Source organism: Mycobacterium sp. E2989 (assembly GCF_001667595.1).
GTDB lineage: Bacteria > Actinomycetota > Actinomycetes > Mycobacteriales > Mycobacteriaceae > Mycobacterium.
In genome coordinates, this window is sequence record NZ_LZJX01000030.1 from 57,672 (window position 1) to 115,342 (window position 57,671).

Annotated in this window: 47 protein-coding genes and 2 pseudogenes (2 of these 49 cut by a window edge); 30 read left to right on the forward strand and 19 right to left on the reverse strand. The window is 67.3% G+C overall.

All coding sequences use genetic code 11. The features are described 5' to 3' along the window. The 11 genes from A5680_RS07345 to A5680_RS07395 all read left to right on the forward strand — a co-directional run. On the forward strand, positions 1–577 hold the 3' portion of the coding sequence (locus A5680_RS07345; protein ID WP_082970292.1) for an MCE family protein. Its footprint begins 692 nt before the window's first position; 577 of the gene's 1,269 nt are visible here — the last part of the coding sequence; its start codon lies beyond the left edge, outside the window; the stop codon is at positions 575–577. Further along, positions 574–1,602 (forward strand): MCE family protein, encoded by a 1,029-nt coding sequence (locus A5680_RS07350; RefSeq protein ID WP_067817730.1) that lies wholly within the window; start codon positions 574–576, stop codon positions 1,600–1,602. Before A5680_RS07345 ends, A5680_RS07350 begins: the two co-directional genes overlap by 4 nt. Then, entirely contained in the window at positions 1,599–2,765 is a 1,167-nt protein-coding gene (locus A5680_RS07355; protein WP_067817734.1) for an MCE family protein, read from the forward strand. The genes A5680_RS07350 and A5680_RS07355 overlap by 4 nt, the downstream gene beginning before the upstream one ends. Further along, positions 2,762–4,108, forward strand: coding sequence for an MCE family protein (locus tag A5680_RS07360; protein WP_067817737.1), 1,347 nt, complete (start codon positions 2,762–2,764; stop codon positions 4,106–4,108). The genes A5680_RS07355 and A5680_RS07360 overlap by 4 nt, the downstream gene beginning before the upstream one ends. Then, positions 4,105–5,229, forward strand: coding sequence for a virulence factor Mce family protein (locus tag A5680_RS07365; protein ID WP_067817740.1), 1,125 nt, complete (start codon positions 4,105–4,107; stop codon positions 5,227–5,229). The genes A5680_RS07360 and A5680_RS07365 overlap by 4 nt, the downstream gene beginning before the upstream one ends. Next, positions 5,230–6,708: an MCE family protein gene (locus tag A5680_RS07370; protein ID WP_067817743.1), complete on the forward strand. Its 1,479-nt coding sequence runs from the start codon at positions 5,230–5,232 to the stop codon at positions 6,706–6,708. A 14-nt stretch (positions 6,709–6,722) separates the two neighbouring features. Next, on the forward strand, positions 6,723–7,379 hold the full coding sequence (locus A5680_RS07375; protein WP_067817746.1) for an Mce protein: 657 nt from the start codon (positions 6,723–6,725) through the stop codon (positions 7,377–7,379). After that, complete coding sequence (locus A5680_RS07380) at positions 7,376–8,005, forward strand: hypothetical protein (protein ID WP_231977579.1); 630 nt, start codon at positions 7,376–7,378, stop codon at positions 8,003–8,005. Before A5680_RS07375 ends, A5680_RS07380 begins: the two co-directional genes overlap by 4 nt. Positions 8,006–8,016: 11 nt before the next feature. After that, positions 8,017–8,511 (forward strand): CAP domain-containing protein, encoded by a 495-nt coding sequence (locus tag A5680_RS07385; protein ID WP_067817848.1) that lies wholly within the window; start codon positions 8,017–8,019, stop codon positions 8,509–8,511. Positions 8,512–8,533: 22 nt separating this feature from the next. Continuing rightward, entirely contained in the window at positions 8,534–10,255 is a 1,722-nt protein-coding gene (locus A5680_RS25080; RefSeq protein ID WP_082970293.1) for a molybdopterin-dependent oxidoreductase, read from the forward strand. A 194-nt stretch (positions 10,256–10,449) separates the two neighbouring features. Then, positions 10,450–12,714, forward strand: coding sequence for a bifunctional diguanylate cyclase/phosphodiesterase (locus A5680_RS07395; RefSeq protein ID WP_082970294.1), 2,265 nt, complete (start codon positions 10,450–10,452; stop codon positions 12,712–12,714). A gap of 7 nt (positions 12,715–12,721) precedes the next feature. Here A5680_RS07395 and A5680_RS07400 read toward each other — a convergent pair whose 3' ends face one another. The 6 genes and pseudogenes from A5680_RS07400 to A5680_RS26445 all read right to left on the reverse strand — a co-directional run. Further along, a complete protein-coding gene (locus A5680_RS07400) occupies positions 12,722–13,297 on the reverse strand; it encodes a rhodanese-like domain-containing protein (RefSeq protein WP_067817752.1) in 576 nt (191 codons plus the stop codon). Positions 13,298–13,301: 4 nt separating this feature from the next. After that, positions 13,302–14,669 (reverse strand): MBL fold metallo-hydrolase, encoded by a 1,368-nt coding sequence (locus A5680_RS07405; RefSeq protein WP_067817755.1) that lies wholly within the window; start codon positions 14,667–14,669, stop codon positions 13,302–13,304. 279 nt (positions 14,670–14,948) lie between these two features. Further along, positions 14,949–15,257 (reverse strand): hypothetical protein, encoded by a 309-nt coding sequence (locus A5680_RS07410; RefSeq protein ID WP_156675025.1) that lies wholly within the window; start codon positions 15,255–15,257, stop codon positions 14,949–14,951. Positions 15,258–15,367: 110 nt separating this feature from the next. Then, entirely contained in the window at positions 15,368–18,112 is a 2,745-nt protein-coding gene (locus A5680_RS26200; RefSeq protein WP_369827625.1) for a molybdopterin dinucleotide binding domain-containing protein, read from the reverse strand. Further along, a pseudogene (locus tag A5680_RS26205) lies at positions 18,092–19,360 on the reverse strand (molybdopterin-dependent oxidoreductase); the annotation flags it as partial. The gene A5680_RS26200 and the pseudogene A5680_RS26205, both read right to left, overlap by 21 nt. 33 nt (positions 19,361–19,393) lie before the next feature. Next, a pseudogene (locus A5680_RS26445) lies at positions 19,394–19,564 on the reverse strand (hypothetical protein); the annotation flags it as partial. A gap of 310 nt (positions 19,565–19,874) precedes the next feature. On the opposite strand from A5680_RS26445, the gene A5680_RS07420 reads away from it, so the two are divergent. Continuing rightward, complete coding sequence (locus A5680_RS07420; RefSeq protein ID WP_067817858.1) at positions 19,875–20,342, forward strand: LppP/LprE family lipoprotein; 468 nt, start codon at positions 19,875–19,877, stop codon at positions 20,340–20,342. A gap of 8 nt (positions 20,343–20,350) precedes the next feature. On the opposite strand, the gene A5680_RS07425 is transcribed toward A5680_RS07420, so the two are convergent. Continuing rightward, positions 20,351–22,303: an acyl-CoA dehydrogenase gene (locus A5680_RS07425; protein ID WP_055404689.1), complete on the reverse strand. Its 1,953-nt coding sequence runs from the start codon at positions 22,301–22,303 to the stop codon at positions 20,351–20,353. A gap of 135 nt (positions 22,304–22,438) precedes the next feature. Here A5680_RS07425 and A5680_RS07430 point away from each other — a divergent pair, with 135 nt between their 5' ends. Then, positions 22,439–23,557, forward strand: a complete 1,119-nt coding sequence (locus A5680_RS07430) for an esterase-like activity of phytase family protein (RefSeq protein WP_067817760.1) — start codon at positions 22,439–22,441, stop codon at positions 23,555–23,557. On the opposite strand, the gene A5680_RS07435 is transcribed toward A5680_RS07430, so the two are convergent. Next, entirely contained in the window at positions 23,533–25,890 is a 2,358-nt protein-coding gene (locus A5680_RS07435; RefSeq protein ID WP_067817763.1) for an ATP-binding cassette domain-containing protein, read from the reverse strand. The genes A5680_RS07430 and A5680_RS07435 overlap by 25 nt on opposite strands. A gap of 82 nt (positions 25,891–25,972) precedes the next feature. Beyond that, positions 25,973–26,446, reverse strand: a complete 474-nt coding sequence (locus A5680_RS07440) for a MarR family winged helix-turn-helix transcriptional regulator (protein WP_067817766.1) — start codon at positions 26,444–26,446, stop codon at positions 25,973–25,975. A 116-nt stretch (positions 26,447–26,562) separates the two neighbouring features. Here A5680_RS07440 and A5680_RS07445 point away from each other — a divergent pair, with 116 nt between their 5' ends. The 4 genes from A5680_RS07445 to A5680_RS07460 are packed head-to-tail and all read left to right on the forward strand — an operon-like array spanning position 26,563 to position 31,734. Next, complete coding sequence (locus A5680_RS07445; protein WP_369827622.1) at positions 26,563–28,611, forward strand: ATP-binding cassette domain-containing protein; 2,049 nt, start codon at positions 26,563–26,565, stop codon at positions 28,609–28,611. After that, entirely contained in the window at positions 28,608–29,459 is an 852-nt protein-coding gene (locus tag A5680_RS07450; RefSeq protein ID WP_055404694.1) for a CbiQ family ECF transporter T component, read from the forward strand. The genes A5680_RS07445 and A5680_RS07450 overlap by 4 nt, the downstream gene beginning before the upstream one ends. A 21-nt stretch (positions 29,460–29,480) precedes the next feature. Beyond that, the gene (locus tag A5680_RS07455) at positions 29,481–29,930 is read left to right on the forward strand and encodes an SRPBCC family protein (protein WP_055404695.1); all 450 of its coding nucleotides are present in this window, start codon (positions 29,481–29,483) and stop codon (positions 29,928–29,930) included. After that, a complete protein-coding gene (locus tag A5680_RS07460; protein WP_082970301.1) occupies positions 29,923–31,734 on the forward strand; it encodes a sulfatase-like hydrolase/transferase in 1,812 nt (603 codons plus the stop codon). Before A5680_RS07455 ends, A5680_RS07460 begins: the two co-directional genes overlap by 8 nt. Positions 31,735–32,164: 430 nt before the next feature. Here the strand turns inward: A5680_RS07460 and A5680_RS07465 are convergent, their stop codons facing one another. Beyond that, a complete protein-coding gene (locus tag A5680_RS07465; RefSeq protein ID WP_055404697.1) occupies positions 32,165–33,865 on the reverse strand; it encodes an alpha-keto acid decarboxylase family protein in 1,701 nt (566 codons plus the stop codon). Positions 33,866–33,904: 39 nt separating this feature from the next. Further along, the gene (locus A5680_RS07470) at positions 33,905–35,317 is read right to left on the reverse strand and encodes an NAD-dependent succinate-semialdehyde dehydrogenase (protein WP_231977580.1); all 1,413 of its coding nucleotides are present in this window, start codon (positions 35,315–35,317) and stop codon (positions 33,905–33,907) included. Positions 35,318–35,870: 553 nt separating this feature from the next. Here A5680_RS07470 and A5680_RS07475 point away from each other — a divergent pair. From A5680_RS07475 to A5680_RS07500, 6 genes are all read left to right on the forward strand, one after another. Then, positions 35,871–38,045, forward strand: a complete 2,175-nt coding sequence (locus tag A5680_RS07475; protein WP_197499740.1) for a GAF domain-containing protein — start codon at positions 35,871–35,873, stop codon at positions 38,043–38,045. Positions 38,046–38,283: 238 nt separating this feature from the next. After that, complete coding sequence (locus tag A5680_RS07480) at positions 38,284–39,429, forward strand: VOC family protein (protein ID WP_067817775.1); 1,146 nt, start codon at positions 38,284–38,286, stop codon at positions 39,427–39,429. Between the two features lie 36 nt (positions 39,430–39,465). Next, entirely contained in the window at positions 39,466–40,383 is a 918-nt protein-coding gene (locus tag A5680_RS07485) for a fumarylacetoacetate hydrolase family protein (protein ID WP_067817778.1), read from the forward strand. Beyond that, on the forward strand, positions 40,380–41,963 hold the full coding sequence (locus tag A5680_RS07490; protein ID WP_067817781.1) for a bifunctional 3-(3-hydroxy-phenyl)propionate/3-hydroxycinnamic acid hydroxylase: 1,584 nt from the start codon (positions 40,380–40,382) through the stop codon (positions 41,961–41,963). Before A5680_RS07485 ends, A5680_RS07490 begins: the two co-directional genes overlap by 4 nt. Continuing rightward, entirely contained in the window at positions 41,960–42,856 is an 897-nt protein-coding gene (locus A5680_RS07495) for a hypothetical protein (RefSeq protein WP_067817784.1), read from the forward strand. Before A5680_RS07490 ends, A5680_RS07495 begins: the two co-directional genes overlap by 4 nt. A 40-nt stretch (positions 42,857–42,896) precedes the next feature. Further along, positions 42,897–43,478 carry a hypothetical protein gene (locus tag A5680_RS07500; RefSeq protein ID WP_156675026.1) on the forward strand — a complete coding sequence of 194 codons (582 nt, stop codon included), beginning with the start codon at positions 42,897–42,899 and terminating at the stop codon, positions 43,476–43,478. A 118-nt stretch (positions 43,479–43,596) separates the two neighbouring features. On the opposite strand, the gene A5680_RS07505 is transcribed toward A5680_RS07500, so the two are convergent. The 3 genes from A5680_RS07505 to A5680_RS26215 all read right to left on the reverse strand — a co-directional run bounded on the left by A5680_RS07505 (position 43,597) and on the right by A5680_RS26215 (position 45,560). After that, on the reverse strand, positions 43,597–44,706 hold the full coding sequence (locus A5680_RS07505) for a PPE family protein (RefSeq protein ID WP_067817789.1): 1,110 nt from the start codon (positions 44,704–44,706) through the stop codon (positions 43,597–43,599). A gap of 14 nt (positions 44,707–44,720) precedes the next feature. Continuing rightward, positions 44,721–45,020: a PE family protein gene (locus tag A5680_RS07510; protein ID WP_067817792.1), complete on the reverse strand. Its 300-nt coding sequence runs from the start codon at positions 45,018–45,020 to the stop codon at positions 44,721–44,723. Between the two features lie 186 nt (positions 45,021–45,206). Next, positions 45,207–45,560, reverse strand: coding sequence for a response regulator (locus tag A5680_RS26215; RefSeq protein WP_231977581.1), 354 nt, complete (start codon positions 45,558–45,560; stop codon positions 45,207–45,209). A gap of 243 nt (positions 45,561–45,803) precedes the next feature. On the opposite strand from A5680_RS26215, the gene A5680_RS07520 reads away from it, so the two are divergent. After that, positions 45,804–46,406, forward strand: coding sequence for a sigma-70 family RNA polymerase sigma factor (locus A5680_RS07520; RefSeq protein WP_231977582.1), 603 nt, complete (start codon positions 45,804–45,806; stop codon positions 46,404–46,406). Between the two features lie 35 nt (positions 46,407–46,441). Here the strand turns inward: A5680_RS07520 and A5680_RS07525 are convergent, their stop codons facing one another. Next, positions 46,442–47,134: a response regulator transcription factor gene (locus A5680_RS07525; RefSeq protein WP_055404972.1), complete on the reverse strand. Its 693-nt coding sequence runs from the start codon at positions 47,132–47,134 to the stop codon at positions 46,442–46,444. Between the two features lie 128 nt (positions 47,135–47,262). Continuing rightward, positions 47,263–47,709, reverse strand: coding sequence for an Lrp/AsnC family transcriptional regulator (locus A5680_RS07530; RefSeq protein ID WP_055404973.1), 447 nt, complete (start codon positions 47,707–47,709; stop codon positions 47,263–47,265). Between the two features lie 121 nt (positions 47,710–47,830). On the opposite strand from A5680_RS07530, the gene ddaH reads away from it, so the two are divergent. From ddaH to A5680_RS07550, 4 genes are read left to right on the forward strand one after another with little or no spacing between them, the layout of a single operon-like run. After that, complete coding sequence (gene ddaH, locus A5680_RS07535) at positions 47,831–48,670, forward strand: dimethylargininase (RefSeq protein ID WP_067817801.1); 840 nt, start codon at positions 47,831–47,833, stop codon at positions 48,668–48,670. Further along, positions 48,671–49,906, forward strand: coding sequence for an ornithine--oxo-acid transaminase (rocD, locus tag A5680_RS07540; protein ID WP_067817804.1), 1,236 nt, complete (start codon positions 48,671–48,673; stop codon positions 49,904–49,906). A 29-nt stretch (positions 49,907–49,935) separates the two neighbouring features. Continuing rightward, positions 49,936–51,381 (forward strand): amino acid permease, encoded by a 1,446-nt coding sequence (locus A5680_RS07545; protein ID WP_067817808.1) that lies wholly within the window; start codon positions 49,936–49,938, stop codon positions 51,379–51,381. Beyond that, positions 51,378–52,256: a universal stress protein gene (locus A5680_RS07550; protein ID WP_067817810.1), complete on the forward strand. Its 879-nt coding sequence runs from the start codon at positions 51,378–51,380 to the stop codon at positions 52,254–52,256. Before A5680_RS07545 ends, A5680_RS07550 begins: the two co-directional genes overlap by 4 nt. Here the strand turns inward: A5680_RS07550 and A5680_RS07555 are convergent. The 3 genes from A5680_RS07555 to A5680_RS07565 all read right to left on the reverse strand — a co-directional run bounded on the left by A5680_RS07555 (position 52,253) and on the right by A5680_RS07565 (position 55,341). Further along, positions 52,253–53,590, reverse strand: a complete 1,338-nt coding sequence (locus A5680_RS07555; protein WP_067817813.1) for a sugar ABC transporter substrate-binding protein — start codon at positions 53,588–53,590, stop codon at positions 52,253–52,255. The genes A5680_RS07550 and A5680_RS07555 overlap by 4 nt on opposite strands. Positions 53,591–53,669: 79 nt before the next feature. Continuing rightward, positions 53,670–54,485: a carbohydrate ABC transporter permease gene (locus A5680_RS07560; RefSeq protein ID WP_055404979.1), complete on the reverse strand. Its 816-nt coding sequence runs from the start codon at positions 54,483–54,485 to the stop codon at positions 53,670–53,672. Further along, complete coding sequence (locus A5680_RS07565; protein WP_156349690.1) at positions 54,472–55,341, reverse strand: carbohydrate ABC transporter permease; 870 nt, start codon at positions 55,339–55,341, stop codon at positions 54,472–54,474. Before A5680_RS07565 ends, A5680_RS07560 begins: the two co-directional genes overlap by 14 nt. 74 nt (positions 55,342–55,415) lie before the next feature. Between A5680_RS07565 and A5680_RS07570 the strand changes: the two genes are divergently transcribed. Beyond that, positions 55,416–56,933 carry a TldD/PmbA family protein gene (locus A5680_RS07570; RefSeq protein ID WP_067817867.1) on the forward strand — a complete coding sequence of 506 codons (1,518 nt, stop codon included), beginning with the start codon at positions 55,416–55,418 and terminating at the stop codon, positions 56,931–56,933. Further along, positions 56,930–57,671, forward strand: the 5' portion of a protein-coding gene (locus A5680_RS07575) for a metallopeptidase TldD-related protein (RefSeq protein WP_055400068.1). 632 nt of this gene lie beyond the right edge of the window; the window shows 742 of its 1,374 coding nt (coding positions 1–742); it begins with the start codon at positions 56,930–56,932; the stop codon falls past the right edge of the window. The genes A5680_RS07570 and A5680_RS07575 overlap by 4 nt, the downstream gene beginning before the upstream one ends.

A 57,671-nucleotide genomic window follows, 5' to 3' on the forward strand; every position in this document is an offset into this window, starting at 1 on the left:
TTTGTCGATCCTGGACTCGGCGGCGACGACGAGCAACACCCTGACCGAAAACCAACGGTCGCTTGACACGCTGTTGTTGTCGGCGGTCGGTTTGAGCCAGACCGGCATCAACGTCATCGGCAGGAACGAATCCAACATCGTCCGGTCGATCAACCTGCTCGACCCGACCACGGCGCTGCTGAACAAATACTCGCCGACGTTCACCTGCTTGTTCCAGGGCGCGCAGTGGTACGTGGACCACGGGGGTCGAGACGCGTTGGGGGGCAATGGCTATTCGGTGATCTTGGACGCCGGGTTGCTGTTCGGTGACGATCCGTACCGGTACCCCAAACACCTGCCGAAAACCAATGCCACGGGCGGCCCGGGGGGTAAGCCCAGCTGTGGGTCGCTGCCGGACCCGAGTGCGAACTTCCCGGTGCGTGCGCTGGTGACCGACACCGGCTGGGGCGCCGCCCCGAACGAGATCCGTACCAACATGGCCACCGGTAATCCGTGGTGGGCGAACTGGTTCCCGACCACGAAGAACCCGCCGGAAGCGCCGCGCTACTTCTACCGTGGGGGACAACCGCCGCCGTGAAAAGACGAAAGTTGTCCGCCATCATCGTGCGCATCGCGGCGTTCACCGCGGTGTGTGCGGTGTTCACGTTCACGCTGGTCGCCGTCTTCGGCCAGTTTCGATTCGAGGACCGCACCGGCTACCAGGCGGTCTTCACGAACATCTCCGGCCTGAAGTCCGGCAACTTCGTGCGCATCGCGGGCGTCGAGGTCGGCAAGGTCGGTGACCTGCACCTGCAGCGCGACGGCACCGTCACCATCGGTTTCTCGGTGGACAAAGGCGTGCGCCTTACCGAGGGGACCAAAGTCGCTGTGCGCTACGAGAACCTGATCGGCGATCGTTACCTGGCCCTGGAAGAGGGGCCTGGCGCGCGCCGGCTGCCGCCGGGTGCGACGATCCCGTTGGCACGGACGTCCCCGGCGCTGGACATCGATGCGCTGATCGGGGGCTTTCGGCCGTTGTTTCGGGCGTTGGACCCCGATCAGGTCAACGCTCTGTCCGGTCAATTGCTTCGCATATTTCAGGGTCAAGGCGGAACCGTCGCTTCGGTACTGGCCCAGACCTCGATGCTGACTTCGACTTTGGCCGGGCGCAGCGAGCTCATCACCCAGCTGATCACGAACCTGAACACCGTGTTGCACACGTTTGCCGTCCGTGACCGAGAGTTCTCCGACGGTCTGGACAAGCTGTCCCAGTTCGTGAACGGCTTGGCGCAGCGCAAAGATGACATCTCCACCGGGCTGGCCTACGTCAATGCGGCGGCGGCATCGGTCACTGACCTGCTTGTCCAGGCCCGCCAGCCGATCAAGGACGTCGTGCACGAGACGGATCGCATGTCCGCGCAGGTGCTGGCGGACCGTGATTACGTCGACAACCTTCTCAAGCAGCTTCCCGATATCTATCAAGTTTTGGCCCGGCAAGGCCTCAACGGTGACTACTTCGGCTTCTACTTCTGCGAAGTTTTGATGAAAGTCAACGGAAAGGGCGGCAACCCGATCTTCATCAAGCTATTCGGCCAGCCCAGCGGGCGGTGCACGCCCCAATGACCAAGTCCAAAACCAAAGCCGGCGGGCCAAGCCCTTGGAAGCTCGGCGCGATGGGTGTCTTCATCCTGGTGTGCGTGACCGTCGCGGCCTTCAAATACGACAAGCTGCCGTTCATCAAGAACACCAACGATTACGCGGCATACTTCTCGGAGGCCGGCGGCATCCGGACGGGTAACTCGGTGCGGGTTTCCGGCATGGGTGTCGGGAGGGTCACCGGCATCAAGTTGGAAGGCACAAAGGTTCGGGTCAGCTTCACCGTCCGCAACTTCATCACGTTGGGGGATCGCACAGAGGCCGCGATCAAGACCGAAACAATACTGGGCGCCAAGATGCTCGAGCTCACGTCACGTGGGGAAGGGAAGCTCTCGGGCACCATCCCGCTGGAACGGACCCACTCGCCCTACGACCTTCCCGATGCGCTCGGGGATTTGACCACCGAAATCAGCGGGCTGGACACCGCGCAGTTATCCTCTGCCTTAACCACTTTGGCGGATACCTTCAGGCAGACGCCGTCGGAGGTCAGGCCCGCGCTGGAAGGCGTGGCCCGGTTCTCCGAGACACTGAACAACCGCGACGCCCAGTTGCGCAGCTTACTGGGGAACGCGAACAAGGTCTCGACGGTGCTGGGCCGACGCAGCCAGCAGATCGCCGCTCTGGTGGCGGACTCGAATGCGCTGCTGGCCGCGCTGCTGGACGAACGCGATTCCATCGACGCGCTGATGAACAATCTCACCGCGGTGTCACATCAGGTTTCGGGGCTCGTCGACGACAACAGAACTCAGCTGAAGCCCGCCCTCGACAAGCTGAACGGCGTGCTCGAGGTCCTCGACAATCGCAAACAGGACATTCAGGCGAGCCTGCCCAAGTTCAAACGCTACGCGATGTCGTTCGGCGAATGCCTCGGCTCTGGACCGTTTTTCAAGGCCTACGTGGCGAACCTGATCCCGGGTCAGATCAGCGGGCCGACGATCGACGCCCGGATGTACAACCGGTTCCTGGACCCCGAGCAGAAGCTGCCTTCGGAGTCGGTGGACCCGCCGACCGGAACGCCCCCCGTGCCGCCGGAGCAAGCGCCGCACCCGATCTGGTCTCAGCCCCCCTCGCCGGGTCCGGCGCCGGGCCCGCCGCCTGAGCCCGCGAATGGCCAACTGGGGGGACAGTGAAGATAAGCCGCCGCACTCTGCAACGACTCACCGCCGTCACCCTCATCGGCACGCTCGCCACGGCTTCGTTCCTGATCGGTTGGAAGCTTTGGAACAGGGTCGAAAGGAACACCTACACCGCGTATTTCACCGAAGCCAACGGCCTGTTCGTCGGCGACGACGTGCGAATCCTCGGGGTCACGGTCGGGGTGATCGACAAGATCGAACCGCAGCCCGCCAGCTCCAAGGTGACCTTTTCGGTCGACAAGCAATACGCCATCCCCGCCAACGCCCGCGCGGCGATCCTGTCCCCTTCGCTGGTGACTTCGCGGGCCGTCCAGCTCGTTCCCGCCTATTCGGGCGGTCCCAAGTTGAGCCCCGGCGCGTCGATCCCGCTCGGCCGCACCGCCGTCCCGGTCGAATGGGATGACTTTCGCAAGCAGTTGGAGAAACTGACCGACGCGTTGCAGCCCACCTCCCCGGACGGGGTGAATTCCCTTGGTGAATTCATCAACTCCAGCGCCGACAACGTGCGCGGCCAGGGCGACGCCGCCCGCGACACCGTGATCAAGCTGTCCGCCGCGATCTCCGCACTCGGCGATCACGCCGACGACATCTTCAGCACCGTGCGCAATTTGCAGCTGCTGGTCTCGGCGCTGTCATCCAGCAGTGACCTGCTGGCCTCGTTCAACCAGAATCTGGCCACCGTCACGACGCTGCTGACGAACACACCCAATGAAATCGCCAATGCGGTAAAGGGTCTCGACGGTGCCCTGACCGATTTGCGCGACTTTCTGGCCGACAACCGGGAAGCCATGGGCGTTACGTTCGATCGGCTGGCATCCGTCACGACCGCGTTGAACGACAGCCGCATGGACATCAAGCAAATCCTGCACATCGCCCCGACGGTGTTCCAAAACTTCCTGAACATCTACCAGCCCGCTCAAAGCGCGATGACCGGCATCATCGCGCTGAACAACTTCGCCGACATCCCGCAGTGGATCTGCAGCTCGATCGAGGCGGCGTCCCGCGCCCGGCTCGACCGGGTGTCTAAGCTGTGCCTGCAGTACATCAACCCGATCATCAAAAACCGGCTGTACAACTACATTCCGGCGGGACTCAACCCGTTTGTCGGCACCCAGGCTCGCCCCAGCGAGATCACCTACAGCGAGGACTGGCTCCGGCCCGGGTATACGCCTCCGGCACCACCGCCCGAGGCGCCCCCGCCACCGCCCGACGCGCCGACGCCGCCGGCCGCCGAACCATCACCCGCGCAAGCGCCACCGCCACCGCCCGCGCCGAGCGGCACGGTCAACTCGACGCAGGTGTTGCGGGACCTGATGCTCCCGGCGGGGGTCTCATGAAGCGGGCACTGATGGCGGTGCTGTGCCTCGTCTGCGCCACAACGCTTTCCGGCTGTGGTGGCTGGAAGGGGCTGAACTCGTTCACCCTGCCCGGCACCTCCGGCAACGGCCCCGGTTCCTACACGATCCAGGCCCAAATGCCCGATGTCGTCACGATTCAGGAGAACACCCGTGTTCGGGTCGATGACGTCAACGTCGGCAACGTGACCAAGATCCAACTGCAGGATTGGCACGCGCTTGTCACCATGCGCATCAACGGCGACGTTCACCTGCCTGCCAACGCGACCGCCAAACTGGGGCAGACCAGTCTGCTCGGCTCGATGCATATCGAGCTCGCGGCGCCCAAGGACGAACCGCCCGTCGGCCAGCTGAAAGACGGTTCGCTCATCCCGCTGTCGCACGCGAGCATGTACCCAACCACCGAACAGACCCTGGCTTCCGTCTCGATCCTGCTCAACGGCGGCGGAATTGGGCAGCTGCAGGAGATCACGCAGGCGATCGCGAAGGCATTCGCCGGACGCGAGAACGACATGCGCAGCCTGCTGCACCAACTGGACGAGTTCATCGCCCGGACCAATGACCAGACCGACGACATCATCGCCGCGGCCGAAAATCTGAATTCGCTGGTCGGCCAGTTCGCGGAGAAGGACCCAGTAGTCGACAAGGCGTTGACGACCGTGCCGAGAGCGCTGAAGGTGTTGGCGGATGAGCGCACCAAGATCGCCGACGCGATCGACCAGCTCGGCAAGTTCAGTGCAATCGCGGCCGACACCGTGCGCCAGAGCAAGGAGTCTCTGGTCAACAACTTGCGCAATATCGCGCCGGTGCTGCGGTCGCTCGCCGACGCGGGTCCGTCCCTGACCAAAGGGCTGGATGGCTTGGTCGCTTACCCGTGGCCGGCGTCGACGGCGAGGAATTGGTTCCGCGGTGATTACGCCAACCTCACGTTGATCGTCGACCTGACGTTGAGCCGCCTCGATACCGGTTTCTTCACCGGCTCACGGTGGGAGGGCAACCTTACCCAGCTCGAGCTGCAGTGGGGACGGACGATCGGGATGCAGCCCAGCCCGGCCACCGCGGGCAACCCCCTGACCTATCCATATCACTTCGGGGGGTACTGAATGCTGCGTCTGAATCGTCGAACCTGGATACAGCTGGCGATCCTGTCGCTCGTGACGATCCTGTCCTGTGGCGCAATGGCTTTCAATTACATGAAGCTGCCCGAAACGCTTTTCGGGATCGGGGAGTACATTGTGACCGTCGACCTGCCCGAGTCGGGCGGGCTCTACCAGACCTCCGTGGTCACCTACCGCGGCACCGATGTCGGTCAGGTCAAGTCGGTCGATGTGACCGCGACCGGGGTTCGCGCGGTGCTCGCGATCAGGTCCGGCGTCAAGGTGCCTGCCGACGTCCAGGCGTCGGTGCACAGCCGCTCGGCCGTCGGCGAGCAATACATCGAGCTCACCCCCCAGCCCGGTAAGGACGGTGATCACGGCAGGGAGCTGCGTGCGGGCGATGTCATTCCCGCCGGCCGAGTCGACGTGCCCGTCGACATCGGACACCTGCTCGATGTGACCAACCGTGCGCTGCAGGCGATTCCGCGCGACAATCTCCGCACGGTGGTTGACGAGACGGATCGCGCGGTCGGTGGCCTCGGGCCTGAGCTGTCCCGGATCGTCGACGGCTCCGCCGCTTTGGCGATTGCCGGCGGGCAGACCGTCGGGCCGCTTGCCGCGTTGATCGACCAGACGCCTCCGGTTCTCGACTCTCAGATCCAAACGTCGGATTCAATCGCCCGGTGGGCAAGTCGAACCGCGGCGATCACCGCCCAGTTCAAGGCGCAGGACGCCGCCTTCCGGGACCTGTTGACGCAGGGGACCAACGGGGTGGAGGAAAGTCGCGCGCTGCTCGATCGGCTGTCGCCCGCGCTGCCAGTACTGTTCGCGAACCTGGTCAGCCTGGGCGACATCGCCGTCGTGTACCGGCATGACATCGAACAACTTCTGGTGCTGTTCCCGCAGGGCATCGCGGCGATGGCGGCAATCGTCGTGCCCAGCTCGAACACCAAACAGGAGTACCGGGGCGCACAGCTGGACTTCAACCTCAACATCAACCTGCCACCGCCGTGCACGACGGGCTATCTGCCGCCGACCCAGCGCCGGTCGCCGGCCAACGTGGACGCGCCCGACCGGCCCGCCGCGGATCTCTTCTGCCGCGTGCCGCAGGATTCGGAGTTCAACGTCCGTGGGGTCCGCAACATCCCTTGTGAGAGCAAGCCGTGGAAACGCGCGCCCACGGTCGAATTGTGCGATAGCGACGAAGAATACGTGCCTCTCAACGACGGCTACAACTGGAAGGGCGACCCGAACGCCACCTACAGCGGGCAGGGCGTACCGATGTATCCACCGGGACAAGACCCGCGGCTTCCACCGCCGCGGGGCACCGCGCCGCCGGCGCCCGCGCCGCCGCCGCTCGCGGTCGCCACGTATGACCCGGCCAACGGCGACTACATAGGCCCGGACGGGCACCGCTACACAGAATTCGACCTGGCGCACCCGCGTGCCAAGAACTGGCAGTCACTTCTAGTGCCGCCGGCCTAAGCAAAAGGAGCAAGATGGCTGAAGATGCCGAGAGCCACGAAAACGCCGATCTCGCTGAGGAATTCGGCGAATCGACGGTAGCCGACGACGGCGATGTCGCCGACCAGGCCAGCGAGGCTGACGACACCGCTGAGGACCTAGCGGAGGCGAAGAACCGGCTCGCGCGCATACGGCGGCGGATAATCCCGCGGCTATCGCACTCCGGGCGGGCGTTGGTGGCCGGCGCGCTCGTCGTGACGGTGCTGGCGGGATTGACCGGTTGGCTTGGCTTCCGGGCCTACCAGAAGCACGAGGCACAAGCACAGCGCGATCTGTTCGTGCAGGTGGCGCGTCAGGGTGCGGTGAACCTCACTACCATCAACTACACGGAGGTCGATGCCGACGTGCAGCGCATCATCGATCTGGCCACCGGCGCCTTCCGTGAGGACTTCGAGCAGCGGTCCAAGCCGTTCGTCGAGGTCGTCAAGGCGGCGCAATCGAAATCAGAAGGCACCGTGACCGATGCCGGCCTGGAGTCGCAGCATGGCGACGCGGCCCAGATCCTGGTCGCGGTCGCGGTGAGGTCGCGGACCGCCGCTGGCGAGGAGGCGCCCCGGGAGTGGCGAATGCGGATCGAGGTCCGGTCGGTCGGTGACGACGCCAAGGTTTCGAACGTGGTGTTCGTGCCATGACGACGTTGAGTGAAACCCAAATGCACGACGAGGAACTGGTCGACGCCGACGTCGACGACTCGGCGATGCCCGAGGACTCGGATGCCGTCGACATCGAGGGGGGCTCTGACGACGAGCCCGGCACCACGCGGGCAAGGCCACCGATCGCGTGGTCCCGCGTTGTCGCGTACGCGGTGCTGCCCGCCTTGGCGTTGCTGCTGGCGCTCGGCGCGGGCTACTTCAAGTGGGTGGTGGCCTCGTCCGACGACCTCGCGCGAGTGCGAGCGGAATCGGTGCGGGCCGCGAGCGAAGATGCCGTCGCCCTGCTTTCGTACAAGGCGGATTCGGTGGAGAAGGATCTGGCCGCCGCACGCGAGCGACTGACCGGAGACTTCAAGGACGCCTACACGGAGCTCACCCGCCAGGTGGTCATACCGGGGGCCAAGGAAAAGCACATCAGCGCGGTCGCCAAGGTCAGTGCCGCCGCGCCCGTTTCCGTCACGGCTAACCACGCCGTGGTCTTGCTGTATGTCAATCAGACCGTCACGATCGGGGAGGGCGCTCCCACCGACACCCAGCCGGTTATCCGGGTGGTGTTGGAGAAGGTCGATGGCCGATGGCTGGTTTCGCATTTCGACCCGGTGTGAGCGGAGTGGTCATGATCGGATGGGTACGCGCGCTACCCGCGGCGGTGCTTCTCGCTGCGCCGGCGCTGCTGGCGCCGGCAAGCGCGCATGCCGACAACAAGCGGCTCAACAGCGCCGTCGTCTCCGCCGTCTACACGTTGCAGCACCAGGCCGGCTGCACCAACGATGTGATCCGCGACAACGCGCTCACGCTGGCCGCCCAATGGCACGCCGACGACATGATGAACAACCGAAACATCAACGACGACATCGGTTCCGACGGATCGACGCCCCAGGATCGGGCCAACGCCGCCGGGTTCCGCGGCAAGGCATCCGAGACGATCGCGATCAACCCGGCCATCGCCATCAGCAGCCTGGAGTTGGTCAACCAGTGGTACTACAACCCCGACGACATGGCGATCATCCGCGACTGCGCCAACAGCTCGATGGGGGTGTGGTCGGAGAACAGCATGGACCGGACGGTCGTCGTGGCCATGTACGGGCAGCCGGCTCCGCGCATTCGGTGACAGCTCTGGAAGAAGGTTCCCGATGATGATCAAGCCACAGGGCACGGAGCTCGTCGAGGCGGCCTCGCCACGCCTGACCATCGGCCAGCTCGCCGAATTGCGCGGCCTGGACCCGCAATTGCAACTGTTGGATGTCCGCGGCGCCGACGAGACGATGCGGGGCATCATCCCCGGCGCGCGAGAGATTCCGTTGCCGAACCTGACGGGTTCGCTTCCCGCCATGGATCCGACGGCCCCGGTGGTGGTCTACTGCGCCAGCGGCCCGCGCTCGATGGTGGCCGCGGGCGTGCTCCGGGCTTCGGGATTCGACGACGTCGCGACCCTGGTCGGTGGCTTCGAAGCCTGGCAAGCCGCCGGGTTCCCGATCGCGATTGGCGATGAGATCGTCTCGGACACACCGCAGGTCGGCCCCCGGGCGGCCAAAGCGTTGGTCGACGCGGGCGCGCTGCTGCTCGACGTGCGGGAGCCGGAGGAATGGTGTACCGAGCACGCGCCGGCCGCGATGCTCCTGCCGGTCGCGCGCGTGCGCACTCGAGAAGATGAACTGCCTCGCGACCGCCGCATCGTCGTGGTATGCCGCTCGGGGGGACGGTCCGCAGCCGTGACGGCGTTGTTGCGTCGCTCTGGCTTCGATGCGGTGAACCTGGCGGGCGGCATGTGCGCGTGGGCCGCCGCCGGGTTACCGATCGTAAGCCATGGCGCCGAGCCCGGATTGGTCGTGCACCGCGAGGATCCGCTCAATTGCGAGACGTCGCTCCCCGCGCTGGTCGGGGGTGTTGTGATGCCCACCGCCCACTTCTACGTTCGCAACCACTTCCCGACGCCGGTGCTGGATCCGCAGCTGTATCAGTTGACGGTCACCGGGTTGGTTGAGCGGCCCCTGTGCCTTTCCCTGCACGATCTCCACAACTTGCCGAGACAATCACTGCTCGCGACGCTGGAATGCGCCGGCAACGGTCGCGCCGACTTCGATCCGCCGGTCGACGGTGAGCAATGGCAATCCGGGGCGGTGAGCACCGCCGAATGGACCGGCGTCCCGCTGGTTGATGTCCTGAACAGGGCGGGACTGTCCGCGGGCGCCCACGATGTCGTGTTCCGCGGTGCCGACTCGGGTCCGGTGGACGGCGCGACGGCGCCGGTGCGGTTCGAGCGCGCCTTGTCGGTGCGGGACGCCCGCGACTCCGGCGCGCTCGTCGCCTATGCGATGAACGGTGAACCGCTGCCGTTGCAGCATGGTCGTCCCGTCCGGTTGATCGTGCCCGGCTGGTATTCGGTCGCTTCAGTCAAGTGGCTGACCGAGATCGATGTCATCGACCACGCTTTCGAGGCCTTCTTCCAAACGCAGCGATATCACTACGAGTGGGAACGCGACGGCGGCATCATCCGGGAACCCATCCGCCTGCAACGCGTCCGCGCGTTGATCGTCCAGCCTGCCGACGGTGCCCCGGTAACCGCAGGGGATATCGTCGTTCGCGGCGTGGCCTGGTCGGGCGCGGCACCCATCGACCGGGTGGACGTGCGCATCGGCGACGGTCCGTGGCAGGCCGCCCGACTCGTCGGGGAGCGCCGCCGACACAGCTGGCAGTGGTGGGAGTTGTTCACGCACTGCGAACTTCGCGGGTCGACGACACTGCGGGCCCGGGCGACCGACGAGGCGGGCAACACGCAACCCGAGCGACCCGAATGGAATCGGTTCGGCTATGGCGGCAACGCGATCCAGGCCGTCGCCGTCGAGGTGCAGTGAGACGCGCAGGTCGGCGCCGGTGGCGTTCACGGCCACGCGCTCAACCCAACCTGATCGTCCCGCACCGTCGGTGATCGGCCACCCCGGGCGTTTGCCGGCGTAAGCGATAACGGCCCGCGGCCTTGCCCTGTTCTGTCAAGATCGACAGGTCATATCGGGGGATTGGGGGCGCGTTGCGTTTTTTGAGCCCCCGCATGTGTTTCGGGCTGTCTGCCCTCGTCCTTGCCGCGGCGGCATTCAACGCGCTCGGGCTGTGGGGACTGCAACCGGCGCTGCGGGTGCAGTTCGTTCTCGAAGCGACGTTGTGCGTGGTGGCGCTGCTCGCGGGGTTGCTCGTCGTTCGGCGGGTGACCGGGCCGGCGCGGTGGTGGCGGGTGATCCTGCTGGTGGCCATCGCCGTTTTCCTCACCGCTGAGGCCCTGTCGCAGCGGGTCCGTACAGCTGGTAGCGGCGCGACCGCGCCGCCGTCGGCGATCGCCGGCTATTTCGTTGCCGGGCTGCTGTTCGCCGTCGCGATGCTGGTGCTGGTGGGGTCCGCCGTTCGCGGGCAGGCGCGAACGTGGCTGCTTGGCCGGCAGAGCCTCATCACCGCGGGCCTCGATGGAATGTTGGCGGCGCTGGCGTTCTTCCACCTGGTCTACGTCGCCCGGTTGGGGGCCATGCACGGCGCCGCGCTGCCGCGGTCGACCAACACCGCGGTCGTTGCCGGCATCGCGGCAGTCGAACTCGTCGTGGTCGTGAGCGCCGTTTTGGTGGCGATGTGGTATCCGCCGTATCTGCCTTACCGCGTGAATTACATGCTGCTCGCCGCCGCGGTGATCACCCTGACGTCATCGGATCGGCTGCTGGCCTACCTGCGTAGCGTCGCCGTGGCCCAGCTCGACTTGTGGGTCGGCACCGGCTTCGTCATCGCTCCGCTGTTCATCGCGTTGAGCGTGCTGGATTTCCCGCCGCGGGCGCGTCCCGCGCACGACGAAGAACAGCCGACGAACTGGGCGCAGCTCACCCTGCCCTACGTGGGTTTCATGGGCAGCACGGCGCTCATCAGCTTCCACCAGCTCATCGGACAACGGGTCGACCCCGTCTTCATCGGCACTTACGTCGCGATGGCCCTGCTCGTCGCGACCCGGTACCTGGTGGCGATGCGCGTGCAGCGGATGCTCACCGAACAGCTCATCGACACCAAACGCCGCCTCGCCTATCAGGCTTACCACGACCCGTTGACCGACTTGCCCAATCGATTGTTGTTGGCGCAACGGCTCGACGACGCGATCCGCGACGGGCCGTTCGTGCTGATCTTCGTCGACATCGACGATTTCAAAGAGGTCAACGACCGATTCGGACACGCCGCCGGCGACGAACTCCTTTGCGCGATCAGCGCGCGGCTGCGGAGTTGCCTCCGTGCCGACGACACGCTGGCTCGTATCGGCGGTGACGAGTTCGCCATCCTCATCACGGGTGTCATGCAGGCGCCCGAACTCGTCGCCGACCAGCTGCGGGTAGCGCTTCGCAGCCCGTTCTCGGTGCACGGCACGTCGGTGCGGGTGCGCGCCAGCATGGGCCTGGTCAGTCCCGGCGGTGACGGCCTGCCTCCGACCTCCGACGATCTGCTCAGGCAGGCCGACACCTCGATGTACACCGGCAAGCGGTTGGGCAAGGACACCGCGGTGGTGTACCGGCCGGCGTTCAGCGTGTCCGAAGATTTTCCGACGGCGCTCCGGCAGGCCAAAGGCGGTGTCCCCGAAGGGTTTCGGCTGAAATTTCAGCCCATCGTCAAGCTCCCGGAGGGAACGCCGGTGGCGGTCGAGGCGCTTGCCCGCTGGACCACACCCAGCGGCATACAGATTGCTCCCCAGACCTTCGTCTCTTTGGCCGAGGCCCATGGCATGGGGGCAGAATTCGATGCCGTGGTACTCGACCGGGCCTGCAAGCAAATCCAATCGTCCGGCCTCGACTTGGACATTCACATCAACATCGGCGCGGCACGGTTGGGCAGCGTGGACTTTGAACGGGTCATCAGCCGCACGCTTTCCCGGTATGGGCTGGAGCCGCGACGAGTCGTCCTGGAGATCACGGAGACGGTCCCCATCGTGGACCTCGCCGATGCGGCGGTGGCCATCAGACGCTTGAACGACCTGGGGATCAGAGTGGCCTTGGACGATTTCGGCGGGGGCTACAACTCGTTGACGTACTTGCACTCGTTGCCGGTGCAGATGGTGAAACTCGACCGCGGGCTGGCTACGGGTGTCGAGCCCGGACGGAACCTGACGCTGTATCGCTCAGTGATCGGCCTCTGTGAAGCCCTCGGCCTGACCGTCATTGCCGAAGGAATCGAAACCTCCGAGCAGGCCGAGACGGTGTGCGCGGCCGGGTGCGGCCTGGCGCAGGGCCATCTGTTCGGTCGGGCCGGCGACCTGACCGACATCGGTGCGCTTCGACCGGACAGTCATCGTCTTTAGACCCGGGTCACCGGTCGAGCTGCGACAGCACCGTGGTCACGTCGGAGGCCGCCCCGCGGTTGTAAGGCAGTTTGGACAGCGCCGTGGCCATGGCGCAGGTGTTGCTCAGAGCGGCGTATGTCAAGCCACCCCCGATGGCGGCCGCCACCCATTTGAGCCGTGGGACCGCGACGCTGCCGATAATGGACGACAGCACCACTGACCCGGCGACGAGCCGGACCTGACGCTCCAGCTCCCATCGTTGCGCGCCCTGGTCTACCTCGAAACCCTTGCCCTCCCAGTCGGTGATGCCGTTTTCGAGCACCCGCCCGCTGTCGAGCCCCGCGTTGCGCAACAGCGCTTGAGCCTTCGTCGAGCGTTGCCCCGAACGGCACACCAACACGACGTCGTCGTCGCGCAGGCGCTGGGCGACCTCGGCGCCGTGCCGCTCGAGCACGTCGAGCGGCACATTGAGGGACCCCGCGATGTGTGCGGTCTCGAATTCCGCCGGGGTCCGAACATCAACGACGCGTGGTGATTTGGGCGACTCGATCAGCTTCCGCAGCTCGATCGAGCTGATCGCGTCGGTAGTCGGTGCGTTCATGGTTTTACTCCCGGTGCTGATCGGTGTCAGGGGTGGTTATCCCGAGCTTTTCGGCGTTGCCGTAGTCGTCGTCGACGAGCACGACGTCACGGTGCTCGCGGTCGAGGAGCGCGGCGGCGATCGATGCCCGGTAGCCGCTCGCGCAGTGGATCCATGCTTGGCACTCGTGCGGAAGCTCGTCGAGGCGTTCTGGCAGTTCGTGCAAGGCGATATTGATCGCGTCGCGCACGTGGCCGCCGGCGAACTCGCCGGCTTGGCGAACATCAAGGACCAGGACGCGCGCATCGTCGAGCGCATCGACCAGCTCCTCGAAGTCCGCGACACGGTAGCTCCGCGGCTCAATTCCGTCGGCGAGAGCGCGAATGTCACCGGTGGCGCTGCCGGTCAGCCGGTCGATTCCGATGCGGGACAGTTCGCGCTGGGCGTCGGCAACCTGTTGCGCGTCCTCACCGATCAAGGTCAACGGCGCGCCCCAGGTGTAAAGCCAGCCGAAGTAGTTGACGAAGGAGCCGGACAGCTCGAACCCGTAGCTGCCCGCCAGATGTCCGGCCGCGAACGCGGTTCGATTGCGCAAATCGACGACCCATTGCCCGTCGTCGATGCGGGCGCGTAGTTCGCCGGGGTCCACCGGTTGGGGAGGGGACAGGTCCGGTGCCCGGGGACCTTCCCTGTTGATCACGCCCATGTGCGCGTAGTACGCGGGGTAGGCCGCCAGTTCGGCCAGCAGCTCGTCGACGTAGTCCTGCTCGTCCCGGGTCAACGCCGGGTTCGTTTGGCGCTCGTCGCCGATCGTGGACTCGTCGCCGTCGGTGGGAGCGGCCGAACAAAAGCTGCCGAAGCCGTGCGTGGGGTAGACGGCCGTCGTCGCGGGCAGTGCGTCGGCGATTCGCCGGACCGAATGGTATTGCAGCCGAGCCAGTTCCGCGGCGTGCTCCGCACCGGCCAGATCGGTCCGTCCGGTGCTGCCGAACAGCATGGAGCCTCCCGTGAACACCCCGACGGGCTGGCCGGAATGGTCGCGGAGCGCGTAGCTGACGTGGTGATGTGTGTGTCCGGGGGTGAACAGAACCTCGAGATGGAGCGCTCCGCTGTCGATCCGATCGCCGTCGCGGACGGGGTGGTGTTCAAAGTTGAGATCCTCGCCGGCGGGGAGGACGTAATGGGCGCCGGTCGCTTCCGCGAGTGCCAGGCCGCCGGTCACGTAGTCGTTGTGGATGTGGGTCTCCAACACGTGCGTGATGCGCAGGTCGCCGGCAAGCTCCAGCACCCGGTCGATGTCCCGTTGAGGGTCGATGACTACCGCAACCTCACCGTCGCTCACCAGATAGCTGCGGTCGCCCAACCCCGAGGTTTCGATAACCGACACGTCCACCATCGATTTCCCACACCGCTCTTGTCGCGCACGCCGACCCCGACTTCTTCAACGTAACGGCCAGCAAACCGCCGCGGCCTAGCTGCGACGGCTTGGTCCCGGGCTACCGGTTGACAGTCAGGAACTCGGGATGTCCACTGCGGTGGGAAGTAACCGCCGTTCAGCAGCCCACGAAACGCAAACCGTGCCGATCGGTTCCGGCAAACTACCCGGCCAACAGATGCGGGGCGGATTGCAACCCCGATGATTTCTATTGCCGGTCCGCGAGCCCCGAGGTGACTACCGACCGGGCGTCGAGTCGGCGTCCTGCACCCCGCGTCGACCGTCGGCCGCGGATTCGCAGGCGCACCATTGGCCCCTGTCCTGCATGCGCCGCCGAAGCTGGGTGCCGCGTTTGCGCATCAGGTGCTGCTTGTACACCTTGTCGCGCTGTTGGGGTGAGAACGCGAAGTCCAGGTTGATCGGCAACCCGGCCCAATCAACCCGGTCGCCGAGCTGGTCGTCTTCTGCGGCGCGCCGCAGCCGGCACTGCAGCGGGCAGATGGCCCGCGCGGTGTCCTCGATGGGCCCCTCGAAATCCAGAGCCACGCCTACGTCCCTCCTCGGAGCAACCAATTGAGTGAATGGTGCAGCGAGGTTGTTTCAGCAGCAGACGCGTGATGTTTCCGGATTATTACGAGTCGGGCGACACCGACGGTCTAGTAGACGTCACGGTGATAGCGCTTGTCGGCGCTCAACGACCGGACGTAATCCTTGGCGGCGTCGGGATCGAGGTTGCCGTGTTCGGCCGCGATATCGCAGAGCGCGCGGTCGACGTCCTTGGCCATGGGGTCGGCCGTGCCGCAGACGTAGAGCTGCGCGCCGTCCTGCAGCCAGCGCCACAGCTGGGCGCCGCGCTGACGCATCAGGTGCTGGACGTAGACCTTCTGCCGCTGGTCGCGGGAGAAGGCGAGGTCCAACTCGGTGAGGAACCCGTCGGTGCGCATCTGCTCGAGCTCGTCGCGGTAGTAGAAGTCGGTCGCGGCGTGTTGCTCACCGAAGAACAGCCAGTTTCCTCCGGTGTGGCCCAGCGCCCGCCGCTCCTGCAGAAAAGCGCGGAAGGGCGCGATCCCGGTGCCCGGGCCGATCATCACCATCGGCGTCTCCGAATCCCGGGGAGGCCGAAAGTTGCTCGACGACTGCAGGTAGACGGCCACCCGATCGCCGGGGGAGCGGTCGGCGAGGTAGGTCGAACACACCCCGCGGCGCGGGACGCCCTGGAAGTTGTAGCGCACCGGTGAGACCGTCAGGTGAACCTCTCCCGGGCACGCTTTGGGGCTCGACGAGATCGAGTACAGCCGCGGCTGAAGGCGTTTGAGGACCCGCAACCACTCGTGGGCCGACGCCCAGACCGGCAGCTCGGCCAGCAGGTCGATGGACTGCCGCCCCCACGACCAATCCGCCAGCGCGCGTTTGTTTTCCGGCTTCAGCAGCTCCGCCAGTTTCGCATCGCCGGTGCGCTCCTGCACGAACCGCACCAGGTCTCGGCTGATGTGGGCGATCTCGATGCGCTCGGTGAGCGCCGAGCGCAACGACATCAGACCGTGCTCACCGACCTCGACCGGGGTCTGCCCGTCCAGGCCGGTGACCGACAACCATTCGTCCACCAACTGGTCGCTGTTGCGCGGCCACACCCCGAGCGCGTCGCCGGCCTCATAGGTCACCGCTTCTTCCGGCAGGCTGAAAACCAAGTGCCGCACGTCTTTCGCCGACTTCGGCCGGCTCAGCACGGTGTTACGGACCATCCCGGTGATCAGCGGATGCTTCTTGCTGTAGGTGTTCGGCTGACCGGGCCGCGACGGCGCGGTGACCGCGGAAGCCCGCGCCGGCGCCGGAGCTCTGCCGTCGCGGCCGACCGACGTGGGTGTGCGGGTCAGTGCCGCAATGACGTCGCCCGTCCACTTGGCCGCGGGGCCGTCGTAGTCGGGTTCACAGTCGGCGCGGGCGGTGATGCGGGTCGCGCCCAGCTCGGCGAGGCGGGCGTCCAGGACGCGTCCGTGACCGCAGAAGTTGTCGTAGTTCGAATCGCCCAGGGCCAGCACGGCATACCGGGTGTCGGTGAACCTGGGTGCCCCGTCGGACGTCAACGCGCGCCACAAGCCGGTGCCGTTGTCCGGGGGCTCACCGTCGCCGGTCGTACTGGTGATTAGCAGCAGTTCCCGCGTCGTGCTCAATTCGGCGGCGGGGAAGTCGTCCATGGCGTGCAGCGCCACCGGCAAGCCGGCCTCGCGCAGTCGCGCCGCGACATCCGCGGCGAGCTCTTCGGCGTTCCCGGTCTGTGATGCCCATAGCAGCACGATGGGTGCCCGGTCGGCGGGCTTGCGCGTCGCTTGTTTGACCGCCGGGGCCGGCTTTGGCCCGGGCGCATCGTTGCGTGAGAAAAGGCCGGCGAGCAGGCCGTCCACCCACAGCCGGGTGTCGGAATCGAAGGGTGCGCTGCGCGGCAGGGTCGGCACCCCGGCCGTCCGTCTACCAGCGTCCGACCGAAGTGCGGTCAACATCCCGGCAAGGTAGGAGCGGCCGGGCTCGTCGAATTCCGGCACGGGTTTCGTTGCCACGCCGAGCAAGTCGGCGAGGGCATCGACCTGTGACACGCTGATTTCCGTTACCTCCGTGACCGCTGGATCCGGTGTGCCGGCGCCGGGTGGCTCTGGTTTGACGCCCGGGTCCGGCGCGGGGACAACGACTTTCGCCAGCGCGACGGCGCAGGCTTTGAATTCCGGTTGGTTCGAGATCGGGTCCACCGCATCGTTGGTGACGGCGTTGATGGCGAGGTATTCGCCGAAGACGTCGTTCCAGTGGAACGGGGCGAAGCAGTTGCCGGGGCGCACCCGGTCGCTGATCGCGGCGGGCAGGACGGCGCGGCCACGCCGGGAGGCGATTTCGATCGCGTCGCCGTCGGTGATCTCCAAGCGCGCGGCGTCATCGGGGTGGATCTCCACGAACGGGCCGGGGTTGAGCTTGTTCAGCTTGGCCACCTTGCCGGTCTTGGTCATCGTGTGCCACTGGTGCGGCAGGCGGCCGGTGTTCAACACGAACGGGAAGTCGGCGTCGGGCATTTCGTCGGGCGGCAGGTGCGGACGGGCGAAGAACTGCGCGCGACCGTTCGCGGTGGGGAACGCCAACCGGGGTGCGCTGCCGTCCTCGCGGACCAGCCGGGCCTGGCTGACGCCGTCGTTGAGGTAGCGAATGGGATTGCGGTCACCGGTGTCCCCGGGCGGGCACGGCCACTGCAGCGGGCCCCGGCGCAGCCGCTGGTAGCTGACCCCCCGCAGGTCGTACCCGGTGTTCGGGTTCGAGAACCGCTTGATCTCGTCGAAGACTTCCTCGGCGCAGCTGTAGCTGAAGGCGTCCGAAAAGCCCATCTCGCACGCGATCCGGGCGATGATCTGCCAGTCGGGCATTGCGTCGCCCGGTGCCGCGATCGCCGGCTGTAGCAGCGTCATGTTGCGCTCGGAATTGACCATCACCCCCTCGGCCTCCGACCACAGGGCCGCCGGCAGCAGGATGTCAGCGTATTCGTTGGTCTCCGTGTCGAGGAACGCGTCCTGGGTGACGACCAACTCGGCGCGTTCGAGACCGGCCAGCACCGTCCTCCGGTTCGCAACGGAGGCAACTGGATTGGTGCAGACGATCCAGCACGCCTTGATCTCCCCGTCGGCCAGCCGGGAGAACATGTCGACGGTGCCGCTGCCGACTTCGGCACGCAGTGTGCCACGGGGGATGCCCCACTGGTCTTCGGTGAAGGCGCGGTCGTCCGCGGACAGGACCGAACGCTGCCCGGGCAATCCCGGCCCCAGGTAACCCATTTCGCGGCCGCCCATCGCGTTGGGCTGGCCGGTGAGCGAGAAGGGGCCGCTGCCGGGTTTGCAGATCGCGCCGGTGGCCAGGTGCAGGTTGCACAGGGCGTTGGTGTTCCAGGTGCCGTGGGTGCTCTGGTTGAGACCCATGGTCCAACAGCTCACGAAATTGTCGGCCGTGCCGATCATTTCGGCCGCCGCGCGGATGTCTTCCGCGGGGACCCCGGTGATTTCGCTGACCGCGTCGGGGGTGTACTGCGCCAGGAAGCCCGGCATCGCCTCCCAGCCTTCGGTGCACTCGGCGATGAATTCGGGATCGGTGTGCCCGTTCTCGACGATCAGGTGCAACAGCCCGTTGAGCAACGCCAGATCGGACCCGGGGGCGATCTGCAGGAACAGGTCGGCCTTTTCCGCGGTGGCGGTGCGGCGCGGGTCCACCACGATCAGTTTCGCCCCGGCCTTGACGCGCTCCATCATCCGCAAGAACAGAATGGGATGGCAGTCGGCCATGTTCGCGCCGATGACGAAAAAGACGTCGGCGTGCTCGAAGTCTTCGTAGGAGCCGGGCGGACCGTCCGCACCCAGCGAGAGCTTGTAGCCCGAACTGGCGCTGGCCATGCACAACCGCGAGTTCGACTCGATCTGGTTGGTGCCGATGAAGCCCTTGGTCAGCTTGTTCGCCAGGTACTGCGCCTCGATGGACATCTGCCCGGACACGTACATCGCAAAGGAATCCGGGCCGTGCTCATCGATGATCGCGCGTAACCGGTTCGCACAAGCCGTGATCGCGCGGTCCATCTCGACGGCCTCGATGGGCTCGCCACGATCGGCGCGAACGTATGCCGATTCCATCCGCCCCGGCGCGCTGAGCAGGTCCGAAGTGGTGGCACCCTTGGTGCACAGCCGGCCGAAGTTGGCCGGATGTTCTTTGTTCCCAACCGACTTGGTGATGTGACGCCGGCCGCTCTCGGGATCGGTTGTGACCTGCAACACCATCCCACAACCGACGCCGCAGTACGCGCACACGGTGTTCACGGCATCGTCGATGGACGCCATGGACTCCCTGGTCACGCACTTCCCTTCCTTTGAGCGCAACGGGCCTACGTGAAATGGTGCGACGTTGATGTTTCGGCACTTGGTATCCGGAGTTTCCCCCGCTTAACGGCTTCCTCTCACCGGACGAAGCGCGTGCGTGAACTCTGAAGAAAGCCACAAATGCCCTGCTCAGCGCGGGTCGTCGTCGACCCGTCGGCCCGCTTTAGGCTACCCGGGCGCCCCCGCGCGACGCCCGCCAGAACGGCGTCTGGAACCAAACAAACGGCACATTCACAGCCTTCGCTAAGCTCACCGAGTGCGTCAGCTGATTGTGATTGCGCTGATTCTGCTGGCCGCCGGTTGCGGCGGGAAGCAACCCGCCACGCCGGCGGCTCCACCGGACAAGTGCAAGGACTCCGACGGGCCGACGCCCGACACCGTGCAGCGGGCGATCGCGTCGGTGCCCATCACAATCCCCGGCACCATGTGGGTGGAAATCGCTCGGGGACATGCGAAGAAGTGCCGCCTGTACTGGGTGCAGATCATCCCGACCATCGCGAGCGAAACCACCGGCCAGCAGTTGCTGTTCTTCGATCACAACACGGCACTGGGCACACCCACTCCAAATCCCAAGCCGTACATCACCGTGTTGCCGCCCTCCGATGACGCCATCACCGTTCAGTACCAATGGTTGAAGGGCAACGATCAGCCGTGCTGCCCCACCGGGATCGGTACGGTGAAATTCGAGATCGGCCCCGACGGCAAGCTAAAGCCGCTCGGCAAGATCCCGAATCAATGACCGTTACGTCAGCTGGTGACCGACTCGGTCAAGTTCTCCGGGTGCAGCATCTCGGCGTAACGCAGCTGCTCCGGAATTCCGAAGCCGTCGACCAGCGTTTGCGCGTGCGGCCGCAGCGCGCGGCACCGATCGTTGATGCCGCGGGTGACGGCTTTGGCCCGCTCGGTGGACAGGTACCGATGTTCGATGTACCACGCCTTGTCGTCCTCGATGACCGACAGCGCATACAGATCGCACAAAACCCCTAGCAATTCCCGGGTTTCCTCGTGGGGACACGCGTCGATGCCGGCGACGAACGCTTCGAGCACCACGCGGTCGATGTGCGCGCCCGCGGCGTGCAGCACGTGATCCTGCACCGAGTTGAACGCGTCGAATTCCGACATCTCCTTGGACTTGGCCTGCAGCCGCCGCGCGACCGACGCCAGCAGATATTCCTCGCGATCCTCGAACATCTTGATCTGGGTGCCGCGGTTGAACAGGCTGCCCTCTTCCTCGCTGTCCTGTCGGGCGTCCACAATCGTTTGGATAATCGCTTCCGCCGCAGTGCGTTTGACGACGCGCTCACCAACGGTGTTGGCGGCGAAGCGCACCCACTCGACCGGGCTCATGCTGCGGATGTCATCGGCGTAGGCCGTCAGCAGTTCCTTGGCCACCAACTGCGTCAGCACGTGGTTGTCGCCTTCGAACGTGGTGAACACGTCGGTGTCCCCGCGCAGGGCGATCAGCCGGTTCTCGGCCATGTAGCCCGCGCCGCCGCACGCCTCGCGCGCCTCTTGGATCGCCCGGGACGCGTGCCAGGTGTTGGCCGCCTTCAGTCCGGCGGCGCGCGATTCCAGCTCGCGCTGCTCGTCGGCGTCGACCGCGTCCGCGGTCTGAATGTCGTGGCACTTGCTGACCAGTTCGTTCTGGGCGAACTGCAACGCGTATGACTTCGCGATCAAGGGAAACAGCCGGCGCTGATGCACCAGGTAGTCCATGATCAGCACCTCGGACTCGTCGTCGGGCGCGCTGAATTGCTTGCGCTGCAAGGCGTATCGTGTGGCGATGTCGAGCGCGACGCGGGCGGCGGCGCCCGCGCTGCCACCGACCGTGATCCGCCCACGGACCAGCGTGCCCAGCATGGTGAAGAACCGGCGGTTCGGGTTCTCGATCGGCGAGCTGTAGGTGCCGTCCGGCGCCACATCGCCGTACTTGTTGAGCAGGTTCACGCGGGGCACGCGCACGTGGTCGAACACGATGCGCCCGTTGTCCACGCCGGGCAGGCCGCCCTTGTATTCACAGTCCGACGTCGTCACCCCGGGCAGGTCGTTGCCGTCGGCGTCGCGGATCGGCACCATCAGGCAGTGAACGCCGTGCTGGACGGGCTTGCCGTCCTCGGTCGTGATCAGTTGCGCGAATACCGCTGCCATGGTGGCCGTTTCGGCCGCCCCGCCGATGTAGTCCTTTCGGGCGGTCGGCGTGGGGGAGTGGATGATGAACTCCTCCGTCGCGGGGTCGTAGGTCGCGGTGGTCTCCAGCGACTGAACGTCGCTGCCGTGCCCCGTCTCCGTCATCGCGAAGCAGCCCCGCAGCTCCAGGCTGATGATCTTCTTCACGTACGCCTCGTGGTGGCGCTCGGTGCCCAGGTTTTCGACGGCGCCGCCGAACAGGCCCCACTGAACCCCGGCCTTGACCATCAGCGACAGATCCGACATCGCGAGCATCTCGATCATCGTGATCGCGGCGCCGATGTCGCCGGTGCCGCCGTGCTCCTTGCGGAAGTTGTCGGCGGCCGCACCGAACGCGGCCATGATCCTCATCTGCTCGGCCACCTTGGTGCGCGCGATCACCGTGTTCGGTGTGTAGTGCGGCCGGAAGAGGTCCTCGCTCATGGTGGAGCGCAGCTGGTTCCTGGTGTCACGCCAACGCCCGTCGAGGGCGTTGCGGAGCTGGTCGGCAATGGTGGTGGTGTCTGACGCCATAACCCGACCGTATCCTGCGCTTCGCACGGCGGGAATAACGACCTGATGCCAATTGGCCTTCACGCCCAGCGCATCCGGTGCGTGGTCGCGCGCCGTTTTCGCCGCGAGCGCGGGCGCGGCGATACCTTCTCCGGTATGGGTCTTCGCCTTCGCGCGGCGTGCGCGTTACTCGCCCTGACGCTCGCCGGCTGCGCGCCGGCGCACCCGCCCGCCCCGGCGGCATCACCGCGGCCGATGCTGACCTATATCGGTCAGGCGCAGGTTCCGTTCGATGAGGCCTTCGACGGAACGATCATCGGCGGGCTGTCGGCGCTGAGCTATGACCCCGGCCGCCAGCTCTACTACGTCATCAGCGACGACCGCTCGAAGAAGAACCCCGCCCGGTTCTACACCGTGCAGTTGTCCCTGTCGGACAGGGGAATTGACAGGGTCACCTTCACCGGCACCCACCCCCTGCTGGACCGTTCCGGTCAGCCGTTCCGGCCGCTCACGTTGGATGCCGCGCCACCGGTCGTCCCGCCCGATCCCGAGGGCATCGCGTTCGACCCGGCGCGACAGCGGCTGTACTGGTCCTCCGAGGGCGAGCGGCTCACGGACGGGCCGGTGTTGCTCGACCCCTGGATCCGGACCGCCGCGCTCGACGGTGCCTATCTCGGCGAGTTCACCTTGCCGGCCAACCTGGCGATGTCCGCGCAGAACAAGGGCCCGCGCCGGGACAAGGCGCTGGAGGGCCTGGCGCTGACGCCCGACGGCCGCACGTTGTTCGCGGCGATGGAGGACCCGGGTTACAACGACGGCCCGACCGGGGGCGACGGTCACCGCGTGCTCACCCGGATCACCAAGTTCGACGTCGCCACCGGCACGCCCACCGCCCAGTACGCCTACCCGATGGAGCCGCCCGTCCCGCCCGCCGAACTCAACGGCGTCTCCGATCTGGTCGCGCTGTCGGACACCACGTTTCTGGTGATCGAACGCGCCGCGGCCACCCCGCCGACCGTGCGGATCTACCGGGCCGAGATCGGCGCCGCGACCGACGTTTCGGCCATCCCGTCGATGCAGGACGCCGCCGTCACCCCGATGAGTAAGACGCTCGCGCTGGACCTGTCGGCCACACCGGGGCTTTCGCCGCTGGACAATGTCGAGGGCATCACGCTGGGACCGAAGCTGCCCGACGGTCGCCAGTCGGTGGTGCTGGTCAGCGACAACAATTTTTCACCGAGCCAGATCACTCAGTTTCTGTTGCTCGCGATGTGATGATCCCGGGGCCGCAGCCGGTAGAGCGCAAAGCCGGCCGCCGCGACGCCGAACAGCACGAGCATCGTCATGTCGAACACCCACCACCCGCTGTAGTGGGTCCACACCTCGGAGTTGGCGGCCAGCGGGTCAACCCTGCGCAGGTTGACCGTGGAAGCCGACGCGGCGAAGCCCCATTGGGCGGGAACGAACCAGGAAATCTGTTGCAGGCCCCACTTACTCGCCAGCTGAACCAGGCTGCCGTTGAGCAGCGCGGAGGCCAGGATCACCGGCAGCACCAGCGGCAGGACTTCGCGGAGCGACTTGCCCAGTGTCGACAGCGCGAGCCCGATCACCGCGTACACGATGGCCGTCACCGCGACGCTGACGTAGAGCTCGACCGTGGCGTTGCGCAGCAACGCGGCCCCGCCGCCGGGGGCGCCCTTCTCGGCGACGACGAGGGCGAACAGGATGGCCGTCAGGATGGCCGCGGCCAGGCCGCGGACCAGGATCTTGGCGGCCAGGTAGGCCACGGTCGACGTGCCGAGAGCCTGCTCGCGCCGGAAGATGCGATGCTCGCGCACGACGGCGCGGATGGTCAGCGCGGTGCCGATGATCACCGCGGCGACGTTGAGGGCGGCCAGAATCTCGAGGGCTTCGTGCGGGTGGCCGCCGCCGGCTTTGGGCCGGGCCAGGCCGGCATCGCCGGGGATCAGCAGGGTCAGGCCCGCCAGCGCGAACGGCAGAATCGCCAAGAAGACGAAATACAGGCGGTCGGCGAACAGCAGCCGGGCGTCGCGGCGGGCCAGCAGCCGGATTTGCCGTTTCGTGGGGGCCTTGGCCGGGGCGGGCGACGGCGCGGCGACCTCGGGCGGGCCCGCCAGCGCCGGCTCCGGTGGCCGGGCGCGAAAGGCGCGGTGCGCCCCCTCGGGGTCGGCGCTCACCCGCGCGAGCACCGCCGACCAGTCGGCGGTGCCGAACGCGGATTCGACTTGGGCGGGTGGCCCGAGGAATGCCGTCGCACCGGCCGAGGTGAGCACCAGCACCTGATCGCACAGGTCGAGATCCGCCAAGGACGTCGGCGGCGAGACGGCGGCCACGACCACGCAGCCGATGTCGGCCTGGCGTCGCAGCATCGCCATCACGTGACGCTGTTGCTCCGCATCGAGACCGGCGCCCGGCTGGTCGACCACGAGCAGCGTCGGCCGGGTGACGAGCTCGACCGCCAGCGCGGCGCACCGGCGCAACTCGGGCGAGAGTTTGGCGATCCGGGTGGTCCGGTGCGGCGTCAGCTCGAGTTCCTCGAGCACTTGGCCGACCACGCGGTCGCGTTGCTCGGACGAGACATCCTGGGGCAGGCGCATTTCGGCGGCGTACCTCAGGGCCCGTTCGACCGTGAGCTGCCGGTGCACCCGGTCGTCGGGCGACACGATGCCGATGCGGGCGCGCATGGACTCCGGCTCGGCGTGGACGTCGTGGCCGTCGACGGCGACGAGCCCCGAGCTGGGCTGCCTGGTGCCGGTGAGCAGCCCGAGCAGCGCGGAATTGCGCGCGGCCGACGGCCCGACCACGGCAGTGAAGATGCCCGGGCGAGCCGCGAACGAGATGCCCGACAGCGTCTCGCGCCCGTCCACGGCGAGCCCGAGCTGGTATGCGGTCACCCCGACGGTGCGGGCCTCGGCGTCCAGCGGCAGGCGATAGGTGGCGTTCGGTTCCGCGGTGCGCGGAGACGGTCCCGGGACGCGCAGCTTGGAGGTGACCATCCGCTCGATCAAGCTCGGACCCTTCGCCGGCGCCTCCGCCGCGGCGGGTGGCGGAATGGGCGGCGCCGGGTCCGGCTGGGCCGGGCGCTCGGGCGCCGGCGGTTGCTGCGCGAGCGCGGGCATGCGCTGGGTGTCGCGCTGGGTCGGAGCCGGCGGACCCGGATCGTGCGGCGCGACCGGACGGGGCGGCGGGGGATAAGCGGCGGCGGGCCGGGGCGCCGGGCGCGGCGCTTGGCCGGGCGGGCCGGCGGGCTGACCGAGTTGGAACGTCAGCCGGGGACCGCGCTGCGGATCACCGATGCCGATCGCCTGGCCGTCGCGAATGGTCACCGTGGACGCCCGCGCTCCGTCGACGAAGATGCCGTTGTGGCTCAGGTCGATGGCCACCCAGTGGGCGCCGGCGAATCGCAGCACCACCTCCGGGCGGGGCGCGGGCGGCGGCGAGGCGACCGGGCCGAGGCGCTCGAGCGCGATGTCGCAGCCCGGTCCGTAGCCGACGATCACGTCGCGGCCGGGCGCGAAATCGAACCTCATCGACCCGACCCATACGGTCAACGGGGAGGCTCTGAAAGCGGAACCCTCGGTCCGCATTGGCCGCCACCTTTCGTCACGCCGGTCAGCTCGGCTTAGTGTCTACCCGCCGGCCGCCGTCCATGCACCGGGGGCGTGCTTGTCAGGGCGCGTTGCGCCGGCCCGCCGGCGACGCGTTCTCGAGCAGCCGCCGCAGCACCTCCACCGCGTCGGTGAGCACCTGGCGGTCCCTTGGCTCGAGCAACGCCAGCTGCGGTTCGATCGCGGCCGCGCGGTCGGCGCGCACCGCGTTGAGCATGCGCTTGCCCTGGGGGGTGATCCGGATCCGGACCGCGCGGGCGTCCCCGGGGTCGACGGTCCGGGTGACCAGGCCGGCGTCCTCGAGCCGGCGCACCTGCGTGGTCATGGTCGGCTGCGAGCAGTGATCAACGGATGCGAGGTCCCCGATTCGGGCCTCTCCGTGGGCTTCGATCGTGGCGAGCAGCCTGGCCTGCGCGGCGGGCAACGGCATCTGGATTCGCTGGGTGGCCAGCCGGTTGAGCCGCGCCACCACGCCCAGCAGATCCGCCCCCAGCTGTTGAGCCTCGACGTTTGCGGTCTCGACAACTCTGTCCATGCCACCCATCGTTCCATAGCTTTGCTATGTGAGACGAGCGGCGGCCGGGCCGGGCGGGTCGGAAGTCGCGGAGCGGACGACCCGACTTTGCGCTGCCGCCTGGCACAATCGGTGAAGTGAATGCCCGCCGCCCCGTTCGGTCGCGCCATCGGGGTGGACCTCTACAGCCGGCCGAATTGGCGCAGGCCTCGGTGATGGGGGCGCTCTGCGCGGCCATCGCCATCATCGCGGGGGTGGTCCCGTTCGCACAGGGATTGGCGCTGCTGGGCACGGTTCCGATGGGGCTGCTGACGTACCGCTACCGGCTTCGGGTGTTGCTCGCCGCGACGTTTGCTGCCGGCATGATCGCGTTCCTCATCTCCGGGCTGGGCAGTTTCATCGCCGTCGCCAACTGCGCATACATCGGCGGGTTGACCGGATGGGTCAAGCGCAGGGGCCGGGGCACCCCGACGGTGATCGCCTTGTCCTTGATCGCCGGCCTCGCCGTCGCCGCCGCGACCGTCGGCGCGTTGATGGTGCTGAACCGGCTGCGCCACCTGATTTTTGAGGTGATGGCGGCCAACGTCGACGGTGTCGTCGCCTTCCTGAACCGGGTGGACCTGCAGTGGCTCGGTGCCGACGTGAAGCGGTGCTTCGAATTCGGGCTGCATCACTGGCACTGGCTGATGCTCGCGTATGTCACCTACGGGGTGGTGTTCTCGTCGTTGATCGGTTGGTGGGCACTTTCCCGCTTGCTGAATCGGATGGGCAACGTTCCGGACGTGCACAAGCTCGATGCCCCGGATGAGGCCCCCGACGCCGCGATCGGTCCCGTGCCGGTGCGATTGGACCACGTGCGCTTCCGGTACCCCCACGCCAAGCAAGACGCGCTGCGTGAGGTCAGCCTGGAACTTCAGGTCGGCGAACACGTTGCCGTCATCGGCGCCAACGGGTCCGGGAAGACGACGCTGACGCTGATCCTGGCGGGCCAGGAACCGACGTCGGGTTCGGTGCAGCGCCCGGGCGCGGTGGGGCTGGGCAGGCTGGGCGGCACGGCGCTCGTTCTGCAGCACCCGCAGAGTCAGGTGTTGGGCACCAGGGTGGCCGACGACGTGGTGTGGGGGCTGCCGCCGGGCACCGAGGTCGATACCGACCGCTTGTTGCGCGAAGTGGGCCTGGAGGGTTTCGCCGAGCGCGATACCGGCGGCCTGTCCGGCGGGGAACTGCAGCGCCTCGCGCTGGCCGCGGCGCTGGCCCGGGAACCCGCGCTGCTGATCGCTGACGAGTTCACCAGCATGATCGACCAAGAGGGCCGTGACGTCCTGTTGAAAGTGCTGTCGGGCCTTCCCGATCGGCATCGCACCGCCCTGGTGCACATCACGCACTTCGACAACGAGGCCGCGTCGGCCGACCGGACGATCAACCTCAGCGATTCCCCCGACAACACCGGCCTGGTCGAAACGGCTCCGCCCCCGTCGCCGGGCATCAACGCCGGGCGCCGCACCACCAAGCCGGTGCTCGAAATCGTGGGCGTGGCACACGAATACAACACCGGCACGCCGTGGGCCAAGACCGCGCTGCGCGATATCAGCTTCGTCGTCGAACAGGGCGACGGGATTTTGATTCACGGCGGCAACGGCTCCGGCAAGTCGACGCTGGCGTGGGTGATGGCCGGTCTGACGGTCCCCACCGTCGGTGCCTGCCTGATCGACGGCGAGCCCATCCGCGATCACGTCGGCGCGGTGGCGCTGTCGTTTCAGACGGCGAGGCTCCAGCTGATGCGCAGCCACGTGGGGCTGGAAGTTGCCTCGGTGGCCGGCTTTTCGCATCATGACAAACGCCGCGTGGCCGCCGCCCTGGGCGCGGTCGGACTGGAGCCCGCGATGGCCAAGCGGCGCATCGACCAGCTCAGCGGCGGCCAGATGCGGCGGGTGGTGCTGGCCGGGCTGCTGGCGTGTTCGCCTCGGGTGTTGATCCTCGACGAGCCGCTGGCGGGGCTGGACGTCGACAGCCAGCGGGGGCTGCTGCGCCTGCTGGCCGATCTGCGCCGCTACCGGGATCTGACCGTGGTCGTCATCTCGCACGACTTCGTCGGCTTGGAAGCCGTGTGCACCCGGACCCTGCACCTGCAGAACGGGGCGTTGCAGGCGGTGTCGGCCCCCGCCGCGGCCGGGGGTGTGGCGTGACAACGACCTCCGCCTCCGCGCCGGCGCAGAAGCGGCGCACTTCTCGCCCGGTGGTGCTGTTGGTTCCCGTGCCCGGCGGGTCGGCCATTCATGACCTGTGGGCCGGCACCAAACTCCTGGTGGTATTTGGGGTTTCGGTGTTGCTGACCCTGTATCCGGGTTGGGTGACGATCGGGTCGGTGGCGGCGCTCGTGGCGGCGGCCGTCTGGATCGGTCACATCCCCCGCGGTGCGCTGCCGTCGATTCCGCGGTGGCTGTGGATCCTCATGGCGCTGGGTTTTGTGACCGCCGCGCTGGCCGGTGGCAGCCCAATGGTGTCGATCGGCGGGGTCCATGTGTGGCTGGGCGGGGCGTTGAATTTCTTGCGGATCACCGCACTGTCCATCGTGTTGCTCGGCCTGGGCGCGATGGTTTCGTGGACCACCAATGTCGCCGAAATCGCGCCGGCCTTGGCGGTTTTGGGCCGGCCCTTCAAGTGGATGCGGATTCCCGTTGACGAGTGGGCGGTGGCCCTGGCTCTGGCGCTGCGCGCCTTCCCACTGCTGATCGACGAGTTCCAGGTGCTCTACGCCGCCCGGCGGTTGCGGCCCAACCACATGCCGCCGACGCGCAAGGCGCGGGTGCGGCAGACGGCGGGCAACTCGATCGATTTGGTGGCCGCCGCCATCGTCGTGACGCTGCGCCGCGCCGATGAGATGGGCGACGCGATCACCGCTCGCGGCGGCATCGGTCAACTCTCGGCCGCTCCGGCGCGGCCGAAACTGGGGGACTGGGCCACGCTCGCGGTGACCATCGCGGTCAGCGCCGCGGCGGTGGCGATCGAGACCATATTCCACCTCACTCGCTAGCCCGTCGCGTAGCGTGAGCGCGTGGCCGACATTCACCGGACCCGCACCATCGCGGCGCGCATCGGCGACATCTGGGAAACGCTCGCGGACTTCGGGTCCATCAGTTCCTGGGCCGGCAACGTCGACCACTCGTGCATCCTGTATTCCGGACCGGACGGAAACCCGGTCGGCACCACCCGGCGAGTGCAGGTCAAGCGCGACGCCCTCGTCGAGCGCATCACTGAGTTCGACCCGCCCCGCGCCCTCGGCTATGACATCGAGGGCTTGCCCAGCCGCCTGCGCCGGGTGGCCAACCGCTGGACGCTGGAACCGGCCGCCGCGGACACCCTGGTGACGCTGACCAGCACCGTCGAAATCGGGCCGCGCTCAACGCAAAGGGTCGCCGAGCGGCTCCTGTGCCGCGTCCTGGCACGGCAGTCCGCGGTGATGCTCGCCGGGCTCGCGAATCGATTGGAGCATGCCCGTGTCTGATCGCCCCGACGTCATCGTCATCATGACCGACGAGGAACGCGCGGTGCCGCCGTACGAGGCTCCCGACGTGCTCGCCTGGCGCGACCGGACGCTGACCGGCCGCAAGTGGTTCGACGACCACGGCGTCAGTTTCACCCGGCACTACACCGGCTCGCTGGCCTGCGTGCCAAGCCGCCCAACGATTTTCACCGGGCACTACCCCGACCTGCACGGCGTCACCCAAACCGACGGCATCGGCAAGACGGCCGACGATTCGCGCATGCGCTGGCTCCGCCAGGGCGAGGTCCCCACGCTCGGCAACTGGTTCCGCGCGGCCGGATACGACACCCACTACGACGGCAAGTGGCACATCTCGCACGCCGACCTCATCGACCCGCAGACTTCTCGGCCGCTGGCCACCAATGACGAGAACGGTGTCGTCGACGCCGCCGCGGTGCGGCGCTACCTGGACGCAGACCCGCTGGGGCCGTACGGGTTCTCCGGTTGGGTCGGCCCGGAGCCGCACGGGGCGGCACTCGCCGACGCCGGCATCCGCCGCGACCCGCTGATCGCCGACCGGGTGGTCGCGTGGCTCACCGACCGCTACGCCCGCCGCCGCGACGGCGACCCGGCCGCCCTGCGGCCCTTCCTCCTGGTCGCCAGCTTCGTCAATCCTCACGACATCGTGCTGTTCCCAACCTGGTCGCGGCGGGGCCCGGTCAAGCCCTCGCCGCTCGATCCACCCGCGGTTCCCGCCGCGCCCACCGCGAACGAGGACCTGTCGGAGAAACCGGCGGCGCAGATCGCCTTCCGCGAGGCCTACTACTCCGGCTACGGTCCCGCGGCGGCGATCGAGCGAACCTACCGGCGCGATGCGCAGCGCTACCGCGACCTGTACTACCGGCTGCACGCCGAGGTGGACGGACCGATCGATCGGGTCAGGCGGGCCGTCACCGAGAGTGGTTCGGGCGACGCGGTATTGGTGCGCACGGCCGACCACGGCGATCTGCTGGGCGCGCATGGGGGGCTGCACCAGAAATGGTTCAACCTGTACGACGAGGCCACCCGCGTGCCCTTCGTCATCGCGCGCGTCGGCGAGCGCTCGACGCGGCCACGGGTCGTCACGGCGCCGACCTCACACGTCGACGTGGTCCCCACCCTGTTGGCCGCCGCGGGCGTCGACGTCGCGGCGGCGGCCGCCGTGCTGGCCGAGTCGTTCTCGGAAGTGCATGGACTCCCCGGGCGTGACCTCATGCCGATCGTCGACGGTGCCCCGGCCGACGAGGCCCGCGCCGTCTACCTGATGACCCGGGACAACATGCTCGAAGGGGACAGTGGCGCTTCGGGATTGGCCCGCCGGCTGAAGCGGACGGTCAATCCGCCCGCGCCGCTGCGCATCCGGGTCCCGGCCCACACCGCCACCAACTTCGAGGGTTTGGTGATCCGCGTCGACGAGCCGACGGTTTCCGGTGGCGCCGGCCATCTGTGGAAGCTGGTCCGCACCTTCGACGATCCGAGTACCTGGACGGAACCGGGCGTCCGGCAACTGGCGGCCAACGGGCTTGGCGGCGAGGCGTATCGGACGTCCCCCCTCGACGACCAATGGGAGCTGTACGACCTGACGGACGACTCGATCGAAGCGATCAACCGGTGGACCGATCCGGACCTCCATGCCCTGCGTCAGCACCTGCGGACTCGGCTCAAGCACGCCCGCGCCGATTCCGTTCCCGAGCGGAACCGGCCCTGGCCGTACGCATCTCGCCGACCTCCCTCGACACCGCCGTCGACGCTAAGGCGTCTTGTGACGGCCATCCTCGGTCGCTGAATCGCGGCCAGCTCCGCTCAGCCATGCCTGCTGGCAGGTAGCGAGTTCTCCCGCTAGTGGGCCCGGTCGATGGGGGTTAGCCGCGGCGACATCGCTGTCGCAGAGGGCGAGTCTGAGAGGCATCGAGCAGGATGCGCAAGGCTCTTGCATCTGACAAAAGGGGACGTCATGACAGCGATGTACGGCCTGTTCGCGATTGTTCCGATTGTGTGGGGCTGCGCCGGTTACGTGCTGGTGTCTCATCCGGGCACCATGGAGCTCGGTGAGTCTAGGGGCCTGCGAAAGTAAGTTAGATCGCCTTAGGCCGTGCTAAACGCTGCGCTCGTGCCGACCTACGGATGCCGCGGCGAGGGACCGGCAGCATCATGCGCTTTGCGGCGCGCCGCCGGCCCCCCCACCTATCGGCGAGCCTCTCGCGTCAGCTCTCTCGTCAGAACCGCGGATCCGGGCGCGAATTGACCCGCGCCACTTTCGATCCCCACGAGATCAGCTCGGGGCTGGCGTCGTCGTTGGGGATCTCGCATTCGATCAGCACCGGACCGCCCTTGTGGGCGTGTGCTTTCTCGATCGCCTCGGCCAATTCCGCTGCGGTGGTTGCCTTCAGCCCCAGGCCGCCGCCGTCCTCCGCGTTGAACACATCGACCAGACCGGCGTAATCCCAATTCTTGTAGTAGTTGTAGGGACCGTCGTGGATCGCCGACTCGATCACGTACCCGCGGTTGTTGACCAGAAAGATCACGATCTCCTGCCGGTGGCGGATCATGTTCGAAACCTCTTGGGCCGTCAGTTGAAACGATCCGTCGCCGATGACCGAGACCAGCCGACGGTCGTCCTCGAGCCCCATCGCGTAGCCGAAGCTGGCCGGCACGGACCAGCCGATCGAGCCCCACTGCATCTCGATCTCGAACCGGGCGCCACCGGGCAGTCGCGTGTACATGCCGTTGAGCCAGGAGTCACCGGTCTCCACCAACAAGGTGGTGTTGGAGTCCAGCTCTTCCTCGATCTGGCGCCACATCTCGACCCGGCTCAGCGGCGCCGACGGGTCGTCGGTCGCCGGCCGGGGCGCCACCGCTGCCGTACCCCTGAGGCGCTTGTACTGCGTCAGGGTCGCGTCGTTGGCTTGCACCTTCTTTGCGAGGTCGGACAGGAAGTCGGCCAGCGCCACTCCGGTGAACTCCGCGTCGGGGAACCGCACGACCCGGGGCTCGGCGTTGATCATGCGCTTCCGCGGCGGCAACGCGCTGTAGCCAACCGTGGTGTAGTCGTTGAACACCGGTCCCGCGGCCACGATCAGGTCGGACCAGTCGACGATGGCCTGGCACTGCGGGCTGCTCACCTCACCCCAGTAGATCCCGGCGTATTGCGGGTGATCTTCGGGGAAGAAGCCTTTGGCGTTCGGCATCACCGCCACCGCGCAGCCCAGCGTCTCGGCCAGCTCGCGGAAGGCGTCGATGGCGCCGTAGGAGCGCAGGTGCACCCCGGCCAGCAGGATCGGCTTCTTCGCCTGGGCGATGAGGTCGGTGGCCCGCGCGACGGCGTCGGCGAGCGTGCGCGCGTTGCTCGGCTGCCAGTCGGGCAACTCCGCGAACGGAGCCGGAGCGGCACACGGCGCGGCCGACAGGTTGCACGGGATCTCGATGTAGGCGGGCTTGCGCTCGCGCAGCGCGGTGCTGATCGCGTAGTCGATCATGGCGGGCGCGTTGTCGGGGTGCTGGATGCGCACCGCCGCGCAGGTCACCTGGCGGAACACCTCGTATTGCGCGGTGAAGTCGTGCGTGCCCACCGTGTGGTGCAGGATGTGGTTCTCACCCGCGTCGTTGGTGTTGGGGCTCGACGACACCATGATCACCGGCAGGCGTTCGGCGTGGGCGCCGGCCACCCCGTTCAGCGCGGAGTACGCCCCGACGTTGAAGGTGGTGAGCACGGCGCCGACCCCGTTCGCCCGGGCGTAGCCCTCGGCGGCGTAGGCGGCGTTGAGCTCGTTGCAGCAGCCGATCTGCTCGACGTTCTCGTTCTCCAGCAGCTCGTCGAGCAGGACGAGGTTGTAGTCCCCGGGCACCATGAAGTAGTGCTTGAGTCCGATCTGCTCGAATCTTTTCGCGAGGTACTTCCCCACGGTGAAGTCAGCCATGATTGCGTTCCTTTTGCGTTGAGCCACTTGGGAATTGGTCTACTCGGGCGCGTCGATCGGGACGACGTTGATGAGCTTCTTGTTGACGAACTCCGCGATGCCGATGCTGGACAGTTCGTGCCCGTAGCCCGACAGCTTGACGCCGCCGAAGGGCAGGTCCGGCTTGGTCCAGGTGGGGTGGTTGACGAAGACCATGCCGGTCTCGATCCGTTTGGCCACCTCGACCCCGCGCTGCGGGTCCTGCGTGAAGACCGAACCGCCGAGCCCGAAGTGCGAGTCGTTGGCCAGCCGCACGGCGTCGTCCTCGCTGGTGGCGCGGAAGAAGAGCGCGACGGGTCCGAAGAACTCCTGGTAGTAGGCCGGGTTGTCCGGGGTCAGGTCGGTCAGGATGGTCGGCTGCACGAACGCGCCGGTGGTGGGCACCGGCTCACCGAGCGGGATGGCGGTGGCGCCCGCCTCGACCGCGGCCTTGATCTTGTAGTTCAGCTCGTCGGCCGCGCCCTGGCTCGACATCGGCGGCAGGGTCGTCGCCTCGTCGAACGGGTCGCCGGCCTTGAGCTCCGCCAGCGCCGCGGAGAACCTCTCGAGGAACTCGTCGGCGATCTCCTCTGCGACGATGATCCGCTTGGAGGCGACGCAGCACTGACCGCCGTTGTTCATCCGGCCCCACACCGCCCACGGGACGGTCTTGTCCAGGTCGGCGTCGTCCAGCACGATCAGCGCGTCCGAACCGCCCAGCTCCATCGTCGACTTCTTGAGGTTCTTTCCGGCCCGGGCCGCGACGACGCTGCCGGCGCCCTCGCTGCCGGTCAGCGACACACCGCGCACGCGCGGGTCGTCGATCAGCAGGTTGATCTGCTCCTTGGTTGCGAACAGGTTGGTGTAGGCGCCCTCGGGGAAACCCGCCTCGAGCAGCAACCGCTCGAAGGCGGCGGCGGCCTGCGGGACGTTGGAGGCGTGCTTGACCATGACGACGTTGCCGGCCATCAGGTTGGGGGCCGCCACCCGCGCCAGCTGGTAGAAGGGGAAGTTCCACGGCTGCACGCCCAGGATCACCCCGAGCGGTTGGCTGACGAGCATCGCGTTGTCGTTGACGCTGAGCGTGTCGATGCGCTCGGGCGCAAGGAACTTCTCCGCGTTCTCCGCGTAGTAGGCGAAGATGTGCGCGCTCAACGCCACCTCACCGAGGGCCTCTTTGTAGAGCTTGCCCATTTCCAGCGTCAGCAGGCGGGCGAACTCGTCGGGCCGCTCCGTGAGCACCGCGGCGGCACGCCGGCACAACGCGGCGCGCTCGGCGTACGACGTCTGGCTCCACGACTCAAAGGTCTTCTGCGCCTGGTCGAGAAGGTTCATCGCCTCCGCGTCGGTCAGGTCGTCGAAGGTGGCGATCACCTCGTTGTTGAACGGGTTGACGGTCCGGTATGCCATGGTGTCCTCCATCGTTTTACCCACCAGCAGGGAAGCTGCATTTCATCGGTGAAATACAGCCATTTCGAAGCGATTACGCGGCAGGCCCTGCTGTCGCGTGCTGTTAACAGCATGCGGACGGGGTGAAGGCATGTCGTTACGGTCACCACCAAACAGTCATTACCGCCAGCAGGTAATGTGCCCGCCGAGCCGCGTTCGCCCCTGACTGTTGCTGTGGCGCACCACCGTTGGCCGCATCGGCGCGCGCCAGCGCCGATGGCGCGCCGCGCCTCGTCCGAGAGGCTCGACACGCCCCGTCTTGGGGGGCCGGCCGGATGCGTTGCGGCGGGCACGGTGCTAGTCGTGTGGAAGGGGTTTACTCCGCGCCCGGAAGATAGATACTGACATGATGCCGCTCCGGCATCATCCGGGCGCGGGAGATTTCCCGAGGCGATTTTTCACGGGCGCCGACCCGATGGGTAGCCCGCGATGGACCGCTGCGCGGCTGCGGCGATTGTTGACGTCCGACCGGGCTGAGGAGCAAGCCGGCCGCAATAGTCTGAGTGAACTCGCTCGACAGCAGACGGCTTTGCGTCGGGTGGCCGAACTCGTGGCCCGCGAGGCCGACCCCGCGGTCGTGTTCAACGCGGTGGCTGAAGAGATGGCCGACTGTCTGGGAGCGCACAACGCTACCGTGGCCCGCTACGACGGCGATGACATCGTCATTGCGGCGATTGGCCGGCCGGAACCCCAGTTGCCAAACCCGCCGGCGGTCGGTGATCGGTTTCCGCTGGACGGTGATCACGTCGCGGCGATCATTCGGCGCACCGGCCATCCCGCCCGGGTGGACAACCACGACCACGTGGCCGGTGCGGCGGCGGCCCGGATCCGTGACATCGGCATCAAATCCATGGTGGCCGTGCCCATCGTCGTGGGCGGGCGGCTGTGGGGCGTTATCGCGGTGGCCTCGCCAACCGGACCGCTACCGGCCGATACCGAAACTCGCATGGCGGATTTCGCCGAACTGGTGGCGACCGCGCTGTCCAACACGGCGGCACGAGAACAGCTCGATGCCAGCCGCGAGAACTTGCGGCAGCTGGCCCGGCAGCAGACGGCATTGCGCCGAGTGGCCGAACTGGTCGCCCGGGAGGCCGACCCGGCGGCCGTGTTCAACGCCGTCGCCGAAGAGATGGCTGACTGCCTGGACGCCTACAACGCAACGGTGGCTCGGTTCGACGGCGATGAGATTGTCGTCGAGGCCCTCGGGCGCGCCGAGCGTGAATTGCCCAATCCGCCGGCCGTTGGTGAGCGGTTCGCGATGGGCGGGGATCACGTCGCCCCCATGGTGCGTCGCACCGGCCGGCCCGCCCGGCTGGACAGCCACGACCAAGCGGCCGGTCCCACAGGCGCATTCATCCGCGAACTCGGCATTCAATCGATGGTCGCCGTCCCGATCGTGGTGGCGGGAACGTTGTGGGGTGTGGCGGGCGTGGCTTCGCGCTCCGGCCCGCTGCCGCCCGACACAGAGGCCCGGCTGGTTGACTTCGCGGAATTGGTCGCGACGGCGATCGCCAACGCCGCCACCCGGGCCCAACTGCAGGCCAGCCGGGACAACCTGCGCGAGCTCGCCGACAACCTCAGCGTGTTGGCCAGACAGCAGGCCGCCCTACGCCGGGTCGCCACGCTGGTCGCGCGGGGGGTGACGCAGTCCGAGGTGTTTACGGCCGTCGCCGAAGAGATGGCCGGTTGCCTGAATGTGGCCAACGCCGAGGTGCTCCGGTTCGAGGACGACGGGGCGGCGATCGTCGTCGTCGCCTCATTCGGAGCCCCAGGAGTGCCCCACCTGTCAGTCGGTGAGCGCCTCAGCACCGAGGGTGACAACGTCTCGTCGAGGGTGTTGCGCACGCGCCGCGCGGCGCGCATGGACAGCTGGGACGGCGCCCGGGGGCCCATCGCCGAGCGCATTCGACAGTTGGGCATCCGGTCGCGTACCGGTGCCCCGATCGTGGTGGACGAGCGGGTGTGGGGAATAGCCGTGGTGGCGACCAACGATCCCGACCCGCTGCCGCCGGATACCGAGGAGCGCATCGCGGAATTCGCCGAGCTGGTGGCGACGGCGATCGCCGCCGCCACCACGCGCGAGGAGCTGATCGCCTCCCGGGCGAGGATCGTGGCCGCCGCCGATCACGCCCGCCGCCGGCTCGAGCGCGACATCCACGACGGTGCCCAGCAGCGGCTGATCTCACTCGGCCTCAAGCTGCGGCTGGCGGAGGAATCGGTGCCGCCCGAGCAAGATGATGTGAAAAACGTTCTCGCGGAAGCGGTATCCGGGCTGAACGGTGTATTCCAGGAGCTGCAGGAGATATCACGGGGCATCCATCCGGCGATTTTGTCGACCGGCGGGTTGGCCGCGGCGCTGAAGACACTGGCCCGCCGCTCAACGGTGCCAGTCGATCTCGAGGTCGGGATCGAGCAACGACTGCCCGACTCCGTCGAGGTCGCCGCCTACTACGTGGTTGCGGAGGCACTGGCCAACGCGGCCAAGCACGCGCAGGCCACCCACGTGGCGGTGCGCGCGCATGCCACCGGTGAGAGCCTCGCGCTGTTCATCTCCGACGACGGGATCGGTGGCGCTGACGCCGGGAAGGGCTCGGGGCTGACGGGACTCAAGGACCGCATCGAGGCGCTCAGCGGCCAAATGCGCGTGGTGAGTCCGGCAGGCGCCGGCACGGCAATCGAGATCACGATTCCCGTCCAGGCGGGCCAACCGTAACTCCATTCCGCGCTGACTCAGAGGATCTCCCACTGCCGAGCGGCGCAATGTGACGATCTAGACCCGTCGATACCTGCTAGCAGGGGATGACGATTGCCGCCAGCGGCAACGACAGACCCGCTCCCGGACGGCAAGCTTGCTGACGAACGCGGTACACGACACCGTGTCCGTCGAAATCCGTGGCACCAAAGCCTTTTCGGAGAAGGAGCATCATGCACACGTTCTCAGGAGACGCGCAATGACCGAGCAATTGAGCGGCCCGCACAACGGCCTGCACAGCGAGCAGGGCGCCCTGCCCGGGGAACACCCGGGGCGTTCGGCCAACCCCGTGATCAAGGTTCACGACGTGGTCTGGCTCGAATTCGAGAAGCCCGACCTGCAGAAGGCCGAAACGTTCGCGCTGGCATTCGGTTTCAGCATTGTGCTGCGCACCGATAACGAGTTGCACCTGCGGGGCAGCGATCCCGGCGCGCCCTGCGTGCTGATCCGCCGCGGTTCCCGTTCCCGCTTCGTCGGGCCGGCCTTCGTCGCCGCCGAGCCCTCCGACCTGCTGCGGCTGGCCGACGCAACCGGGGCCGCTGTGCGGGCACTACCCGAGACGATTGGCGGGGTGACCGTCAACCTCGTCGACCCCAGTGGCATCGCACTGCGAGTGGTCTCGGGCGTACACGAGTTGCCGGAGCTGCCGTCCCAGAAACCGCACCTATTCAATTTCGGCGCAAGCCATGACACGCTGCGAGCCAACGCGACTCAGCGTCCCCCCCGGGTGCCCGCGCGCGTGCAGCGGCTCGGACACATCGTGCTGCAGACGCCGAAGTACATCGAGGCGCTGAACTGGTACCTGGACCATCTGGGTCTGATCGTCAGTGACTTCTGCTACTACCCGGGCCAGCGTGAGCGCGGACCGGTCATGAGCTTCATCCGCTGCGACCGCGGGTCGGTCCCTGCTGACCACCACACGCTCGCGATGGCATTAGGCCCGACCCACCGCTACGTGCACTCCGCGTATCAGGTCGCCGACCTCGATGCGCTCGCGGCGGGCGGCGAATACCTGCGCGAGCAAGGGTATTTCCGGTCTTGGGGCATCGGTCGCCACATCCAGGGCAGCCAGATCTTCGACTACTGGCGTGACCCGGAGGGCGGCTTCCTGGTCGAGCACTACGCCGACGGTGACATGTTCGACAACACGCTGGAGCCGGGTTGGGCCCCCTTGTCGGCATCGGGCCTCTATCAATGGGGCCCCCCGCCGAGCAAGGACTTCCTCGGCGTTGGTTCACCCGGTGAAGCGGCCCGCGAACTCGGCCTGATGCTCGCGGCGCTGCGCCACGACAACGAGTTTGACCGCTCCGCACTGCGTGGGCTGTTCGACGTAGCCAAGTCCTGAAAACCCCTCACCCAACCCAAACGGAAGGATCCGCACATGTCCATCTCCATCCTGCACACCGCCGACGGGTGGTGGGTGCAAACCGCTGCCGGCGCCGCCCGCATCCGCACCGACGCGACCACCACCGCGCAGCTGCTCGCCGACCGCCGTGCCATCGACGACGCCGTGGCCTCCACCGACACCGTGCCGGTGGCGAACCTCGCACTGCTCTCGCCGGTCACCACGCCGTGCCGGCTCGTGGCACAGGCCACCAACTACGCCTCGCACGTCCGTGACGTCGGGCGCGACCCGGGCAAGACTCCGCTGACCTTCTTCCGCAAGGCCTCCGGGTCGGTCACCGGTCCGTTCGGCGACATCGTCAAGCCCCCCCACGTGCGACTGCTGGACTACGAGCTCGAGATCGGCCTGCTGATCGGCCGCGAGATCCCGGTGGGCACGGAGGTGACCGAAGCCAACCTGGCCGAGTTCGTCCACGGGCTGGTCGTGACCAACGACGTGTCGGCGCGCGACGTGCAACTGACCAAACAGCAGTTCTTCGAGTCGAAGTCGTACCCGACGTTCACCCCGGTCGGGCCCGCGCTGGTGCTGGTCGACGCCGATGAGCTCAAGCGCTTCGGCGACCTGCGGCTGCAGTTGCGGGTCAACGGCGAACTGCGGCAGAACATGGTGGTCGACGGCGACATGCTCTACTCGCCCGTCGAGGCGCTGCAGGCGCTGGCCCGGTTCCAGAAGGTGGAGGCCGGCGACCTGATCCTCACCGGCACCCCGGTCGGCACCGCGCTCACCGCGCGGGGAGTCGAGAACCCGCACCAGATGGATCTGATGACGTTCCTTGCCGACCAGGCGAAGAACCCGAACTACCTGCACCACGGCGACGTCGTGGAGGCCACGGTGGCCACCGACGACGGCGCCCTCGACCTCGGCACCCAACGCAACAAGGTGGTCTACGCATGAACGCACAACTCCACGGCGCCCCGACGGCACTGCCGGACTTCGTACCGGTAATCATCATCGGTGCCGGGCCCACCGGAATCACCGCCGCGACGCTGCTCGGTCAATACGGCATTCCGACGCTGGTGCTCGACCGCCACGAGTCGGTCTACCCGTTGCCGCGGGCTGTGCACGCCGATGACGAGATCTACCGCATCCTGGCCCGGCTGGGCGTTGGCGACGAATTCGCCGCACACCGGCGCCCCGCTCTCGGACTTCGCTTGCTGGACAAGGATTTGCAAGTGCTGGCGGAGTTGAAGCGCAGTCCGCAGCCCAGCGCCAACGGCTATCCGCAGATGAACATGTTCGACCAACCGGAGTTGGAAGCGATGATGCGCGCCAACCTCAAGCAGTACCCCCACGTGGTGTTGAAGGGTGACGTCGAGGTCACGGCAGTCACCCAGAACAGATCCGGCCGCGTCCGGGTCAGCTTCCTCGACCGCGTGCGCGGCGGCGAGCAGTCCGTCGAGGCCGGCTACGTGTTCGGCTGCGACGGTGCCAACAGCATGGTGCGTGCGTCCATCGGTTCACACATGTACGGGCCGTCGTTTCAGCAGGACTGGTTGGTCATCGACGTCGATACGGAAGCCGAACTAGGTCAGTGGGAGGGCTGCCACCAGCTGTGCAGCCTCGAGCGTGCCGGCACGTACATGCGTGTCGGGCAGACCCGTCACCGTTGGGAATTCCGGCTGCTCGACGGGGAGACCGCCGCCGACTATCAAACCATCGAACGCATCGAACCGTTGATCAGGCCGTGGCTGGGCGACGTGGCCGCCGAAGAGTTACGACTCGTGCGCGTGACGGCGTACACGTTCCGCGCGAAGGTGGCCAGTCGCTGGCGGGACGGAAATGTGTTCATTCTCGGTGACGCCGCGCATCTCACTCCGCCGTTCGTTGGCCAAGGCATGGCGGCTGGTCTTCGTGACGCTTTGAACCTGAGTTGGAAAGTTGCTGGCGTGCTTGCCAATTCGCTGCCGGAGAGCGCACTCGACACATACGAACAGGAGCGCAAAGCACACGCCGCGGCGATGATCTTGATGGCCGTGTCGGTGGGCGCGGCGATGACAGGGGGAGGCGCGGCCGGCGACCTGGTTCGGCACGTGGTGTTCCCGCGCGTGCAGAGCCTGCGCCTGCCCGGCACGCGGACCAGCGCCGCCGATGGTGTCGCCCCGGGCCTGCGCAGGTCGTCTCTGGTGGTCAAGTCCCGCTTGCCGGGGCAGTTGGCCGGAACGCTGTGCCCTAACCCGACGCTGGGCGACGGCCGGCACCTCGACCAGGTCATCGGCAACCGGTTCGCGGTCGTCAGCTCCGCACCACTGAGCACCGCGCAGCAGGAGAAGCTCGGCCGCCGCGGAGCGACCTTCATCACGGTGTCGGGTGACAGCCAACTCGGTCGCTGGCTGCGGGGCGGCAGGGCGACCGCGGCAATCATTCGGCCTGATGGCGCGGTGATGCGGGCGGGCAAGGATCTTCAGACGCTTTGCGACGCCGTGCCCACGTTCGCGGTGGACCACGTCGATGTAACCGAGAGGGAACGCCGATGACCGAGCTACTGGTGCTCAATGATGGCAAACAGGAATTGCAGGCGGTGTCGTTGGACGGCGCCCGCGTGCGGACCCTGATCACCGGCCTCGACGAGCGGCCCGACGGCATCGTGGTCGACGAGTCACGCGGCCATGTGTATTGGACGAACATGGGCGCCCCGGATCCAGGGGGCGACCCACGTTCGGAAGTCGCGTACGCCCGCAACGGATCACTTGAACGTGCCGACCTCGACGGAGGTAATCGGGTCACCATCGTGCCGCGCGGAGCGTTCACGACCGGCAAGCAGCTCACCGCCGATTTCGAGGCCGGCGTGCTGTATTGGTGTGACCGGGAAGGCATGCAGGTGCTGTCCTGCAACCTCGACGGCAGTGACCTGCGTCCCTTGGTGGTCGCGGCCGTAGGGGACAAGGAGGCGCGCACGATCGCCAACCACTGTGTCGGCATCGCCGTCGATCTGGATCGTCGCCTGCTTTACTGGACGCAAAAGGGTGCACCAAAAGCCGGTGAAGGCAGGATATTTCGCGCTCCGCTCGAGCTGTCGGCCGGCGTCAGTCCGCAGCATCGTGACGACGTCGAGCTGCTTTACCATGACCTGCCCGAGCCTATCGATCTGCACCTTCTCGGAGGTACGACGTTGGTGTGGACCGACCGCGGCGCCGAGCCGGACGGCAACACGCTCAACCGGTCGACAGTGCAGCCGGTGCTTGGTCCGGCCCAGATTCTGTCTCGCGGATATCACGAGGCGATCGGGGTAGCGGCCCTTTCTGACTCGGAGTTCTATGTCGGAGATCTTGGCGGGGGCATCCGCTATGTCAACGTCGACGCGGGCGTCGATACCGAGCTGGTGCACCTGGGATACGGCCTCACCGGCCTAGCCCTTGCCCACCGGTGACAGCTCGTGCGACGACCGATGGGCGGTGAAGATGACCGGGATGGTGGATCTTTGGCACAACGTGACTCCCGGCCAGGGCACGCTGCTGGGTGGCGCTTTCGTCGTGTTGGCGGGTGTCATCGCTTTCGCCACGGGCTCGCTGGACCGGAGGTCACGGCAGAAGCGATTCCATTATGAGGAGATGAAAGCGCTGTATGCCGACGCGTTGCGGATCGGGCGAGACCTCGAGATCCTCAAGGCGCTGCCACCGCAGGAGCGCAGAGAGCTGCTGACCGAGAAGGCGGAGGCCATCGACCGGGTGATCAGCGAGCTCGCGCTCACCGGCAACTACCTAACCGCGGATCTGGCCATCGCCTACGCCTATCAGCAGTCGGTTCAGCTCGGTGTGTGGGTGAGGGAAGTGGAGGCCGACGACGGGTTGATGGACCGACTGGACAGGTGGTTGCACAACATGCCCGAGGGCCAGCGAGCGGCGTTGAAGACCTACGAGAACGTCAGCGTCAACCGTCGGGATGTGGTGCAGGCAGCGCGCAAAGAACTCGGTTTGTACGTGCCGATGTGGTCACGGCACCGTCGCGTGCTCCGGGAGAGAATCGCGACTGCGCAGTTTCCGCTCAACTGATCCACGGTCGCAACAAATCTGCTATTCGCCAATATGTTTCGTCTTTGACCGGCCTCCAGGCCGACCGGATCGCCACATGCGATCATCTCGTCAGTCAACAGGTGCGCACAGTGGTGACCTATCCGACGTACTGCTGGCGCGGCAACACGTCGGGGCGCATCAACGACCGCAGGGTTGTGCCTTCGGCCGCCGGGGGCTGACCGGGCGCCCCTCCTCTGGTGGAGGGGCTAATCGGTGTGCTTGCCAAGCCGATCGGGGGAGCCGACGGGCCAAGATCGGTTTCGCTGACGAGATTCACCGGTAACGGCCTGGCGGCCAGAGCATTTGGCGACGCGGAGGCGCTCCACGCGGGTGGCACCGACAGGGCTCCGACGGTGGCCGCGCGTCCGAGCCCCACCGACACCGCACCGCCGGCCTGTGGCCAGCCGGCCGAGCCAAGCGTGGTCGCCACCTGGCTGAGTCCCGCGCTCACCCTGGTGAGTGCGGCCGCCGTGGAGTCGGCAGCCGCAGCGCCCGACCCGGACAGAGTCGAGCACGCCGACAAGACGATGGAGGGGACCGTTGCGAAAGCGCTGATCCCGGAATTCACGGTGTCGGGCGCCAACGCATTGTTCAGGTCGCTGAGAATCTGTTGAACGATCGTGTCGACGGAGGGCCCGGCCGCCCCGGCCGTAGCGGCCCCCGGGGATTGCAACCCGGTGGCGTTGGTGTTCCGTTGCGGCGCAGGGAAGGGCGTCAACGACGCCACGGCGGCCGAAGAGCCGGCGTAGCCGTACATGGCGGCCGCATCTTGGGCCCACATCTCGGCGTATTGAGCCTCCGTTGCCATGATCGCAGGCAGGTTGATGCCCAAAATGTCAGTCGCGATGAGCATTGCCAGCTGCGCTCGGTTTGCCGCGATCACCGGCGGGGGGACCGTGGCCGCGAACGCCGCCTCGAACGCCGACGCAGCGGACCGGGCCCGGTTGGCCGATTGTTCGGCCTGCGATGCGGCGGCGCGTATCCACGTCACGTATGCCGCCGCGGCGGCGGCCATCGACTGCGATGATGGGCCGCGCCAACCTTTTCCGGTGAGCCCGGATATGACCGCGGAGTAGGAGACCGCCGCAGAAGACAGCTCCGCGGCCGCCAGCTCCCACGCGGCCGCGGCGCCCAGCAACGGAACCGACCCCGGTCCCGCGTACATGCGGCCGCTGTTGATTTCGGGCGGAAGCGCTTGAAAGTCCATCCGGAATGCCGTGTTCAGCGGGTCGTGGCCGCATTAGCGACCTCGGTGAGGGCGTACGAACCGGCGGACGCTTGCAAGGTAGCGACGAACATCTGGTGGATTACGCCTGCCTGTGCCCCGATTTCCTGGAACAGCGCCCCGTGGGCCGCGAACGCGGCAGCGACCAGCGCGGAAACCTCGTCAGCCGCCGCAGGCACCAGCCCCGTCGTGGGCTGTGCCACAACCGAATTCATGGCGGCCATCGCCGTGCCGATCGCGGCCAGATGTCCCGCCGCCGCGGTAAGATCTTCGGGTTGTGTGGTGACAAACGACATCTGAACTCCCAGTGCGTGATTCGGCCGGCGCGTGAAATCACCGATTGGCGACCTCAACACCTAGCATCGCTGTGGTAGGGGCTGATGTCGTCGGCGCTAGCGGCCCCATGGGATTCCGGCTAGCTGTAATTCTCGAGGTGGTTCAACAACCGCCACATCGGACAGTCACGCCGGTCGAGTCCGCCGTTACTCGCCGAGCCCGAGGGCGCCTCGGATCGCGTCGCCTGACAGGTCCGCCTTCGGAATGAAGGCGAGAGCCGAGCTGGTAGAGACGAGCTCCGCGAAATCCTCTTCGGCATGCGTAGAAATCAAGATCGTTGGCACCTGTGCGCCCGACCCATCGCGGTGCAGCAGTTCGACGATCTCGAAACCGCTTGCCTCGCCGAGATCGATATCGACGAGAGTGACGTCGGGCCTCAACTCCTGTACGCGCCGCAAGCCCTCTGCGAAAGATGTCGCCACCGCCAGCACGCTTATCCCCTGCCGTTCAAGCAATTGCGCCGCCGCGTCGAGGAAGTCCTGATTGTCATCGACAATCACGCAACTCGTCCGCCGATCAGTTCGCACAAGTTCAGTCTGGGGCAGCCACGGACCCGTCGCATGGAAGCTAGCAGGAAATTCGCGTTGCGCCGACTCGCGCTTTCCGGCCACCTGGCACGCGTGTCTGGGTGATAACCGGAAGCCGCGACGGTTGCCAGCGGTGCAGACGGGCGCCGGTCCAGCGGCAATCGTAGACATGACGCCGGACAGGCGCGAGCCGCTGCAGGAAGGTGCATGATGACTTTGCCAGAACAGTCGACCGCCGACGCCCTATCGGCCGCCGAATTCGAACAACGGGTGACGCCGCACATGGCTGAGCTGTACCGCCGGGCCATGCGGCTGACCAGTCAGCATGCCGATGCCGAAGACCTCGTACAGGACACCTTGGTCAAGGCCTTCGCGGCGTTCGGCTCGTTTCGGTCAGGGACAGACATCGGGGCTTGGCTGTATCGGATCCTGATCAACACCCACATCAGCAACTATCGCCGAGTTCAGCGGCGTCCGACGTTGCAGTCGACGGATCATCTTACTGATGCGCAATTGATCACGAGCGCGGCCCACTCGCCCAAGGGCCTGCCGTCAGCGGAGGACCAAGTGCTGAGGCGCCTCGGCCACCCGGGGGTGGCCGCCGCAATGCGCGCCCTTCCCGCGCAATCTCGGACGGCGGTCTATTACGCGGATGTCGCGGGACTGAGCTGCCGGGAGATCGCCGCGTTGATGGGGACTCCGCTCGGAACAGTGGTGTCGCGTCTCCATCGCGGACGGCGCCGACTGCGGTGGCTACTCGCCCAGGCGGACTGCGGCGCAGACTACGGTGACTCTGGGCGGCAACCGCAGATCGCGTGAGGCGTTGAGCGCCTGCTCATTCGGGTCAAGGCGCTTCAGCGGGAGTCCAGGAACGTGATGACCGCCCGCACCCGCCGGTGATCGTCATCGGTTTCCGGTAGGCCCAGTTTGGTGAGGATACTGCGGACGTGTTTCTCAACCGTGCCCTCGGTGACCCATAACCGTCGTGCGATTCCGGCGTTCGAACGGCCCTCCGCCATAAGCTCGAGCACTTCCAGCTCACGCGGCGACAGCGCCGCCAACGGATCATTCCGCCGCCGCCCGGACACCAATTCCTGTACGACCGCCGGATCGACCACCGATGCGCCCTTGGCGATCCGCTGCAGGGTGTCGACGAAGTCGGCGACGTCTGTGACGCGGCTCTTGAGCAGATATCCGATGCCACGGCCGCTGGCCAATAGCTCCATCGCATGCTCGACGTCTACATAGGCGGACAGCACAAGAATCCCCGTGGCGGGCAACTCCTCACGGATCGCGCGGGCGGCCTCCAGGCCCTCGGTGGTGTGGGTGGGCGGCATTCGGATGTCCACGACGACCACATCGGGATTGGCTTTTCGTACCAACGCGAGCAGCTCGACGGCGTTGCCGACCTGCCCCACCACGCTGAACCCGGATCGGTCCAAAAGGCTGGCCAGGCCCTCACGTAGCAAGGTTTCGTCGTCGGCTATCACCGCGCGCAACTGCGCCGGCGCCGTCCCAGCCTCGGCGGTGCTTGATTCCGTTGTCATCGCCTGACCTCCCGGGTTACCACCTGAGAAATCATCTTGCATGGGCGTTTTCTAGCGATCAACCATCGGCGGAACCCCGAATGCGATACCGCGTTCGCAAATCGCGTCATTGGTGTGGAGCACCCGGCTCAGGTGCGCATCCGGTCGATCAGGTTCGACAGGACCACGATGCTTTCGCTGCGCTCGATGTCGGCGCTCGACCGGATGCGCTCGAGCGCCGTCTCCAGGTGACTCATGTCGCGGGCCAGCACGTGCAGGATCGCATCCGATGTGCCGGTCACGGTCGCCGCGCTGACCACCTCCGGCATGTCCACCCACGCCGCCCGCAGCCGATCGGGCGCGATCGTGCCGTGGCAGAACACCTGCACGTAGGCCTCTGTGTTCCAGCCGAGCGCGTTGCGGTCGACGACCGTGGTGAAACCCTTGATGACGCCGGCCTCGAGCATCCGGTCGACGCGGCGCTTGACCGCCGGCGCGGACAGATTCACCCGCTCACCGATTTCGGCGAACGTGGCACGCGCATGCTCGGTCAGTTCGGCGAGGATGCGGGCGTCGGTCTCGTCGAGCCGCTCCATGAGCCCTCTCCCGTCTGAGCGCAACAAATCGATACCTAGACCATTTTACCGCAATAAATCGTGACTAGACACGCAATGATTAGCATTTGATTGTGTCAAGCCCGACAAATACCGTTGATTTATGACGGACCAGCACATCGCGGCGCCCGCCCCGACACAGGCCCGCACGCCCTGCGCCCGCCGGTACGCGATGACACCGCCGGCGTTCTTCGCGGTCGAATACGCGATCAACCCGTGGATGGACACCGCCACGCCGGTCGACGTCGGTCTCGCGCAGGCTCAATGGGAATCGTTGCGCGCGACCTACCTTCGGCTGGGTCACCGGGTGGAGGTCGTCGGGCCCGTCGCCGGGCTGCCCGACATGGTGTACGCCGCCAACGGCGGATTCATCGCCGGAGACGTCGCGATCGTGGCCAGATTCCGGTTCGCCGAGCGGGCCGGCGAAGCGCAAGCCTACGCCGAGTTCATGGCCTCGTTGGGCTACCGGCCGGTGTCCACTCGTCATGTCAACGAGGGGCAGGGCGACCTGCTGATGGTCGGCGAAATGGTGTTGGCGGGCCACGGCTTTCGCACCGATCGGCGGGCCCACGCGGAGATCTCCGCGGCGCTGCGGATGCCGGTGGTCTCACTCGAGCTGGTGGATCCGCGCTTCTACCACCTGGACACCGCGCTGGCCGTCCTGGACGACCAGACGATCGCGTTCTACCCGCCGGCGTTCAGCGTCGCCGCACAGGAACAACTGCTGGCGCTGTTCCCCGGCGCGATCGTCGTGGGCAGCGCCGACGCATTCGTGCTCGGCCTCAACGTCGTCTCCGACGGTCGGCACGTCGTCCTGCCCTCCGCCGCAACGGGTTTCGCCGCTCAGCTGCGGGCGGCCGGCTTCGAACCCATCGGCGTCGACCTCTCCGAACTCCTCAAGGGTGGCGGTTCGGTCAAGTGCTGCACATTGGAGGTGTTCTAAGTGACGATCCTCGACGCCAGGGCCGCGACCCGAACCGAGGCCGCCATCGGGTTGGTCGAACGCTATGCGGCGCACAACTATTCGCCGTTGCCGGTGGTGGCGGCCAGCGCCGGGGGCGCCTGGGTCACCGACGTGGAGGGCCGGCGGTACCTGGACTTCCTGGCGGCCTACTCGGCGGTCAACTTCGGTCACCGTAACCCCGAGATCACCGCGGCGGCGCACGCCCAGCTCGACACCGTCACGCTGGTGAGCCGCGCGTTCCATTCGGACACGCTCGGCCCGTTCTGCGCCGCCCTCGCGCGGCTGTGCGGCAAGGACCTGGTGCTGCCGATGAACTCGGGCGCCGAGGCCGTGGAGAGCGGCCTGAAGGTCGCCCGTAAGTGGGGCACCGATGTCAAGGGCGTCGCCGACGGTCGGGCGAACATCATCGTGGCCGACAACAACTTCCATGGCCGCACGATCAGCATCGTGAGCTTCTCCTCCGACCCCGCGGCGCGGGGCGGATTCGGACCCTTCACGCCCGGGTTCCGCTCGGTCCCGTTCGGTGACGCCGCCGCGCTGGCCCGCGCGATCGACGACGACACCGTCGCGGTGCTGCTCGAGCCGATCCAGGGCGAGGCGGGGATCGTCGTCCCGCCCACGGACTACTTACCCACCGTTCGCGCGCTGTGCAGCGAGCACAACGCGCTGATGATTGCCGACGAGATCCAGTCCGGTCTGGCGCGCACGGGACACACGTTCGCCTGCGACCACTGGGGCGTGGTGCCGGACGTCTACCTGCTCGGCAAGGCGCTCGGCGGCGGCGTGGTTCCGCTGTCGGCGGTGGTCGCCGACCACGAGGTCCTGGGCGTGCTGCATCCCGGCGAGCACGGCTCCACCTTCGGGGGCAACCCGCTGGCCGCCGCCATCGGCACCACCGTGGTTGCCATGCTGGCCCGCGGGGAGTTCCAGGCCCGCTCGGCGACATTGGGCGCGCACCTGCACGGGCGCCTGCGTGAACTCGTGGGCCGCGGCGTCGTCGAGGTGCGCGGCCTGGGATTGTGGGCGGGCGTCGACATCGACCCGGCGCTCGGGACGGGCAAGCAGATGAGCCTTCGACTGGCCGATCGCGGCGTGTTGGTCAAGGACACCCACGGGTCGACCCTGCGGTTCGCGCCGCCGCTGGTGATCAGCGAGCAGGAGATCGATTGGGCGATTGACCAGTTCGCTGCGGCATTGCGGGAGACATGCGCATAATCAGCTGATCCAAGCAACAGGGGGCGCACTTGCCAGCCAGCTCGATCAGCCTGCCGGAGCAGATGCTGCGGCGTCGTCCCGTTGTCGGCGCGCACGCGGCACGCGGGGCCGCCGACCACCTCAAGCGCAGTATCGGCACCTTTCAACTGACCATGTTCGGCGTCGGCTCGACGATCGGCACCGGGATCTTCTTCGTCATGTCCCAGGCGGTGCCCGAGGCCGGGCCCGGGGTGATCGTCTCGTTCTTGATCGCCGGCGTCGCCGCTGGGCTGGCGGCTATCTGCTACGCCGAATTGGCCGCGGCGGTACCGGTTTCGGGGTCGGCCTATTCGTACGCGTACACCACGCTGGGCGAGGCCGTCGCGATGGGCGTCGCGGCGTGCCTGCTGCTGGAGTACGGGGTTTCCACGGCCGCCGTCTCGGTCACCTGGAGCGGATACCTGAACAAGTTGCTGCACAACGTCTTCGGATTCCAACTGCCGCACGCGCTGTCGGCGGCGCCCTGGGACTCCGAACCGGGCGTGGTGAACTTGCCGGCGATCGTCCTGATCGTGATGTGTGCGCTGCTGCTGGTCCGCGGCGCAAGCGAGTCGGCCAAGGTCAACACCATCATGGTGCTCACCAAGCTCGGCGTGCTGATCATGTTCGTCATCCTCGCGTTCACGGCCTTCGACCTCGACCGGCTCAAGGACTTCGCCCCGTTCGGCGTCGCCGGCATCGGGTCGGCGGCCGGCACCATCTTCTTCTCCTACATCGGCCTGGACGCGGTGTCGACGGCGGGTGACGAGGTCAAGGACCCGCAGAAGACGATGCCGCGCGCCATCCTCGCGGCGCTGGCGACGGTGACCACTGTGTACGTCCTCGTCGCGCTTGCCGCGCTAGGCACCCAGTCGTGGCGCGACTTCGCTGCCCAGCAAGAGGCGGGCCTGGCCACGATCCTCGACAACGTCACCCACGGCAAATGGGCCAGCACGATTCTGGCCGCCGGCGCCGTAATCTCGATCTTCTCGGTCACGCTGGTCACGATGTACGGCATGACGCGGATCCTGTTCGCCATGGGCCGCGACGGGCTGCTGCCGTCGCGATTTGCCACGGTGAACGTGCGGACCATGACCCCGGTGAGCAACACAGTGATCGTCGGGGTGGCCGCGGGGAGCCTGGCCGCATTCGTGCCGCTCGACAAGCTGACTGACATGGTGTCCATCGGCACCCTGACGGCGTTCATCGTCGTATCCGTCGGGGTGATCATTCTCCGGGTGCGCGAACCCGACCTGCCGCGGGCGTTCAAAGTGCCGGGTTACCCTGTCACACCGGCCCTTTCGGTGCTCGCATGCGGATACATCCTGTTCAGCCTGCACTGGTACACCTGGATCGCGTTCGCCGCCTGGATCTCGGTGGCGTTGATCTTCTACTTCGCCTGGGGCCGCCACCACAGCGCGCTCAATGGCGAAACGCTTCAGCGGGACGCGCTATGACCGTCGTCGTCGGATACCGGGCCGGCAAGGTCGGGCTCTCGGGATTGCATCTGGGGGTGCTCATCGCGCGCACCCGCGGCACCTCGCTGACCGTGGCGACCATCGTGCCCAAGCCGTGGCTGACGCCGTCGCTCGCCCGCGTCGACGCCGAGTACGAGCAGTGGGCGGACAGCTTGGCGGCGGAGTCGGCCACCGAGGCCGCCCGCTTCCTCGACGGTCTGGCCGACGGCATTGAGGTCACCTACCTGCACCGCGCGCACGGATCGGTCTCCGGGGGACTCCTCGAGATCATCCACGAACTCGACGCCGACCTGCTTGTGCTGGGTTCGCTGCCCAGCGGTGGGCGGGGGCAAGTGCTCATCGGCTCCACCGCCGACTGGCTGCTGCACGCCTCGACCGTGCCGGTCGCGATCAGCCCCCGCAAATACCGTGCGCCCCAAGGCAAATTGAGCCGGCTCACCTGTGCCTACTCGGCCACTCCGGACGCCATCGACGTGGTGAGGCGCTGCTTCGAATTCGGTCAAAGATTCGGTGTCCCGATGCGGGTGATCACCTTCGCGGTCCGCGGCAAGACGATGTATCCGCCGGAGGTCGGGCTCGAGGTCGAGGATCAGGTGCTGCAGGCCTGGGCGTCCCAGGCGCACGGCATCCTCGAGGAGCTGAAGACCGACGGCGTCGTGAGCGAAGACGTTGCGCTGCACGTGGTTACCGGATGCAGCTGGAAAGAGGCGCTGGCGAAGGCCGATTGGCAGGAGGGTGAGATCCTGGCGTTGGGCACCCGGCCGCGTGGCGACATCCGGCGGGTATTCCTCGGTTCCCGCAGCGCCAAGATCATCCGGGCGAGCCCTGTGCCGGTGCTGGTGCTGCCCGGCTAACGCTGCGCCGCGGCGTTGGCGGCCGCCTGCGCCTTCTTGAGGGTCACCGCGACATCGCCACGACCCAGGAACATCTCATCGAAATACGGCCGCATGGCGTCGCTGCCGGCCGCGAAACCGGCGCCGCCGGGCGCCGCGATGCGCGGGCCGTTGAGCACGGCGAAGAACGGTCCGACGTTCACGCCCCTGGCCGACCAGAAGTCGAAGTACACCGGCTGCGCCGACAGGACGGCCGGGATGGCCGCACCGGCACGACCCAGGAACTCGTTGCCCTCTTTGCTGCCCATCCAGGCCAGGACCTGGCGCACCGCATCGGGATGCTTCGTCGCGGCATTGCCAACCGCGGCAATGCCATTGGTGACGCTCACCCGGCCGGCGGGGCCCGCCGGCATCAGCGCGACGCCCCAGCGAAAGCGGGCGTCGCGGGCCACCGGCGCCAGGTTGTAGGTGCCGGACTGGAACAGCGCCATCCTGCCGGCCAGGAACTGGTTGCGGGAGAAGTCGCCGTTGTCGTTGGTGTCGGATGCCGGCGGCGCGACGTGGTCGTCGTTGATCAGGCCGACGAGGTACCGGAAGGCCTGCACCGCACCGGGATTGTCGAACGCGAACTTGTCGCCCTGCTGGAAGACGCCGCCGGCCGAGCCGATGTAGTTCAGGTAGATGCCCTGCGGGTCGTTGGCGGCGTTGTAGCCCCACTGCCGCACCCGTCCGGCGTCGAAACCCGCGGTGTTTGCGGGATGGCCGTCGGCGTCCACGGTGAGCCGGGCGAGCATCGGGCGCAGCGTCTCGCCGCCATCGGCGCCCCAACGCAATCCGTTCAGCTCGGCGGCGTCGACACCGGCCGCCGCGAGCAGGTCGGCGTTGTAGAACACCGCGATTCCGGCATCGGTCAGTTGGGGAACGCCCCACAGCGCGCCCCCGCGGGTGAACTGATCCACGACCGCCGAATCCCACGCCGCGGCGGAGCCGGCCGGCAGGGCCGTGCCGATGTCCATCAGCCGGCCGCTGTCGGCGTATGGGGCCAGGTAGGCGTTGGACAGCCAGAAGATGTCGTCGGCGCTGCCGCCGGCCACATCGGTGCGCAGCGTGTCGAAGTACGTCGCGTACGCGACAACGCTGGTGTGCACCGCGATCCCGGGATGCGTGCGATTGAACGCCTCGAACGACTGCCGGTACGCCGTGGCGATCTGCTCGGCCCAGACCCGCACCGTTACCACGATTTTGCCGCCGGGGGGCTGGCCGGAATAGTCGAGCAGCACCGCGGTCGCACCCAAGAGCATCGCGACCAACGCGAGCGCGCCGGCCATCAGCGTCGAAAAGCGGGGCCGGTTCATGCTGTGCGCCCAGATTGCCGCGGTGGTCGTGAAGCGGCGAAAATTACAGCCCTGAGCGCAATCTCGACGCGTGAACGGTTCACTTGAGCCCCGAGACGACGATCGACGCGACGATGTGCCGCTGGAAGAACACGAACAGCGCGATCAGCGGGACGATGGCGATGGTCGTCGCGGCCATCACCAGCGTCCACTGGGAGTTGAACCGCGACTGCAAATCGGCCGTCGCGACCGTGAGCACCCGCCACTTGTGGCCGCTGGTGATCACCAGCGGCCACATGAAGTTATTCCACTGTGAGACAACGGTAATCAGCGTCAAGGCCGCGAGCACCGGCCGGCTGGACGGGATCACCACGTGCACGATCACGTCCAGGGTGTTCGCCCCATCCAGGTGGGCGGCGTTGACCAAGTCGTTCGGGATGAGGCGGAAGTGCTCGCGCAGCAAGAAGATCGCGTACGGCGAGCCGAACACGAACGGCAGCACCAACGCCCAGAACGTGTTGCGCAGGCCGAGCTGGGCCATCATCAGATACAACGGCACCACCGTGACCGTGCCCGGCACCATCAACGTCGCGACGTACACCCAGAACAGCGCGTCGCGCCCGGGGAAATCCAGGCGCGCGAACGCGTATCCGGCCAGCACCGAAAAGGTCAACTGGCCCACCAGAATCACCGCCGTCATCAAGGCGGTCACCGCCGCGGCCCGGCCGAACCCGGCCCCGCCCAGATCCGTGTAGTTGGCCAATGTGAAGGGGCGCGGCAGCTGCAGCGGCGTACCCGTGGCGAACTGGTGTGCCGAGGTGAAGGACGTCAACAGGCCAAGGGCGAACGGCACCAGGGTGATCAGCGCGCCGAGGATGAGTCCGGCGTAGATGAGAAGCCGGCTAGGTGAGGTCATAGCTGATCCGTCGCCGGAAATACGCCTGCTGCACCATAGTCACGCCGATCAGGATGACGAACAGCACCACCGCCATCACCGACGCGCGCCCGATCGCCGCCGAGCCGAACGCCTCGGCGTAGATGCGGTGTGCCACCAGGTCGGTGCTGCCGCCGGGCCCGCCGCCGGTCAGCGCGTAGACCATGTCGAAAACCTGTGCGGTGCTGACGATTCCGGTCACCAGAACGAAGAACGTGGTCGGGCGCAGCATGGGCAGCGTGATGCGCCAGAACCGTTGCCACCCATTGGCACCGTCGGTGCGCGCGGCGGCGTGAATGTCGTCCGGGATCGCCAGCAGGCCCGCCAAGAACGACAGCGAGACATAGCCGACGTTGGTCCACACGACGACGGCGGAAACCAGCGGCAGCGCGAAGCTGGGGTCCGACAGCCATTCGATGCTGTGCCCCAACACGGCGCTCACGGCCCCGTCGGTGGGCGCCAGAATCCAGCGCCACAGCACGGCGATCGCCAGCGGCGCGCAGATCCACGGCAGCACGTAGACGGTGCGAAACAGGCCGGTGCCGGGCAGCCGGCGCGCGAGCATGGACGCGGCCAGCAGGCCCAGCACCGTCTGCGCCGGCACCACGATCGCCACGAACAGGGCCGTGACGATCAGCGAGTTGGCGAAGGTGTGATCGGTCAACACGGAGCGCCAGTTGGCCAGGCCCACATACCGCAACGGGCCCAGCAGGTCCCAGCGGTACAGGCTCAGCCAGATCACCACCAGGATGGGCAGCAGCAAGAAGGCGACCACACCGAACAGGCTGGGCGCCAGCAGGGCGTAGCCCAGCGCGGTGGAACGAGGCTGTCTCCTCAGGACGCCGCTGGCCATGCTGGTAATTAAAGCGGGCGCCGCCGGGGTTTGGGGTGAACGGCCGTTACGGTGGACTCGTGACAGCGAACCGGGGGATCGATGCCGACTTCCTCAACCTGCCGCGCCAGGCGCTGGCCGACGCCGCGCTGTCGTCGGCCACCGCGGCCGGCGCCAGCTACGCCGACCTGCGGATTCACCGCATCGTGACCGAGATCGTGCAGCTGCGCGACGGTGAGCTGGAGACGTCGGTCGTCACCCGCGAGATCGGCTTGGCGGTGCGGGTGATCGTGGACGGCACGTGGGGATTCGCCTCGCACGCGGAGCTGGCGCCCGCCGTGGCCGCCGAGACCGCCCGTCACGCCGTGCAGGTGGCCACCACCCTGGCCACGCTCAACCGTGAGCGCGTCGAGTTGGCGCCCGAACCCGTGTACGCCGACGCCACCTGGGTGTCGGAGTACCGCATCGACCCCTTCACCATCCCGGCCACCGACAAGATCGCCGTGCTCGAGGATTACTCCGGTCGGCTGCTCAGTTCCGACGGCGTCGACCACGTCTCGGCCGTGCTCACGGCCGTCAAGGAGCAGACCTTCTACGCTGACACCTTCGGGTCGTCGATCACCCAGCAGCGGGTGCGGGTGCAGCCGTCGCTGGAGGCGGTGACCGTCGACGCCGAGGCGGGCAGCTTCGACTCGATGCGGACGCTGGCGCCCCCGATGGGGCGCGGCTGGGAGGTTTTGTCCGGCGACGAGATCTGGAACTGGACCGACGAGCTGGCGCAGCTGCCGTCGCTGCTGGCCGAAAAGGTCAAGGCGCCCAGCGTTTCCGCCGGGCGCAAGGACCTGGTGATCGATCCCACCAACCTGTGGCTGACGATTCACGAATCCATTGGCCACGCAACCGAATACGACCGCGCCATCGGCTACGAGGCCGCCTACGCCGGAACGTCGTTCGCCACCCCGGACAAACTCGGCACCATGCGGTACGGCTCCCCGGTGATGAACGTGACCGCGGACCGCACAGTCGCGCACGGGCTGGCCACCATCGGTTACGACGACGAGGGGGTCGCCGCCCAAAGCTGGGATCTGGTGCGCGACGGGATATTCGTCGGTTATCAACTCGACCGGGTGTTCGCCCCGCGCCTGGGTCAGCCGCGCTCGAACGGGTGCTCGTATGCCGACTCGCCGCATCACGTGCCGATCCAGCGGATGGCGAACGTGTCGCTGCAACCCGCGAAGGAGGACGTCAGCACCGCCGACCTGATCGGCCGCGTCGAGGACGGCATTTACATCATCGGCGACAAGTCATGGTCGATCGACATGCAGCGCTACAACTTTCAGTTCACCGGTCAGCGGTTCTTCCGCATCCGCGACGGCGAATTGGAGGGCCAATTGCGGGATGTCGCGTATCAGGCCACCACGACCGATTTCTGGAACTCGATGGAGGCCGTGGGCGGGCCGTCGACCTGGCGGCTGGGTGGCGCGTTCAACTGCGGCAAGGCCCAGCCCGGCCAGATCGCCCCGGTCAGCCACGGCTGCCCGTCGGCGCTGTTCCGCGGCGTCAATGTGCTCAACACCCGCGCCGAGGGTGGCCGATGATCACCCCGCAGCACGTGGTCAACCTGGTTCTGGACGAGGCCGCCAAGCTCGGCGGCGCCAGCGAGACCATGGTGCTCGTCACCGACAAGGTGGAGGCGACGCTGCGCTGGGCGGGTAATTCGATGACCACCAACGGGGTTGCGGTCAACCGCAGCATCACGGTGATCTCCGTCGTCCGTCAGGGCTCCACCGCGCGCATCGGCACCATGGTCTCGGCGGAGGTGGATCCGCGGGTGATCCCCGAGCTGGTGGCGGCGTCCCAGGAGGCGGCCCGCTCGGCGCCCGAGGCCGGTGACGCCGCGCCGCTGCTGGCCGACACCGGCGTGCCCGCGGACTGGAACGCACCCGTGCCGGGCACCGGGCCGCTGGTGTTCGCCGAGGTCGCCGACTCCCTCAGTCGGGGCTTTCGCGGCACCGACCGGCTGTATGGCTTTGCGCACCATAGCGTTTCGACCACGTTCTTGGCGTCGTCGACCGGGGTGCGGCGCCGCTACACCCAGCCCGCCGGGGCGGTGGAGATCAACGGCAAGCGCGGCGACGCGAGCGCCTGGGCGGGCATCGGCACGCCCGACTTCGCCGGTGTGCCAATGGATTCGCTGCTCGAGGAGCTGTCGATGCGGCTCGGCTGGGCCGAACGCAGCGTGGAGTTGCCCGCCGGCCGCTACGAGACGATCATGCCGCCATCGACGGTGGCCGACATGATGCTCTACCTGGCGTGGTCGATGGCCGGCCGTGGCG

Excerpts from the sequence above, each read along its gene's own strand:
- A5680_RS07355 (WP_067817734.1), top strand. The coding sequence starts at position 1,599 with ATGACCAAGTCCAAAACCAAAGCCGGCGGGCCAAGCCCTTGGAAGCTC.
- A5680_RS07365 (WP_067817740.1), top strand. The coding sequence starts at position 4,105 with ATGAAGCGGGCACTGATGGCGGTGCTGTGCCTCGTCTGCGCCACAACG.
- A5680_RS07370 (WP_067817743.1), top strand. The coding sequence starts at position 5,230 with ATGCTGCGTCTGAATCGTCGAACCTGGATACAGCTGGCGATCCTGTCG.
- A5680_RS07375 (WP_067817746.1), top strand. The coding sequence starts at position 6,723 with ATGGCTGAAGATGCCGAGAGCCACGAAAACGCCGATCTCGCTGAGGAA.
- A5680_RS07380 (WP_231977579.1), top strand. The coding sequence starts at position 7,376 with ATGACGACGTTGAGTGAAACCCAAATGCACGACGAGGAACTGGTCGAC.
- A5680_RS07385 (WP_067817848.1), top strand. The coding sequence starts at position 8,017 with ATGATCGGATGGGTACGCGCGCTACCCGCGGCGGTGCTTCTCGCTGCG.
- A5680_RS25080 (WP_082970293.1), top strand. The coding sequence starts at position 8,534 with ATGATGATCAAGCCACAGGGCACGGAGCTCGTCGAGGCGGCCTCGCCA.
- A5680_RS07395 (WP_082970294.1), top strand. The coding sequence starts at position 10,450 with ATGTGTTTCGGGCTGTCTGCCCTCGTCCTTGCCGCGGCGGCATTCAAC.
- A5680_RS07400 (WP_067817752.1), bottom strand. The coding sequence starts at position 13,297 with ATGAACGCACCGACTACCGACGCGATCAGCTCGATCGAGCTGCGGAAG.
- A5680_RS26200 (WP_369827625.1), bottom strand. The coding sequence starts at position 18,112 with ATGCCCGACTGGCAGATCATCGCCCGGATCGCGTGCGAGATGGGCTTT.
- A5680_RS07425 (WP_055404689.1), bottom strand. The coding sequence starts at position 22,303 with ATGGCGTCAGACACCACCACCATTGCCGACCAGCTCCGCAACGCCCTC.
- A5680_RS07430 (WP_067817760.1), top strand. The coding sequence starts at position 22,439 with ATGGGTCTTCGCCTTCGCGCGGCGTGCGCGTTACTCGCCCTGACGCTC.
- A5680_RS07435 (WP_067817763.1), bottom strand. The coding sequence starts at position 25,890 with ATGCGGACCGAGGGTTCCGCTTTCAGAGCCTCCCCGTTGACCGTATGG.
- A5680_RS07440 (WP_067817766.1), bottom strand. The coding sequence starts at position 26,446 with ATGGACAGAGTTGTCGAGACCGCAAACGTCGAGGCTCAACAGCTGGGG.
- A5680_RS07465 (WP_055404697.1), bottom strand. The coding sequence starts at position 33,865 with ATGGCTGACTTCACCGTGGGGAAGTACCTCGCGAAAAGATTCGAGCAG.
- A5680_RS07480 (WP_067817775.1), top strand. The coding sequence starts at position 38,284 with ATGACCGAGCAATTGAGCGGCCCGCACAACGGCCTGCACAGCGAGCAG.
- A5680_RS07485 (WP_067817778.1), top strand. The coding sequence starts at position 39,466 with ATGTCCATCTCCATCCTGCACACCGCCGACGGGTGGTGGGTGCAAACC.
- A5680_RS07490 (WP_067817781.1), top strand. The coding sequence starts at position 40,380 with ATGAACGCACAACTCCACGGCGCCCCGACGGCACTGCCGGACTTCGTA.
- A5680_RS07495 (WP_067817784.1), top strand. The coding sequence starts at position 41,960 with ATGACCGAGCTACTGGTGCTCAATGATGGCAAACAGGAATTGCAGGCG.
- A5680_RS07500 (WP_156675026.1), top strand. The coding sequence starts at position 42,897 with ATGGTGGATCTTTGGCACAACGTGACTCCCGGCCAGGGCACGCTGCTG.
- A5680_RS07505 (WP_067817789.1), bottom strand. The coding sequence starts at position 44,706 with ATGGACTTTCAAGCGCTTCCGCCCGAAATCAACAGCGGCCGCATGTAC.
- A5680_RS07510 (WP_067817792.1), bottom strand. The coding sequence starts at position 45,020 with ATGTCGTTTGTCACCACACAACCCGAAGATCTTACCGCGGCGGCGGGA.
- A5680_RS07525 (WP_055404972.1), bottom strand. The coding sequence starts at position 47,134 with ATGACAACGGAATCAAGCACCGCCGAGGCTGGGACGGCGCCGGCGCAG.
- A5680_RS07530 (WP_055404973.1), bottom strand. The coding sequence starts at position 47,709 with ATGGAGCGGCTCGACGAGACCGACGCCCGCATCCTCGCCGAACTGACC.
- ddaH (WP_067817801.1), top strand. The coding sequence starts at position 47,831 with ATGACGGACCAGCACATCGCGGCGCCCGCCCCGACACAGGCCCGCACG.
- A5680_RS07550 (WP_067817810.1), top strand. The coding sequence starts at position 51,378 with ATGACCGTCGTCGTCGGATACCGGGCCGGCAAGGTCGGGCTCTCGGGA.
- A5680_RS07555 (WP_067817813.1), bottom strand. The coding sequence starts at position 53,590 with ATGAACCGGCCCCGCTTTTCGACGCTGATGGCCGGCGCGCTCGCGTTG.
- A5680_RS07560 (WP_055404979.1), bottom strand. The coding sequence starts at position 54,485 with ATGACCTCACCTAGCCGGCTTCTCATCTACGCCGGACTCATCCTCGGC.